Here is a 57,671-nt window from a genome sequence, read left to right as displayed (position 1 = left end):
TCATCAATATGAGGACGGTGCAGGTCAATCTCCACATCATCAGCTAATCCCGCTTTCTTTTTTAGCTCTTCGATACTGCCTACTACTTCAATATGATCCGGGTTTTTATCACTTACCCAGATTGGAATTGGTGACCCCCAGTAGCGCTGACGAGAAACAGCCCAATCCACATTATTTTCGAGCCAGGTTCCAAATCGTCCCGATCCTGTACTTGGGGGCTTCCAGTTAATCTTTTTATTAAAGCTGACCATCTTATCCTTCACATCTGTGGTTTCAATGAACCAGGATTCTACCGGATAAGACATCAATGGCGTACCTTTACGCCAGTCGTGCGGATAGTTGTGCAGATATGTTTCGTGCTTGTACATCAGGTGTTTATCCTTAATAGCACGGGCAATCTCTTTGTCAGCATCTTTAAACCACTGCCCTTCGTAATCAGGCACCTTCGCCGTGAACTTCCCGTCCCCATCAATAGGGTTGAACATCGGGATATTATTCTTCTGGCCGGTCTCATAGTCATCGGCACCAAAAGCGGGAGCGGTATGTACCACTCCGGTACCCTCGTCGGTTGTTACATAATCAGCAGACACAACCTCCCAGGCCTCTTTCCGGTCGTACTCTTCAAGAGCATAGTCAAAGACAGGATCGTAGGTCCAGCCTATCAATTCTTCTCCTTTATACTCTTCAACAATTTCGTAATCGTGATCGATGACTTCATCGATACACTCTTTAGCCATGATATAATATTCGGTGCGATCGCCCTCAGAAATCTCAATTTTGGCATAATCCAAGTCGGGATTTACTGCCAAACACATATTGGAAATAATAGTCCAGGGCGTCGTGGTCCATGCCAGGAAATAAACATCTTCTGACATCTCCACATTAAATTTCACAAAGATAGAAGGATCCTGCACTTCTTCATATCCCAAACTCACCTCGTGCGAGGAAAGAACCGTACCACTGCCCGGCGAATACCACTGAATCTTATATCCTTTATAAACAAGATCTTTTTCGTAAAGGGTCTTAAAAGCCCACCATACCGACTCGATATAATCATTATCAAAAGTGATATAGGGATCATCAAGATCTACCCAGTAAGCCATGCGGTTTGTGAGCTTGTCCCATAAATCCTTGTACTTAAGGACGCTCTCACGGCACTTTTCGTTGTATTCAGCTACGCCATACTCTTCGACCTGCTCGCGCCCTTCAAGCTCAAGTTCCTTTTCAACTTCAATCTCTACTGGCAGCCCGTGCGTATCCCAGCCGGCTTTTCGCTCAACGCGAAACCCTTTCAACGTCTTGTACCGGCAGAACATATCTTTGACGGTACGAGCCATCACATGATGAATACCCGGCTTCCCGTTGGCGGTGGGTGGGCCTTCATAGAAGGTAAAGGGTATTCCCTCTTCGCGGGTAGAAAGACTTTTCTCGAAAATATCGTTCTCCTTCCACCACTTTAGGGTTTCAACTTCGAGTTTTGAAAAATTTAATTGTTTTACTTCTTCAAACTGTTTACTCATAAAATGCCGGTATAACTGCTTCGTTGGCTTTTTGTGAAGCTACTAATATAAGATTTTTTTCAATCTTGCAGTAACTTTACATGCTTAAAATAATGTGCGCTCAATTTAAATGAGCCCCAAAGATACAAGTCTTAAGTCATCAATTCACATTCTAAGTATGAATTTTACAATGTTAGCGACCTATTAAAAGGAAAGGTACAACAAGTTGCAAATTAGAATTACCGCAAATGAATAAGTATGCATAATCGTGACAGCATCATTATTTTGTGCTGAGCTAACCCAAAACTTACTGCTTACTGTTTATTCACTATGGATTTAAACATCTCTGACCCTATTACAAAAGAAAACCACTACAAAATTTGTTTTGTTTGCTTAGGCAATATTTGTCGAAGTCCTACAGCTGAAGGCGTTTTTCAGCATTTAATCACTGAAAGAGGGCTCGGAAATTATTTTGAAGTCGACTCGGCAGGAACTTCTGCATACCATATTGGGGAGTCAGCGAACAGCAAAAGTCAGCAAACAGCCAATAAGCACGGCATCAAACTCTATTCAAAAGCGCGCCAATTCAAAACTTTCGACCTGGATTATTTTGACCTGGTGCTTGCTATGGATAACGAAAACCTGAAAAACGTTGAACATATGGCCAATGGAAACGAACACGCAACGATTGGCCGAATGCGCGATTTTGACCCTCACCCGGGAGATGGCGAAGTCCCCGACCCCTATTATGGCGGCCCCGAAGGGTTCGAGAATGTCTTCCAAATTGTGAAACGCAGCTGCGAAACACTGCTCGATAAATTAGAACAACATATCATCCAATGATTCCCGATTCTCTTTTATCTGAACTCGAAAATAAGCTCGATCAAACAATTGAATCTCAACGCCGGCTTTCCGGCGGTAGCATCAACCAGGCTGCCAAAATTACGCTTAGTAATGGCCAGCCCTGCTTCCTTAAATGGAATACTTCGGCTGATCCCAATATGTTTTCTGTTGAGGAAAAAGGACTCGAACTGTTACGCTCAGCAAATACAACGATTCATATCCCCACCGTTTACGCAACAGGAGAAACAAGTGGGAGCATTGGATATATGGTCCAGGAGTTCATTGAGGAGGGACAGGCAAAAAATGGCTCTGCTCAACACTTTGGCCAACAACTCGCAAAACTGCACAAAAAACAGCAAGAGCAGTTCGGGCTCGATCATAACAACTACATCGGGCGCCTCCCACAATCCAATAAAAAACATGATGACTGGATAACATTCTTTATTGAAGAACGGATGGACCCCCAACTTAAAATGGCAACAGATTCGGGAAAACTGGGATCAAAAACAGTCTCACAGTTCCAATCAATGTATAAACGCCTACCAACTATTTTCCCAAAAGAACCAGCCAGTCTTCTTCATGGGGACCTTTGGAGCGGTAACTTTTTTTATGATCAAGAGGGACAGACTACGATATATGACCCTGCTGTTTATTACGGACATCGAGAAATAGAACTGGCCTTTACCCAACTTTTTGGAGGGTTTTCATCTGCTTTCTATAATGCGTATAAAGAAGCCTACCCACTGCAGCCAAATTTTAATCAACGAAAAGATATTTATAATCTATACCCACTGTTAGTACATACCAACTTGTTTGGAGGAAGTTACGCGCAACAGCTCAAAAGAATTGTACAACGATTTTAATTTTTGTAGAGTTACCCAGTATATGCACTAAATAGATCAAAGAATTATGAGCTCAGAAAAACCATCTATTATTAGCTTGGTCCCCAGTTTGACTGAACTACTTATTGATTTGGGACTCCATGGCCAGCTCGTGGGACGTACCCGCTTTTGTGTACATCCCAGGGAAAAAGTGGAAAACATACCCATCGTCGGCGGTACTAAAAATCCCAGGTTGGATAAAATTCACAATATCGACCCCGATTACATCATTGCTAACAAAGAGGAAAATCGCCCGGAGGATATCAATCAACTAACAGCTGATTCTGAGGTTATTATAACAGAGATCGAAACTATCGAGGATGCTCTCATCGCTATTCATAACCTTGCACAAACTTTTAATGTATCTGAAACAGCCGAACAGCTTATTACCGATATCCAACAGCGGCTGGAGGAGCGTCCTGATGAAACCGAGCTGCGAACGGCCTATATGATTTGGAAAGATCCATGGATGTCTGTAGGCCACGACACCTACATCAACGACGTGTTGGAGCACTGGAACCTACCCAATGTTTTTAACAGTGAAAGTCGATACCCCACTTTTGAGCTTGAGTCACTCAAAAGCTATAACCCCGATCTTGTTTTACTGAGCAGTGAACCCTATCCCTTCAAAGAAAAACATATTGCAGTGGTAAAAGAAGCCTGCCCTGCTGCACGGGTACTCGTGGTAGAGGGAGAATGGTTCAGTTGGTATGGATCACACATGAAGCACGCCTTTGGACGCCTTAACAGCTGGCGCAAAACTATAGCTGATTAATATTTTTGAAAAGCTGATCGGAAATTCAATTTATTGTACTATATAGGCTACGAACTCGTTACCAAACGTATGAAAAATCTTTCATCTAACATTTATTCTTTCTTTGCCATTGCTGTAATGGCATTGCTCTTTTTTTCTACTGATTTAATGGCACAAGATCAGCAGATGGTGGAAGAGAACACCCGTATTAATGCACGGTCAGCTTATATTGATGGTCTTGCCGCATTCGAAAATGAGGATTACCAGCATGCCCTCGAGCTACTGAAATCAGCATATGTAAAACTTCCGGATCATGCCGGGGTCAACTACGCTCTTGCTGATGCTTACCTGATGGTAGACGATATCACCAATGCCGAATATTATGGAAAACAAGCTGTAAAGCTGGCACCTGGCAATCCGTGGTACCGCCTTAAACTAGCGCGGTTATATCGTGACCAAGGGAAAAATAACGCTGCTATTACTGAACTGAAGGAAGCCCTAGAGTATAATCCCAATAATGAAAATTTGCTCCATGAATTGGCCCAATCCTATGGCGATTCCAAACAGCTCAAGAAAGCAAACAAAGTATACAGCAAACTACTATTCCTTGACGGAGAGGACCTCAATGTACGATTGGAACGGCTGAGAAATTTTAATGACCTGGGTATGCAAGATTCTGCCATCACTGAACTAAAAAAAATACGTGACCTTGATCCCAATAATATTGCAACCCTGCAAGTATTGAGTAATCACTACAAAGAAATGGGGAAGTTAAAAGAAGCCAAAGAAGTGCTGAATAACGCGCTCCAGATAAATAAACGAGATACCCAAACCCTCCTTATGCTTTCCAATATCTACATAAAAAAAGCACAGTGGGACAGCCTCTCAGTTCTTTTATCCGATGTTGTTGTTGATTCTACTATTGACAAAGCCACCAAACTTAACGTTGGCAGATACCTTTATTCAAATTACAAATCTGATCCTGATAATCATAAGCTACAACAGACGACTGCAACCGTTTTAAAAAAACTAATGAAGACTGAGCCTAACTATGGTGGTGCCCAATCGTTAGCTGCTGACTTTTTTCTCCAAACAGGACAAACAGACTTAGCCCTGCAAGCATACAAAAATACCACAGACCTTACCCCAGCGAACGATACCGCATGGCAGAAACGACTTCAATTACTACTTCAACAGGGAAGAGCAAAAGAAGCCATCCTAGTTGGTGAACAAGCCACAAAAGCGGTACCTCAAGAACCCATCATCTTATATTTTCTGGGGAATGCTCATCTTTTACGCCAAAATCATCAAAAAGCGTTAGGTTACTTAAAAAAAGCAGAAAAGTTACCCGTTCGTCGCTCTCTTAAGACAAATATTTTGGGTGCTATCGCCAATGCATATGCGGCCTTAAAGCAATGGGACAATGCTTTCTCGCATTATGAACAGGCTTTGAAGATTGAACCGAACAGCCCCGGCCTGCTAAACAACTATGCCTATTACCTTTCCTTGCAAAAGAAAAACCTTCAAAAGGCCGAAAAAATGGCAAAAAAAGCCATTCAACTTGCGCCAAAAAACCCATCTTACCTTGATACTATTGGATGGGTATATTATCAAAAGGGGGAATTCCCAAAAGCAGAAAAGTATATTCGTGCTGCTCTTGAGACAGGAGAAGCCAGTGCTGAAGTTATGGAACACATGGGAGATGTGTTAAAGGAATTAGGCGATATATCAGAGGCCCGTCAATGGTGGCAAAAAGCATTAAACAAAGATTCAACACGCACTCATCTTAAAGACAAAATTCCTGAAAACGGTGAATAAACGGTTATATCTAACATTACTTTCCCTGTTCATATTGGGATTGGTTTCCTGTACTACACCCCGAAAAATAAGTAAAGAAGGGTATCAAGTGTCACAGATTAAACCATCTGTAGTTGTAAATAAAATTCCTGATTACCGCTCTACATTGCATGCTTTAACAGGGGAAGGACGTGCTATCGTCAGTGAGCCCGGCAACACTGAACGGGTTACGATTATTTTTATGAGTAATAGATCTAAAAGCTTGGTTAAAATTCGTAACGGGATCGGCATAAAAGGTGGAGAACTGCTTACCGATGGAGATACGCTGACAGTTTATAATAAGATCGATAAATATGTACGCAAAATAGCTGTCCGCAGTGGTAATCTTCAGCGGATTAACAAACTGGCTTCCTTAAATATATTACAGCTTATAAATTACCCATTCACACCTGATGAAGTATCAGATGTCTTTGAAAATGAATCTTTATATAAACTTGCTCTTTCATCCGGTACCCTAATTTATATTGATAAAAAAAGCTATAATATTCGCCAAATTGAACAACCCAATAACACTACATTGCCCTATTCCAAAATCCAGTACGATGCCTACGGAACGGTAGGACGGTTCACCCTTCCCCGAAGAATTAGTATCTTTGGCGCAGAGAAAAAATCAAAAATCGCATTACAACTTACTTCACTTGATTTAAACCCCGATTTAGGTAACTTACACATTAACTACCCAGACGACATACCTGTTTATCATCGATGATGAATACGCGCCGCTTTTACATATTAGCTATTTTCATTTTACTGCTTTGTGCCTCAACTGTTTTTGCCCAAGATTACAGGGCAATGCGCAAAAAGGTAATTGAGAAACAAGAAGAAACGCGCAATAAAATCCAGCAGCTTTCCAGGCAGATAGAAAAATATGAAGAACGGATACAGCTGGCCGATAAAAAATATGAGACCTTATATCAAAAGTATCAGGATCTTAGAAATCTTATTGCCCTTCAAGATCAAAAATTGGAAAAGCTCAGAGATGAACGAGCACAGATCAAAGAGGAACTACAAATAACCACCCGATCTCTTAAAGAGAAACAGGATAAGCTAGAAAAGCTGGTTACAGATCATAAAAAAACCTTGGATTATTTGTATAAACACGGACGAACCTCTCAGTTGGCACTTATTTTCTCCTCCTCTTCAATTAATCAAATGCTGGTTCGCTCTTATTACCTAGAACAATTTAATGACTTTAGAGAAAAGCAGGCTCACCAAATCCGAGAAGCACAAAAAGAGCTAAAGAAAACAAAAGAACAGCTTGTTGAAGCACGTCAAAAAAATGAGCGCACACTCTCCAAAATTAAACAGGAGAAAAAGAGGCTGGCCGAAAAAAGAAAACAGCAAGCTAAAAACGTAGCGCTACTTCGCGAAAACAAACAAGAGCTGAAAGAAGACCAAGAACAAACGAAAAAAAAGCTGAACAGCTTTAAAAAAGATCTCAGTAAGTATATACGAGAAGCAAAAAAGCTTCGAGAGAAACGTTTAAAAAGCCTTGAGGCTGAGCGAAAGCGTAAGCTGGCTGCAGCTAAAGAAATTGAAGATGAAACCAAACGGGCCAAAGCAGTAGCAAAGTATTCCAAACCTATAGAAAAACGAAACTTTATGAGTTCTGAAGAACTCAAAAGAGTGGAAAAACAGTTTGCCCGACAAAAAGGACAGCTACCCTGGCCGGTAGACAGTAAAACAGTAGCCGAACATTTTGGTACCCGCCGCCATCCGGTATATGGAACCAAAACCCAGAATCCCGGAATTGAAATTGTAACAGACCCTGAGGAATCGGTACGTGCTGTTCATAAGGGGTACGTTATCGCCATTCAACCCTTCCAGCTCTATGGTGATGTTGTGTTAGTAAAGCATGGTCGCTTTATTACCGCTTATGGAAATCTAAGCCAGATAAACGTTCACAAGGATCAGATTATACAAGAAGGTGATGTTATCGGACTAGCAGGTGATTCTTTTTCTTCACAAGGCGAAAGCCTCTTTTTCCTTATCCGTGAAAATAATGACTTTTTAGATCCCGAAAAGTGGCTGCGCTCCGATGCTGTATCAAGCACATATTAACTCTGGCTTTGCCTCTCAATTGTTGGTATTTTAACCTTCATATTTTCTTTAGCAAAAAACTGAGCCTCGACCACCAATTATAGACTATAATACAACCTTTCCATGATAAACTGGCAACGCACTTTCGCTTTTGTAACAGGCTCCATCGTATTTGGACTGGCTATTATCCTGCTTTCCCATAACTACATTCAATATGTAGCTGCCGAAGGCAGTACCGGCTACCTCTTTCTATTTGGCTTTGGATTGGTGTACCTAAACCTCAACTTTGGGTTTAGCCGTCGCTTTATAATGAAAGCAGTTAATATCAATTGGGTTTGTTACCTGATGGCTTTCTTTACTATTCTGCCTACGATCTTTTGGGTCTATACGAAAGACGTTGGCCTGGCCGAAACAGAACTACTCTTTGTACTTACAACAATATTTTCAGCTTTCCTGGGAGCTTTCTTTGGCATTCGTCGCGGAGTGGTCAAACGAACTAAATATGTGCAACAACTGAGAGAAGAAAAGGAAGAGTTACCTGACTCTCTTAAACGTCCACATGATGACCTGAACATCAATTAATATTCCCACATCCCCTAAAAAGCTTTTTACATAATAAAAGCTACATTTTTCTTATAGTATAAGAGCATCCTAAATAAATCTTTTTATACTATGAGAAATATTACCTCTTTTTTAGGTTTTCTAGTTCTTCTGTCTTGCTTTACCTTTTCGTCACAGGCCCAAGCTGATAGGGTTACCGGTGAACCTTTTGCCACCCGCTCTGAAGTTATTGGCCAAAATGGAATGGTAGCGACCAGCCAGCCTTTAGCGACACAAATTGGTTTAGACATACTTAAAAACGGTGGCAATGCGATTGATGCCGCCATTGCTGCTAATGCTGCCTTGGGATTAATGGAACCCACAGGTAGTGGCATTGGAGGCGATCTCTTCGCTATTGTATGGTCGGCTGAAGATCAGAAGTTGTACGGCCTCAATGCCAGTGGGCGTTCTCCAAAAGGCCTCTCTTATGAACAGTTGAAAAAGGAGATCAACGAACGCGATAGTGAAGGCATACCGGCCTATGGCGTGCTTCCTATTTCTGTACCCGGTGCTGTTGACGGCTGGTTTGAGCTTCACAACAAACTGGGCAATATGTCGATGGACAACCTTCTTGCCCCTTCCATAGAATACGCCCGCAAAGGGTTCCCTGTTAGCGAGCTAATCGCTTACTATTGGGATATCGGGGCACGCATCCACAATGACCGCCCCGGTGCATTTAAAGAGGAAATGACTATAAACGGTGAAGCTCCCGAGAAAGGAGAAATCATGAAACGTCCTGAACTTGCCGATACCTATGAATTACTTGCGGAAAAAGGGCGCGATGCTTTTTACAACGGCAAAATAGCTGAAATGGTTGATGCCTTCATGCGTGAAAACGGAGGGTATTTACGCAAGAAAGACTTTGAACAACATACCTCTACATGGGTAGATCCTGTTTCGGTTAATTATCGGGGTTATGACGTCTATGAGCTTCCCCCCAATGGACAAGGAATAGCAGCCTTGCAGATGCTACAAATACTCGAAGAGTTTAACCTCAGCGAAATGGGTTATGGTAGTGTAGAAGCGCTCCATACTATGACCGAAGCTAAAAAACTGGCTTTTGAAGATCGGGCAAAATTTTATGCCGACATGGCTTTTTCAGACGTCCCAGTTCAAAAGCTTATCTCAAAAGAGTATGCCCAAAAACGTGCAAAAAAAATTGGGAACTACGCTTCTCGCAATATAAAGCCCGGTATGTCGGGCCTGGAAGAAGGTGATACTATCTACCTGACTACCGCAGACAAAGAAGGTAATATGGTTTCCCTGATTCAAAGTAACTTCAGGGGCATGGGATCAGGAATTGTGGTGCCCGGCACAGGATTTGTATTTCAGGATCGAGGCGAACTGTTCTCTATGGATCCCGATCATGCCAACGTTTATGAAGCCGGGAAACGACCGTTCCATACCATTATACCTGCTTTTGTAATGAAAGATGGTAAACCATTCATGAGTTTTGGGGTTATGGGAGGAGCGATGCAACCACAGGGGCATACCCAAATAATTACTAACATAATCGATTTTGGAATGAACCTGCAGGAAGCCGGGGATGCTGCACGCTGGCGTCACACCGGATCTACTCAACCTACCGATGCTGCTAATGAATACTTGCAGGATACAGGTACTCTTAACTTGGAATCAGGCTACTCTTATAAAACCGCCAGAGAGCTAATGAAGCGAGGCCACGATGTTGCTTTTGATGTGGGCGGTTATGGCGGATACCAAGCCATCATGTGGGATGCCGAAGAAGGGGTCTATTATGGGGCCTCAGAATCTCGGAAAGATGGGCAAGCTTCCGGGTACTAATCTTTTCTTTTTAAATAATTGATGCCATCACAAAGAAAGTGATGGCATCAATATACCTAAGGTTTTTATCTTTTTTACAAGCTCTTAGTTAAAGAGGTAAAAATCGAAACCAATATTTGTCTGGAATGACCTAGAATCTGCTTTAAAGATACGACTACTTTCCCAATCATATCCCACTTCTGTAAATACACCAAAGCCATTACTGATTCGAACAGCCAAACCGGCACGCAATCCAAATCGTACTCTGAATCCTTTTGAAACTTTTTGGGTATTAGCTAATCGACCTACTCCCAGGTTATTTCCAAATAACGAATTTAACTGAACGTATGGCTGAAATTGGTCTGAGCGAAATGGATAGGCACGAACAACAGGTCCAAGCCCCCAACTTCCAACACCAAAGTTGGAATCATCGCCCCCGGTAAAAAAACTGGTCATCAGCTGATATCCTACGCCAAGGCGTTGCGACATCATACGCACATTCCGATATACAAATTCCAGTTCGGAAGTTCCATCAAACTGAAGAGTATCACTTTTTTTATAGGTCAAATTGCTAAGCTGGTGTAAATTTACGGTTAATCCATGAATACCCACATCAGAACGAAGCAACTTAAATTGATCTTCCTCAGAAGCGGCATTATCAGTTTGGGCAGCAACAGGATTACAAATAACAACCGACAGCAGCATAACAGATGCCACTATTCCTAAATAACTGTAAAACGAATCAAATACTTGCTTAATCATGTGCGTCAATTTGTTGGTAAATTCTATTAGAAAAGCATTTAAACGGCCTGTAAAATTGCCTAATAATTTGTACAGTTACAATAACTGACTTAAATCAATAATGTTGCCACACAAATCAGCTATATATGGGACAATATTTGAGGTCAATTCATCATAGATATTATGATATAATGAGTACGTATCAAACAAAAACAGTTCAAGTCTGGATAAGCATAACCTTATAATATAGATTTTTGGATTGGTCCAGGGATTTCTAGCTTTTATTTATATAACCTATGAATATTTTGCACACATAAATCAGCTTATGTTAAAAAAACTATTCTTCCCACTTATATTATTTCTTTACTGTTCCTTAACCTCCTATGGACAACAAAGAAACTTTTTTCCTGATCGCCTTATCATCAAGTATAAATCAGAACAGCAACTTCAAAACCTTAACACCAAGAACCGACAGAAGCCCAAAGAAGCTGTAGAAAAGGTACTCTTTAACAATGGCATGCGTACTACCAAACCTTTATTGAATAAACAGTTACGCCAAAATATTCAAAGGAAAGGCCTCTCTTCGGGTAATGAAGTATTAAGAATACAAGAAGTGTTTTTTAATAAGGCAATTTCTCCACTCTTGCTGGCACAGAAACTTAGTCAGATGCCCGGTGTAGAGTATGCTGAACCCAGATATGTTCGGAAAATGAACTATGAACCGAACGATCCAAACCTGGAAAAATTTATAGACACCCATAATTTTAAAGATGCTTGGAATCTGAGCAAGGGAACACGGGAGGTAATTATTGCCATTAATGATGGAGGGGTGGGATATACGCACCCCGAACTAGACGCAAATCTATGGGTTAACCAAGATGAAATCCCTCCTACCCTACAATCCCAGGTAGACCAAAATAATGACAACACCATTACCTCAACCGAAATCGATACCTATTTAAATCAAAATGGAGAGGATTACAATGGGGATGGAAGTATAGACTTAAAAGATGTATTTGGTGACAATTCACCTTTTATGGATAACCTCGATACTGATAACAATAGCTATACTGATGATATCTTTGGATGGGATTTTTGGGATTCAGGCACATCAGCTAATACCATTGAACAAGATAATAACCCTATCCATGATGGTACCGACCACGGCACACATGTGGCCGGGATCGCAGCAGCAGAGACCGACAATAATACTGGAGTAGCAGGTGCTGCTTTTACAGCCATTTATATGCCTGTCAAAACCGGTGGTATCCCGGATGATCCAAGCACCCCTGACACCGATGAATCGAATTCAATTGGATTTGGGTTCGAAGGAATTATTTATGCCGCAGAAAATGGAGCTGATATTATTAACTGTAGCTGGGGCGGTAGCGGGGCCTCAAAAGCTGAACAGGATATCATAAACCTAGCCACAGAGATGGGGGCACTTGTTGTGGCAGCATCCGGTAATGATGCAAGTCAAAAAATTGGCTTTCCTGCAGCTTATGACAAAGTACTTAGTGTTGGATCTGTTGAATCAAGCAACCTTGTGGCAAATTATTCTAATGTCGGCTATAAGTTGGATGTGCTGGCTACCGGAACTGATATTCTTAGCACTTCATTTAACAGCACGCTAGTTACAAAAACAGGCACCTCGATGGCTACCCCGATAGTAAGCGGACTTGCAGCACTTGCTAAAGCTATCCACCCTGGCTGGAAGGCTGAGCGTATAGGCTTGCAAATACGTTCCTCGGCAACATTTATTGATGATATAAACCCCCAAGATTACCAATATAAACTTGGGCATGGTTCAATTGATGCTTTTCACACTCTTAACACTGACTATCCCGGCATAAAAGTGATATCTCGACAATTTATGGACACCAATGGAGATAAACTCACGCTTGGAGAGAACGGTACAGTTAAGGTAAAATTGGCAAACCTCGGAAAAAGCACCACTGCTTTAAATGCAACGCTCAATGCCATTACCCAAGACGGCATTGAAATAAATAATGACACAAAACAGCTAGGCTCTATTGCAAATGGAGATACAATAAGTATCAGCTACCCCATTACGCTAAGCAATAGTTTTGATCTCAGTCAGACCCCTACTTTTAAACTAGACCTTACTGATTCAAATCAGGGGTATACTGATTTTCGAATATTGCAGTATAAAAATCTTTTATACGACATTGTGGCTGCCAACAATGTCAAAACCTCACTTGCAGGAGATGGTACCATTGGATTTACGGATCCCCTTTCAGGTTCAGGAGGTATAGGCTTCATTCCCCGGATACCCGATGGCACCGGGGGATACCTGGAAACAGATAACCTCCTTTTTGAAGGCGGGCTAATACTGGAGATGAACGGTGATATTATTGATGCGAGCCGAGCAGAAAATGGGCTTTCCAAAGATTTTATCTCTCAACAAGTATTTATACCTGAGCAAATCTTTAATGGAATAAAAGGCACTGCTCGTTTTACTACCAAGACTGATACTACAGGCAATGCAATAATTGATTTAGAAACTTATTCGTTTGATGAGCCAGCACTGAGTAATGTTGTATTTCTTAAATACACTATCCAAAATCCTTCTTCTTTTGCCCGTTTGGAAAACCTATATATAGGTCTCTTCAATGATTGGGACATCGGTGATTCCGGGAATAATAGTATTAACTATAGCAAATCAGATAGCATACTGTATCTCTCTGAGGCCTCTCCATCTTCTACGGCCCCAATTGTTGCAGTAGCTCACCTTGGTCCTATATCCAGCGTTTTAGCCATTGATAATACAATTGAAGGCAGACAAGACTCAGTCACCTTTGGACTGTATGATGGCTTTACAGATGCTGAAAAAAGTATTGCTTTAAAAGCCGGAAAAATGAGAACAGATATTGCAAACACTGATGTTTCGGCAGTTACTGCATCTGGCCCTTATACCCTGAATCCCGGTACAGAAATTACTGCAGGATTTATTTATGCTTTTGGGAATACAACCACCCTACTGAAGGATCAGATTTCAGAAGCACGCTCCCGAAATCTTTTTGAGGTATCCCCAACTGGTACGGCAGTGGCCGATAAAATACCCTCAGAGACCAAGTTATTTCAAAATTATCCCAATCCATTTCGTAAAGAAACGAATATTCACTTTAACCTGGCGACTCAATCCAAGGTTACTCTCACTGTATTCGATGTATTAGGTCGAAAAGTACGCACGCTCAAAAATACCAACATGGATGCAGGGCCTCGGTTTGTACCGTTCGAAGCAAAGAACCTAAGCAGTGGTACCTATTTTATTCAACTTAAAACGAACAATGGCACTCAATCTATACCTATTACTGTAATTAAATAACTAGGCTTTTGCGAAGTCCGATAACATAAACATTTAGAGAATTATAGCACTATAACAAAAGGATACGCATCTATAATTGCATCACCTCAAAGTACGACCAAAACTTTCAAAGTCCCCATTGTAAAACTTCGCTAGCTGGACTTATCTTTTTTGTGCGCTTTTTTATTTTGCTCTGACACCTTTAGGCGCATTTTACGGCGATCTGACGCCTGCTCATATCGCTCCTTTTCAAAATCTGTTTCCGGGATAATTTCTGGCACTTTTACCGTATTTCCGTCAGAATCTAATGCAACAAAAGTGTAAAAAGAAGTTGTACAAAGCCGACGCTCACCGTTTCGTTGATCTTCAGCCCATACTTCCATTGCTACCTCCATAGAAGTGGTAAAAGTTCGTGTAACCTCTCCCTCAATGACAACAACCTCTCCTAAATTAATCGCATTTTTAAACTCAATGCTATCTGCTGCTACAGTTACCACATTTCTATTGCAGTGCCTACGTGCTGAAATAGCTGAACAAACATCCATCCACTGCATCAGGCGCCCTCCCATTAAATTGCCAAGAGGATTCGTATCATTAGGCATCACCATTTCATTCATCCTTACCCTAGATGCAGATACGGTTTTCTGATTGCTATTTGTATCTTGTGTAAAACGTTCTTGGAAACGATCTTTCATATAGTTTAGCTTTATTAAACAGAGTACTTAGTCAATAGCTGTTAATATAACCATTTAAGCCATGGTCTACCTACCATAACTGATTGGGAGCTATAATAGTGATAAGTTAAATTATTTTTTATTATCGGCCAGTAATTATTGTTCATGCAAACGAGTCTTCGTAATATCTATTCGTTTCCCAGCTCACGCTGGGCTTTCAATGGTCACATACATACCATTGCTCGTTCATTATTGGGTGACACCAACCAACCTGCAGTTGAACGAATTGAAATCCCTACACCAGATAATGACTTCCTTGAAATTGATTGTGCAAACATCTCTAATTCTTCTGCTGTTGTAGTACTTTTCCATGGCCTAGAAGGGTCCTCACGGCGATACTACATCATAGAGCTTATGAAAGAGTTGGTTAACGAAGGATATTCGGTAGTTGCGGTTAACTTTCGAAGCTGTGGAGATAAAATGAACAACCGACCTCGCTTTTATCATTCTGGTGAAACAAAAGATTATGAAACAGTCTTCAGCTGGGTTCAAGAAACATACTCATACAATAAAATTGCAGCCGTAGGCTTCTCACTTGGTGGCAATGCATTAGTTAAATCACTAGGAGAAAAAGGACAATCACACCCCGCAGATGTATCTGTGGCTATATCAGTACCTTATGACCTACGACTAGGGTCTCTGAGACTGTCTAAAGGCTTTCATCGCGTCTATGAGTATCGCTTTCTACGTACCTTAAAAAAGAAATTAGCTCTTAAAAGATATTATTTTCCTGATATTCCTACATTTGATGGTTCTACCCTATATGAATTTGATGACCAAGTAACAGCCCCTGTGCACGGTTTCAAAAATGCCGATAATTACTATAAAATATGCTCTGCACGTCAATTTATAGATAAAATAGAAACCCCTACCTTGCTGATACATAGCAAAGAGGATCCAATTTGCCCTATTGAGGCTATGCCTGTAGACAAAATAAATGAGAATGAATTTACCGATTATATAATCACTAATAAGGGAGGACATGTAGGTTTCTGGAGCAATCCAAATGGGTGGATCAACTATGCAATAAGAAAATTTATCAGGGACAAATTAAGAAATGTTTGATTTGTTGTACATGCAATTATAAATACTATTAATTTATTTTCTTTGAGAAGAACTTAGATCTATTCACAACTAATTATTGAAATATAGGGCGAACCTATCTACGGTATTTCCAATTCAAACTGTTATCTTCTTCCTAATCTTTCTTTAACACCTTAAAATATTACTCGATGGTCATCATTGTTGGTGCAGGTCCGATCGGTTTAGCAACAGCTATAGAATTAAAACGGCTTAATATACCCGCTAAAATTATTGAAAGGGGATGTCTTGTAAACAGTATTTTTAATTATCCCAAAGATATGACCTTTTTCTCTACCTCTGAGCGTTTGGAAATAGGTGAGGTGCCGTTTATTTCTCATAATCCTAAGCCTACACGAAGAGAAGCCCTGGAATATTATCGGCGAGCAGCTGAAAGTTATAATCTTGACATCCATCTATATGAAGAAGTGCAGGATATAGAAGGATCAGACCACTCCTTTACTATTTCGACCAGTAAGGGTACTTATAAAGCCGAAAAAGTGGTTGTAGCTACCGGCTTTTACGATATCCCTAACAAGATGGGGGTTCCTGGCGAAGATCTACAGAAAGTAACCCACTATTATGACGAAGCCCATGCCTATGCCTGGCAAGATGTACTTGTTATTGGCGGGGGGAACTCTGCTGTAGATGCGGCTCTAGAGACCTACAGGTCGCATGCAAACGTAACATTATCAGTTCGCGATTCGCAAATCAAGGATTCTGTAAAATATTGGGTTAAACCAGATATCAAAAACCGAATTAAAAACAATGAAATTACAGGATATTTTAATACCGAGGTTAAAGAGATTCTTCCCCACGAAGTTATACTTGAAACCCCCAACGGTATTGAGGCTATTTCCAATGATTTTGTACTGGCTATGACAGGCTACCAACCCAATTTCAAGCTAATGAAGAAGTTCGGTATTGCCTTAACCGATGACAAAGATAAAATGCCGGTCTACGATGAAAAATCTTTAGAAACAAATAGGAAAGGGATATATGTAGCCGGAGTAGTTTGTGGAGGTATGGATACTAGTCGTCTGTTCATTGAGAACACCAGAGTTCATGCAGAGCACATTGCAAACGACATCCAAGAAAAGAAGGGGTAAAAAAAGAGAGGGTAAGCAACCTACATCACGCCGCTACGACCTCCTACCGCTGCTACCTTCCGGTCCTGACGGAGTTCAGAGGGAGCTGGCTGCGTAGGGCCTACCCTCGAGTGAAGAAGATACGATTTATATCGGATAAATGGCAAACAAAAATACGATATTATTCTATTTTGATTTCATTACATAAACGCCGTTCCAATCGGCTGGGGGTGGATTTTTCTTCATAACTTCACATCTGTCAAGGTACACCAACGAAGGATTTGTGTGGATGAATGAGTCTTTGTTCGGCTTAAATAACTCCAGCTTTTTAGACTCGTTAAACAACGCTAATGCCTTATCCCATTTTTGCTGTTTATATGCTTCAGTGGCTTGCTCAAACTTTTGCTTACAGGCAAATTGGGCATCATCCAAATGCTCACGAAGCCCCATAATTTCATACACCTCCACCGGTTCAGTTTTCCCTTTAACCACGATACGATCTAAATAACGAAATACACATCGATTGCCGTGTGCCTCGGCTTCTCGCTTGGTATTTGCTGTCACCATTGTATAAACACCAAACTGCTTTGCACTACTCTCGCAGCGTGCTGCCAGGTTCACATTATCTCCCATCATAGTATAATTGAAGCGACTTTCAGAACCCATATTACCTGTTACCATTTTACCGGTGTTTATACCAATTCTGTTACGCATGTAATGCACAATTTCTGGCCACTTTTCTCCTTCCCTACGCCATTTCTGACGCAACTCTTCAAGTCTTAGCTGCATTAACTGCGAAACCAAACAAGCTTTATATGCATGATTCTCCTGTTGAACCGGGGCGCCAAAAAAAGCAACAATGGCATCTCCGATATATTTGTCAAGCGTACCCCCGTGAGACGTTAAAATATCGGTCATTGCTGATAGATATTCGTTTATAAGCCTTACCAACGTTTTTGCCGGCAACTTTTCAGAAAAAGCTGAGAAGGATTGTATATCACTAAAAAAGGCCGTCATATAAACCTCATCCCCCCCTAACTCAGGCTCTTTATTTGACTCAACCATCTCTTCTACTACGGCAGGAGACACATAAGAGGAAAAGAGGTTGTGTATACGCCTTTTCTCTCTCTGTTCAATCACATATTCATAACTCTGGGTGGTTACATACCCAACAGTAAGCGCTACTAGCAGTGATATGGCATCCAGTATGTATCGAAACTCTAAAAACTCATAAATAGTCAATGCTATTACCAAGATAGCCAAAGTCAAATAAATCGAGAAGGCCGCTAAGCCTGAATACCTTCGACCAGCCCAAGCAACAAACACAATCAAGAAGAAAATAAGGCCCAAATTGAGCCATGGTGAAACATGGTGAATATATTTCCCCGTCAATATAGTCTGTATTGCATTGGCATGCATTTCTACCCCCGGCATAGCATCTTGTGGCGCAAAGGGTGTAGAGTGCAGGTCATTAAGTTCAGGCATTGTTGCACCTATAAGTACAATTTTATCTTTAAATGCGCCAGATTGCTTTAACCCAAAATAAGGATCCGAAAATGTATTGGTTTGGAACGAAGAATCTTCAGAGGCAAGTATTACCGTCGAATCATCAATTACATTCTCAAACGAATAACGGCTAAAAGTGCCCGGCCCTCCAAAGTAATTTATAGCCATCAGGTTACTTGAGAATTTAGGAATCTCAAATGGACCTATTTTAAATATATTTTGTGTTTCAGATACTTGCTTGGAGTCAATTTCTTTATATAGTTTCAGAACTTCTAACCCCAGCGATAAATACTTTTCTCCATTGTAAAAAGTTGAAAGTATATACTTTCGAATCGTCGCATCAAGATCATTATGTGTTCTTACAAGGCCTAATGGATTATCATTTCCCTGCCTTAACAGCTTATAAGGCCTTACAAATCGAGTGATCTGCGAACTACTTCCCTGCCCCCGCCCCTGCCCTTCACTTTGAATACTTGCCCCTAATATAACGTTCCTAGACTGTTTAACCGCCTTGGCAAAGGCCGTATCATTAGATAGGCTATAATTATCCCTTTTATCAAAAATCACGTCAAAACCAATAGCCTGAGCGCCTGCCTCATTGAGATTGTTTACCAGCTTAGCATGTAGATCTGTAGGCCATGGATATTTATAGGGAATCTCTTGGTCTGCTTGCTGGCTTATCCCCACAATAACTACTGTAGAATCTTGTATTGGGATAGGGCCACGTAACTCAAATAGTTGATCTGTAACCCCCAACTTTAGCTTCTGTACAGGAGTAGTAAACGATAAAAAGATTGTCACTACCAACGCAAATAGAACTAACGTCGGTAACACAAGGTAGGTACTCCAGCTGTTTCGATCGTTTTTCATACGCTAAAAGTTGAAAATATAACGAGCCTGTATCAAATGGTCGTTGGGAATAGCGGAAGTAAATAATACGTTACGCACGTTTGAATAACGCAGTGTTAATAAAAAAGAATGTCTGTCAGACAGATTATATCGTCCACTCGCATTAATAATATATGAATGACTTTCTGACTTTGAAGTAGATGCGTTATTGGCTCCAGGCTCATAGTAATCATTCCGAACATCTCCATCTTGCGAAACAGCAATGGGAATGCCCAAAGAAGCAGACTCGGTACGGTTTTTTGTAAAAGCCAGTGATGCATTGATATTAAGTCTATCATCCATCAAAAACATCGATCCCCCCACGCGGAAACCTAATATTTTAATATCTGTTAGTCCATTACCAGTCTTTGTACTGTTGTAGTTGAAACCAATCCTAGTCTGCAGGGCTTGTTCTTCGAATCTATTTACAACTTGCATGGACAGGCTATTGCTTTTAGCTCCGCCATATTTAAATCGCTGGTCTTTTGTATCTGTATAAGAGTAACTAAGGCTGGCACTATGTGAAATATTAAACAGCGAAAATTCCTGTGAAATTGATGAAGACAACTGGTAGGAATTTGTCAACCGTGGATTAGGAGCAATCAGGGTATCACCTTCTTGTATCTTAAAATTCTGCACTGCGGATTTCTCCATCCCATCTGGCACATAAGGATTAAATAATGCAACCTCATTGTCACGATTTCTGGCCAGAAAACCTACACGTAGTTGGGGCAACCCTTGGTCAAGAGGATACCAGCTCACATTACTTCTGTAAGTAACTGTATTTGTGGTAGCCTCCTTGTCATCAGATACATTATCATGCAATCGCTCATATCCCAGTGTTAAATAGATGCGATTTTTGAATAGTTGTACACGGTCTGTAATACTAAAGCCTGCAATATCATTACGGATCGTACTGTTTGCCAATGAACGGTAGGCCGGACCAACCCATCGATATCGTACCTTTAAGTTATTATCGAAATAATTGAAACCTGCTTGGGAGTCAAAAGCTAAAAGACTTGTAGGCAAATCAGGGGTTGCTGATACACCTGAATCATCTGCATTAAAACGAAGAGGAAGAGTATTCATGTTCTCATTGATGATTACAAGCCATGAAAGCTGCTCCAGAAAATTTTCGGTATCTTTATCTAGGGTAAAGCCCAGGTCATCTGCTCTTTCTTGTGAAAATGCACCTTCAGAAATATCCTCATTCAATAGACTAAAGGCCCCATCTGCTTCAAAACGAATACGGTCAGAATCCAAGCTTACTAACAGATCAGAAGCTGCCACAAAGTTACCTTTGGGACGAGGTACACCATTAACACTCAGTTGATCTGGATCTTGATTCAGTTCTTTTCGTTGTTGCGAATTCAAGGACTCTGCAAGACTGGGTGCACTATTCATTAGAGTATTAAAATTATCGATAACATTTATCGAATTAGTATCATCTTCTACTCTTAAGAAATTAAGCCCAAATTCAAAAGTATCACCCCGACCAATCCCCAATCGGCCTCCTGTTATATCCCGTTTAAATGTCCCTGCCCCACGATTCTTGGTATTTAGCAAGTAGGAAACTCCCACTGTATCTTGTTGCTGAATTTGGTAATCGGGCTCCAACCTTTGGAATAAATTATCAATACCACGCCGTAGTTTCCCATGTACAACTCTCAAATTCAGAAGATCATCCCAAGCATGGAATCCTACATTAATTCCCTGCATACGTTGTCCTGATATTGTTAATGCACTCAGCTGCGGATAAACATGACCTGCTTTAAAATCTAACCAGTCCCCAATATAAAGTTGGGCTCTAAATCGGTTTTGTGCCTGCAGCCGTGGATCTTCTTGAGTGGTTAACAATCCATATGCAGAATATGAAATATCCCCCTTTTGTCCCGACAAACGCACATTTCCACTAAGAGCATCGTTATTTATCCCTCCAAGCTGTTGACTGCGGCCGGCAAACTCTAACCTACCGTTTGGAACCCAGCTTTCGGCTTTACTGCCGGTACTTTCCGTAGTTGCTGAAGCAGTGGGATCCAGCACAGTAAAATTCCAGCTGGCTACTTCGTAGGTAGAATCATTTTTTAATAAATTAAATTTCACCTGATGCTTACCCGGGGCAAGATCATCCGGCGAATACGTATAAAAATACTCGCTGGCACTTGCTTGTTCTGTCACATCGCGTTTATCCAAACGAAATTGAAATGAAGAATTAGCTGTATCAATTTCAGCCGGATCATAAAATAGTGTCAGTGCGATTATAACATCATTCTGAGTTACAGTGGTACCGGGATTAGGTGATAGAATGGTATAATCCACTCCTGTTTGCGCTACGCTGCGTTCCCGTTTTGTCTTTCTTTTATCAATAACTTCAACTTGTACAGGAGAGCTCTGCAATACATTTTGAGGGTAAGTTACTTTCTCACCGCTATTTAGTTGGATCTCAAAATAATATTCAATTTCTGTAGCTTGCTTATCACTAATAGTAAGAGTAGTTGTGAAATCAGTAGAGTGTAGTGTTGCTTTTTTTTGTTTATATGAGATATCCCCGTTGTTACGATAAAATAGATATGCTTCTACAACTTTATTGGCCTTAACCCCCGGAACTGTAAATATTAAATCGTGGCTTTTGCCCCGCTCAATAAACGTTGGTTCTTGATGATGAACCTGTATTGGTGTTGTATTTGCTGCTGCTTCAGCAAACCCACAGCTAAACAGAACCCCCACAAATAGTAAACATGTAGTAATTTTTCCCATTACTGAAACCCTGTACCCCAGCAATAACTTATATTTAATTAATTGTTTTCGTTTTCAAAAACCTTAACCTTGATCACTCTTTGTTGACCATTTTCATCTACAAATCGAATTTCAATAATTTCAGGATCCAGACTTTCTTCCATCTGGTCATACTCTTTATTTCGTTCTTCAATCTCGTCTTCTGTCAAAGTGCCGGTATCAATAGTGCCATCAGAAAGAACCTGTCCATAATTTCCATCAGTAAGCTCTGCAGACTCTCCTGTTTCAGTAGCTAGTAACTCAACAATACCTTCTTCTACCCAAAAATAACTATTTGAAGTGGCACCGAAGTCTGTGCCTTTTACTGAAGCCACCGTTGTATTAGTTGCTACTTCAAAGTTATCTCTACCCTGCTTTGTAACATTAAGAAATATTTCTCCTGCCTCTAATCCAATGCGAGTACTAGTGTTCTGTTTGCCTTCCACCTTCCCTTCCACAATAAGGCGCGATTCCGGTTTCACCTTTGCCAGGCTTTTATCCATGAATTGAACCAATGCAAATCCATTTTCATTTGTCCGCAAGGTATCTCCGTCAAAAAGGGGTTTACCCCGTTTTTTAATATCCTCAAATGTTCCTGCCTTTTCTATGCCTACACTGGGCTTAAATTTTTGTACAAAAGCTAAGGGGCGATCCGGATTTTCAATTTTCGTAAGAGCTGCTACTACAGTTATCGTTCCACCAAGGAGCAACAAGAAACCTAATTTAGAAGTTATGCTATTGTAACGCCTCATAATCTATTACCTTTCAATTACTATTGAAACATCACCATTTTCAGCTTTTTGCACGAGCTCTCTTATCTTTTGGAGAGCCTGTCCGCCACGATATACCTTGCCATCAATTATGACTGATTCAAATGAGTACCCCTCGCTACTAAACTGATCGAACTGCCCTCCAAGTATTTGCTCCAACGCTCTTTGCATTCCTGGGACTCCTGATACGGTACCGCGCCTGTCACCAGCTAAAGTAAAGCTCCAAATTTCAGATTTATTCTCTTCTATACTACTACTTGTTTCCCGTAATCCTATAACTTGCCAATAATATATTTTACCAGCTTCTAAATCTTGAACACCACTATTCGGATACTGAAAAATAGATTGGTCCACTACTCTATCCAACATCTCATAACCAATAAGAGAACCACTTCCTGATACCCCCTTCCCCTGAGTTGCAGATGTACTTAATGCTCCTTCAAGAAGTGATTCCGGACTCTCGTTATTCCTTCCTTCCACAATAACAAGACGATATGAATTTCCGGTTGGTCCTTGCCATTGAAAGTTGGGATATGGATTAGATATGCGAGCATTAGAACCCAACACATCGCCCGGGCTAAGTAAATAGAAATCCTGAGCCTCTTGTACAATACTTGTGCCCATTTCAGCCATATCAGAGGCCACCTTATTCTGCAGTTCAGAACCTTGGTAAATATTAATTTGGATCTGATAACGATCTGCAGGTAAAGTGGTAGAAGCTCCTAAACTATTAATGAAATTTTGCCCTTGTGATGTTAAGCCTCCATCAAAGGCAATAGCCTCTTCTACTCCAGGCAGTCCATCACCTATATTATTATTGGTGGCAAACACCTGCTGCCCCGGACTTAAACTAAATGGTTGGCCTCGAACCTGCGTAACCTCTGCTATTGGCCCTACCTTATCTGAACTGATTAAGATTTCAAAGTATAAGTTGTTAGCATAATCAAAATTATTCTCATTTATTAAAAACATTTTAAAAAGAGTAGGACCTTTCCCATCATTGGCTACCAGAGACTCTATATTGATAGTTTTTGAATTTGCCAATGTCTCATTGACTTCAACTCGCATAGATAAATCAGCTTGAGCATTAACTGAATATGCCGATAGCACACAAAAAAGGAATGCAATGCCAAGTATGACAAAATCCTGTAATCTTTTCGCTTGAGCTTCCATACCCTAAATCAATTTGTAATAAATGAGAATTAAAACCAGTATGCTCCCCAGCTGATATACATCAAAAATCATACTTCATGAATATAACTATAATACTAAAAGTATAGCCCATATGGCAAAAAAAAAGCCCTAATCACTAATCTAGCGTACGGGATGGGGTATCCTTGATCCTTCACGAGGACGACATACTATAGGATCAACTACTTATAAAATATCCAATAAACAACTTTCCCATTTGGTTATAGCTTTTTTCTTCCCCTCAGCGTAATCATTCTTACCATAAAGGGATGATAATACATTATGACCTTCCGTGTAATTAAATAGCTTCAACAACACTTTTTCATCAACACCCAACCTCGCCATATAAACACTAACTGTTTGTCTTAAATGTCGAACTTTGAAATCTTCGACCGTTGTTGTTTTACGAATCCTTTGTGCAGCATTCTTTGTAGTTGTTAGTGGAGCATTTTTTTTGCGTGTAGAAGCAAATATATACGTACTGTTTCCACTGTACGGCTTTAAACTCTGTATAATTTGCTGAGTAATATTTCCAAGCGGCACCTCATGTGGCTCTCCAGTCCTCGATATTTCTCCAGGAATTACCCACATATTATTCTGAATATCTTGCCAGCGCATCTGTATGGTCTCATTTTTCTGCTGTCCCTGCACTAATAAGACTTTTAACAACTCTCCCATAGGCTGTTTCTGTTTGCCAAAACTTTTCCATAGCTCCCTGATTTCGAGCTCGTTATAGTGCCGATTAGGCCTCTTATGAACGACATCGTAGGTCTTAGTGGCATTTACCGGGTTATAAAAAATAACCTCCTCATCAATGCCAAAAGAAAAAATGCTACTTAACACAGCCCGCATCCTGTTAGCCATTGTTAAGGAACCTTCTCTATTTGCTTTGTGATCAAGCAATTTGTCGATTTGCTCCTTAGTCATATTCCGAACATTGAACTTTGCGAACACAGGCATCAGTTCGCGATTGATAATCCTTTTATACTCTCGACTGGTACTATTACTTAAAGTCGGTAAATGATTTTGTATAAATTGTTCCGCTATCTCTTCGAAATCAGGCACATCCTGAGACATTTCCTGTTCTGCATCTAATTCTGTGACCTTATGCCTATTTACTTGATGCCTCGCCTCAGCTAATGTACAGGCGGGATATTTCCCTATTGTATGTCGCTGGTGCTTTTCCCCATCAAAAGAACGATAACTAAATGACTTGGTCCCGGATTTAGAAAGGCGAAGAATTAATCCCTTTACCAAGGTATCATAAAACTCTACCTGCTCGCTGGGCGACTCCAAATCATTTATAAACTCTTCGGTTAGTTTTCTTTTAGGCATAACTTATATTACATAAATATTGGGTAAAGGCATACCTTTACAATATAAAAAATATTGGATTAAATTCCATTTACAAGGTTTTATGGTGTATTATTACGCCATAAAAAGATCTAAACCTGATTATTTTTTATCAGTAGGTTATAAAAAGCATAACCTATATACTTCTATAAGCACAAGGGAGCCAACACCTTATGCAACGGCAGGGAAAAACAGATATATTTCCTTTTATCTATCCTATAGTTTTGAGGGATTTATTAGTTACTATCACCCATATGGACCAATTTTTTTAGCTATTCAGTAGTATAACTCAATTCGATTATGCCATACAAGACTCAAAAGCGATAATATACTACAATAACCTACATAATTAAAATCAGTGGGTTACCATTTCCCATTTATATATTTTGGTATTATGAGGTCCAAGATAACAAATATTGGTTTCCTATAGAGTAAGAATGAAAAGATACAAGGCAAACAATAACGCCCATCTTATGAGTATAAAAATCATCATATTAGCGTGCCTAAGAAAAAAGAAATGCCGGCCACCCATATCCATTACTTCCATTTCATCCCAATAAAGCTGGAACAATTCCTTTAATAATGAATTAGATACTATTGAAAGAGGGGAAAAGTAAGTGGAGCTACGGGGACTTGAACCCCGGACCTCTTGCATGCCATGCAAGCGCTCTAGCCAACTGAGCTATAGCCCCATTAACGAATGGCAATTATAAGGATTATTTTACTCAATTCACATTTTTTGATCTATCTACTTTCTTTTTGTTTTTAATAGTAAATGATAACATATTATTGGTAATTATTTTATGGAACAGTTTTAGATTATAAAGTAAACTTCTATTTTTCATCAGCTTAAAAATTAACTTTAAAACTTACACAGCAACACGATGATAAACTCAAAATTGATTCTACTTGTCTCTTCCGTGTTTCTTGGGATGACCTTGCTTACAGCTTGTTCCGGTTCCGAAGAACTCCGGGAACCATCGGAAAGAACTCTTGAATACTTACAATCTCTTGACAAAGAAACCCTCCAAACGCTTGACACAGACAGCGACGGTCTTAATGACTGGGCAGAAATGAATGAATACGACACTAATCCCCTTGAAGCCGACAGCGATGGTGACGGATTGGGCGATGGTGAAGAAATCAATGAATACGATACTGACCCTAATGCTGCTGACAGCGATGGAGATGGACTCAGTGATGGTGAAGAAGTTAACTCCCATAACACTGATCCCAATAACTCTGACAGTGATGATGATGGACTAAGTGACGGTGAAGAAGTAAATGAGTACCGTACTGATCCTAATGCTGCTGATTCTGATGGTGATGGCATCAATGACTATGATGAAATCAACGAACACAACAGCGACCCCAACAACAGCGACTCTGATGGAGATGGGTTCACAGACTCACAAGAACTCGAGATGGGCACTAACCTAAATGACGGCTCTGATCCCGCATATCTCGAAGAAGGATCCCTCGAAACCGTAAACTTTGATTTTGACAAGTCTAATATCGACGAAGAAGCTGCTAGAATCCTAAATGAAAACATTAAGAAATTGATGGATTCTAAGAAGTTTCGTGTCCGTATTGATGCTTACACCGACCATGTTGGTGGAGATCAGTACAACTTACGTCTTAGCAAGCGTCGTGCCGAAGCAGTTACGCAATTCTACATTGAGAACGGTCTTGCTGAAAACCGTATTGAATCTCGTGGATTAGGTAAAGCACCACAACCTTGCATGGATATGACCGATGAAATTGGTTGCCGCAAGAATCGTCGTGCAGAATCTCATCCATTAAATCCTTATCAGTATACTCCTAATAACTAATAAGGATCTGTTAGAAGAATAGATGAATAGAAAAAGGCGATCTCGAAATGAGATCGCCTTTTTTTTATTAGGCCTACCTAATACTTTAATTACTCGCTTCCATTCCAAATAGCTAATATAGCCTTTACCTTCTCAGGTTTCCCTATTCCCCTGCTCGTAACAAGCAGATAACAGTAGATAAGCGTATTTTTAATCGACACTAAATACTAAAGAGTACTTAGTTCCCTCTCCCTCATTGGTCTCAACAGTAAGATCTGCTTTTAACTGCTTTGCAAACTTCTTAATAAGACTTATCCCCAAAGAATTCTTTTTGATTTCATTGAGTTCATCAGGTAACCCAACACCGTTATCACGAATCACAAAGTTAACTTTCCCATCTTTTATTACGCTCTCTAACCAAATACAACCCTTGTCTTTTCCATCAAAAGCATGTTTATAGGCATTAATCAAAGTTTCGTTAATAAAAAGACCTAACGGAATAGAATAAGCCATGTCTAAATTTGTATCTTCAATATCCGTCTTTAACTCTACATTAGTAGCACCACCTCCAAAAGATTGATGCGTAAGCTTACCTACCCGTTCTACATATGATTTCATGCTTATATTAGACAGTGATTCATTTTCATACAAAACTTCATGAGCCATTGCCATGGATTTTATCCGAGACCGTACAGTCCTAAAATTAGCTAGCGTAGCTTGGTCTCCTGATTTAATTTGCTGTAACTCTAACAGGGCACTTACTAGTGCCATATTATTTTTAACACGATGATGGATTTCACGTAATAAAAGCTCCTTCTCTTCCAGTGAGACTTTTAGCTTCTCCTGGCTTTCGTTTAATTCCTCTGTCCTTACTTTAACTTCTCTGGTCAGCCGTCTGTTCCAACCGCTTATTAACTTAAAAGCCCCATAACCGGTTAGCACAATAATACCTATAGAGATCCAAGATATAATTTCAAAAGACTCCAATGCATTTACAACATCAATAACTGTTGCTGACTTTTGACTTTCCATCACCTCTTGAACCCGCATCTCTCCTAGAAATTTACCCGAAAAAATAAAAAGTGAGAGTGCTCCTGTTATAGAAGCAACAGCACCAATGATCCACTTCAAAGACACACCTTGATCTTCAGTAAACTCAAACCACTTTCTTTTTAACCGCTCTACAGCAGGTGTTCCTATCCATAAAAGTGGTCCAATAATCAACAAAGCCTGCAAGAAGGATCCGCTCCACCAGCCTTTCCAAATTACAAGCGTATCAAAAGCAGAAAGACGGTGAGAAAAACTCCATATAAATGCACCTAGGGAGCTTCCTATGGAGCCAATGAATGAGATAGAGATAAAAAACACCATACTTTTGAACGATCTCAGATCATGGGATATTCCAAAAGCACGGTAAGCTGTAGCACATATTGCTAAACCAAATACAAATGCGATTCCAAAAATTAGAGCCCAACCCCAAGCCATGCCCGAGTAAAAAGCAATAATAAATGAACAAAGAAAAATTGGAATAAAGCCCCATTCAAATCCAAACCAGAAAAAAAGAAGCATTCCCAGTATTAAGGCTGGGTTGAAAAGAAAAAACTGCACGATTTTATTTCTACTCCCTTCAAGCAACAACCATTCCTCTGGCAACAGAAAAACTGTAGCAGCAAGAGTAGCAATTACAGCTAAAATCCAACCACTTAAGATTCCCCATAAGCGTCCATCAGACAAAGAGTAATTAGATAAAAGTAGTTCAAATGTAACCGGTTGCCAATAATATCCCCTTTGTGCTTCTTGATCACTCATATATTTATTTCTACCTACCTAAAATTCTGATAACAGCCAACTCTATTACTAAAGGTATTGAACTCTCAATATATTAAAAAAAATTAATATTGCTATAGCTTCATATCTCAGAACACACTCAGAAACGATTCCTTCTTTATTTCTTCTAATAACAACCAAAAATACTTACAGTTTCATATTTGCATGTAACCTTAAATACAAATAATAGTACTACACCTCTTATATATCCATAAATAAAAAACAGATTCCAGTGGAAGCGAAACAGTTCTTATTACTTTTTCTATTATTACCAATAAGTGTCACAATAAAAGCACAACATACTATTTCGGGAACCGTAAGTGATGCAAAAACCGGTGAAACCCTACCTTCCACTAATATTCTTATTGAGGGCACTTATAAAGGTACTATCACCAATACTGATGGTAATTACTCATTATCAATTCCGGACTCGTTACTTCCCGCAACAGTTATTGTACGTTATCTCGGATATCAATCAGTTCGAAGAAAAATCACTAGCCAATCGAAAAAACAGCAAGACTTCACGCTAAAACCCGCCATAACGAATATGCAAGAGATCGTTGTAACTGATGAAGATCCCGGCATTCGAATTATGCGAGAGGTGATAAAACGTAAGAAACAGTGGCGCAGAAAACTTAATACCTATGAAGCAGACGCTTACACACGACAAAAAATATCTAACGACACAAGCATAGTATCCATCACCGAATCTGTTTCTGAAGTTTTCTGGGATAAAGAACAGGGGCATCGCGAAGTACTAAAGTCAAAAAGGCAAACGGCCAACATTGAAGCAGCTGATAATTTTGCCGGGGTTAGCTATCTGCCCAATTTTTACGACGATAACATTAAAATTTCAGGATTTAAACTCGTCGGTGTTACCCATCCGGATGCACTCAACTATTACAATTTTGAGCTTATTGACCAAACCTCTTTGGATAACCAAACAGTTTTTGAAATCAAGGTAACTCCCAAACGAAAACTACAACCTCTTTTTAAAGGTATGGTTTATGTCATTGATAAAGAATATGCCTTAGCTGAAGTAGATCTTACTCCCAATGATGTTGTAAGCTTTCCCTTCCCGGTAAAATCATTCAACCTCGCCTATGAACAACAGTTTAACAATTTTGGTAAAGATTTCTGGCTTCCGGTAGATGTACGTATTGGAGGAAAAATTAAAATATCAATGGTAGGTCTGGACTTTCCATTAATTCAATTTAACCAACTATCGCGTATTACAAACTATAAAGTAAATACCAGCCTACCTGATTCACTTTATAAAAAAGAGGATCTATTTAGTGTTGACAGCACTACCGTATCTTCCGACTCTCTCATCTACAAACAAGTTGATACAGTTCCATTATCTGCGGAGGAAGAAGAAGCCTATGTTACCGTTGACAGTACTGCTACCCTGGAAGAGGCTTTTAAACCGACTGGTTTTCTAGCACAGTTTATGGAAGAGGATGAGAACTCAAATACAGGTCCCTTTTCTTTTTTAGGTGAAGTGCCTGGTAATATTTCACCAGATGCTCGATATAACCGTGTGGATGAACTCTTTGCCGGCTTAAAATACAATATTAAGTTAACAGATAGGCTACGGTTAGATGCTAAGGGGGGATACAGTACAGGTTACAAAAAATGGAGCTACGGGGGAGGTCTTAACTTAAATTGGCTTCAAAAAGAAAAAGTATCCGCTTTTGTTGGTGCACACTATAATGCAGAAACCACCCCCCGTAACAAATCCCGGATTTACAGTCCTTTTTATTCTAGTATTCCAAACCTTATGGGCTACAAAGGCTATTTTGACTATTTCCGATCTGAAGGATTTAGAATATTTTCTTCTCTCAAGCTACCAAAAGATAACCTTTCGATTACTGCGGGCTTTAATAGTAAAAAACATCATTCACTAATTACTACTACTGCCTATGATATAACCGGACGTTCAGATAACTATCGTGCTAATCCACCTATCAACGAGGGCAGAATACAAAGCATTGATATCACAGCAGGATATAATCTGGATAACGCGTATAACTTTGGAACAACCGCACAAAATTTTATCCTTTTTCAAATTGAGCACGCATCGGATAGTTTTGGCAGCGACTTTAACTTTAGTCGGTACAATACGCAAATGGGTTGGTCGTTTCCCACATTTTACCAACGCAGGTTTATGCCTAACACCTTGGATATCAACATCCAAGCCGGTACTTACAGCGGAAATCTTCCTACACAAAAACTGGGTGCTATTGATGTCGCATTATCTAATACCAGCCCATTTGGAGTAATGCGTGCCAGCCGTGGGCGCCCATTTGAGGGGAAACAATATTTGGCATTAAATATCGAACATAACTTTCGTACTATTCCATTTGAAGCACTGGGACTGCGTCCACTAGTAGAACGTAATATAGGACTGATTGCTTTTGGGGGAGTCGCTCGCACCTGGCCTGAATGGAACAGTCTCAAATCTCCCTTAGCAGGGTTTCAACCACAGGGAACAGAAGGCACCTATTGGGAAGCCGGTGCATCTATTAACGGGCTATTTGGTGTATTTCGTGTTGACTTTGCTGCACGACTTGACGAACCGGCCTTTTTAGTAAACATTGGTGTGGCGCGCATATTTTAAAATGCAGCAAATTTTATAGAATAATGGCTCTAAGTTTTTGATATTTTTTCATATACTTAGACTCATTTTAAATAAGTATCCAACAGATTCGAAAAAAATGAATACCAATACTTCAGGCGTCTATAAAATCACCACTGTATTAGGTCTTTTCCTGTGCACCCTACTATTAGTTTACTGTTCTTCTCCCAACAAAGAGAATGCTGCCCCTCAAAAACAGGGCATTGAAAAAGCAAAAAAAGACACTCCCGAATTGGCAGATGCGATGGGACAGCTACAGCTTTATACGCATAAATATGCCCTGGCTGTAGATGCCAAAAATCATGAATTAGCTACTTTTTATTTTCATGAAGTTCGGGCAGCCGCTGATGGTATTACAAAAAACATACCGGGATATGAAGGATATGATATTTCACGATTTATGAAGCTTTTCCTAGAGCCTACCATAGAACCAGTAGAAACCGCTCTTGCAAATAAAAAATGGGATGAAGTGAGAGCAAAAACGATTGAGATGGTTAACTCATGTAATTCTTGCCACAATGCTACGAGTCATGGCTTTGTACGAATTACTCCGGGTTTTGATAACAATCCATATAGCCAAGACTTTTCAGTTCCTGAATAGAAACATTCCATACTGAAATTTTGTACAAAGGCTCGATACATATGCTATCGGGCCTCTATTTTTTAAGATATTCTCTTCCTTTTGCAAAGATTCCTATGCTAACAGCAAAAAGTGCCGATCCCAGGATCGACCAAATAATTGGAAACATCTCTCCATTAATTTCTACCGGTATTATGTAGGTCAATCCCATCTTGGCAGCAAGCCACTTGCCGATTAATGCCCCAATAAAACCAACTACCGTTGAAATGAGACATCCGCCTAAAGAATAACCTGCAATACTTTGCCCAATAGCGCCACAAATAGCAGCAATAATAAGTAGTAATATAAAATCCATGCCCCTTAGGTTTAATTTTCACCTTCCAGAATCACAGCAGACTCAAGCGGCTTTACTACAACAGCATCACCGGGTTCAAAAAGCACTCGATTATCGGTGTGGACCAAATACTTTTTACCTTTGAGCAAAACATGATAGGTAATATCGTGACCTTTAAAATCTCTTCCTATTACCGTACCTATATTTTCAGGCTTTTGATCTGTCGCTTCTTCCAACGTTAAATGCTCAGGGCGAATAGAACAGAGTACCCGCCCACAGGCATCACAGTCTAAATGCATGGGTCCCAGTGTGGTAGCAACTTCTTGGCTTCCATTTGCTTCAGCATGGAAAAGATTAGTTCGTCCTAAAAACTGTGCAACAAACTTTGTTTTAGGATTATAATAAACCTCTTCGGGGGTCCCAATTTGTTCAATCTTCCCGTCATTCATAACAGCAATCCTATCAGCAAATGAGAGTGCTTCTTCCTGATCATGGGTGACTAGCAAGGCACTCATGCCAGCTTTTTTAAGAATACTACGAACTTCTTTACGCATAGAATCACGTAACATAGCATCAAGGTTTGAAAATGGCTCATCCAATAGAACCAATTTGGGCTTAGGCGCAATAGCACGCGCCAATGCTACTCGTTGTTGCTGTCCTCCAGAAAGCTCACTGGGATTACGATCTTTATAGTCACCCATTCCGGTTCTACAAAGCACCTCTTCGGCATATACCTCGCGCTTATGCTTTGGTATATCTGTTAAGCCAAAAGCAACATTATCTATTACCGATAAATGTGGAAACAGGGCATAATCTTGAAAAACAAATCCAATACCTCTGTCTTGGGGAGCTATATGTTGTTTGGGAGATTCCAACAAATGACCATCAACCTTTACCACCCCTTCATCAGCCCGCTCAAAACCAGCAATTAAACGCAAACATGTTGTTTTACCGCACCCACTGGGACCTAAAAGGGCAAATATCTCATCCTCTTTCACTTCAAAGTCAAGAGAATCTACCACGGGCCCACTTTCACCAAAGGCCTTACTTAAATTTTCTACTGTTAATAAATCTTTCATCATGTTTTTAACTCTTTCGAGAATAACAACCCTACAAAGAGGGATGAAAATAATAAAATTGTTAGTGCAAAGGGAGCTGCCTCTGCAAACATAGCCTCCCCTGTATACGACCATACGTTAAGGGCAAGTGTATCAAACCCTATTGGAGATAAAAGAAACGTTATCGACAACTCTTTCATTGCAGATAAGAAAACCAAAGCTGCGGATGCAATAATTCCACCGCGTAATAGTGGTAAAGTAACCTTAAAAAATGACTTAACCGAAGAGTATCCCAGCGATTGTGCTGCTTCTTCATATTGCGGAGGTGCTTGGTATAAAGCACTACGTACCGGCCCAATTGCCTCGGCCAAAAAGTGCAAGGAATAGGCAAAAACAAGTAAAAATAACGATTGATATAAAACTGTAGATACCTGAAGTGAAAAGAACACAAAAGCCAAAGCAAACGCTAGAGGTGGTGTAGCATATCCTAAGTATGCAACTCGCTCTATAGGATTACTTAATTTTGTTTTGTATCGCACCCCAATATAAGCTAAAGGCAGGGCCATTAACGTTGTTAAAACAGCTGCCGGTGCAGAAGCTTTTACTGAATTTAAGAATGCATGGTACAGGTCACTTGCTACTGAGGTAAAAGCAGACTGGGTTAACCAATGCATAATAGAGGATACCGGTAGAAATACAGATATCACAAATAGTACAACAACAAAAATATAAGCGGGGTATTTCCAGGGGCCTAACCTTAAATAGGTTTTTGTTTTGGCCGCCCCCCTTCCCAAACGATAATATATCGCTTTCTTAAGTAGTTTATATTCCAAAACCAACGCTGCCGTAGTCAACCCTAACAACATCAGTGCCAGCCATGCTGCATATATGCGATCAAAAGCTGCAATGTATTGCAAGTACAAAGCATAACTAAATGTCTCAAAACGCATCAGTGAAACAGTACCAAAATCTCCGATAACATGTAAACTAATAAGCAATGCCCCAGCTAAGAAAGCGGGTTTAAGTTGTGGTAAAATAATTTTGATAAAGGTAGATTTCGCATCGTGCCCCAACGATCGAGATACTTCCTCGATCGACTGATCGAGACCAAGCAGAGCAGTACGCAAATTCAAATACAGGTACGGGAAGGTACAAAGCGTCAATACTACCAATGATCCCGCAAACCCACTAATTCGAGGAAAGTTCCAGCCAACCCAAGCGTTAACACTACCATTAAACCCTCCCAGCCCCAAAACAGCATATGCCATAACATAACCGGGAATAGCCAGAGGTAGAACTCCCAATAACGTAATTAACCTTCGAGCTTTTACTTTGCATCGTACTGAAAGGTATGCAAGCGGTAGAGCGATCATCGCATCCAGTACTAATACCCCTACTGTCAATAATAAAGTATTCCCGAGCAGACGTAGATTCCGCATCCGGAATACCACATTATTTAACATCTCGGGTGAAGCCCCAAATGCACGAATCAATAAGTATACCAGTGGTAATAGTACGCCTATTGCAATGAGTACTGCAAATAGCAGTAAATACCAAGGAGGAGATTTTTTATGTAGTTTTGTGCCTATGATATTGTGTTCTGATGCTCTGAGAAGAGAGAAATTTAGATCAAATCTAAATAGAAAAGAGGTCGATAGCAACTCCGTCAATAAGAATTTACACCCTATTCTTCCCCTTAATTTATCGATATAATTCTAAAGATAGTTTTTTGGTTTATAAACTTTTGCACCGTAACTTTTTTTAGTAAAATAAGCGTGGGCACGAAAAATTCTTATTCATTAAATCACTTACTCATGAAACGAATAGTAATTTTCTTGGTAACCTCCTCCATAGCTATCGGTTTACTTAATGCATGTGGACCTAGCGAAGAAGAAAAACAACGTCGTGAACAAGCTCGTCAAGATTCACTTGAACAAGTTAGACAACAACGACTGGCTGAACAGCGACAAGATAGTATTGAACAAGCACGTCAAGACAGTATAGCAGCTGCAAAAAAAAGAGAGCGCGAACGTAATCGTATTGAATTTGACAGCGAAGGTGCTTTTTCAGTTCAGGTTGAGGCGTGGAGATCAAAAGACAAGGCACAATCACAAATCCAAAAATGGAAAGACCGAGGCTATGAAAATGCCTATGTCGTGAAATATGGTAAAGAAGAAACCGGAAACATTTGGTTTAGAGTTCGACTGGGACATCTGGCTACAAAAGAGATGGCTCAAAAACTACAGGATAAACTTCAGCGAAATCATAGTGAACAGTCTTGGATTTCAATGACCCAAGACCAATCTGATACCGAGGAATAACAACTCGTTATATTTTTATTTGTAAGCACCAGAGATCTATTCTCTTGGTGCTTTTTTTATATTAACTGCTCATAACCATATAGCTACATGGATGGTCAGATATCAGAAATTCCAGACACCCTATCTAAGCTTGATGGCTTTTTAAAAAATCACGAGTCGGCTTATGATTTAAAACCAGGGACAGAGGCACAAATCATTTGGGCAAATCCTTCCAAAGTTCAACAAACCGAATATGCCATTGTATACCTACATGGCTTTCGAGCTTCACATCCGGAAGGAGATCCAGTTCACAAAGCAATAGCCCAAAAAACAGGCTGTAACTTGTATTTAAGCAGGTTGGCCGAACACGGAATAAAAAGCGAGCATCCTCTTATCAATCTTACTGAAGAATCACTACTACAATCAGCGAAATTTTCCTTTGAAATTGGTAAGCGTATCGGGAAAAAAATTATCCTCATGGGAACCTCTACCGGGGGAAGCCTGGCCCTTTACTTGGCCTCACAAGAGATGCTCAAAAAACGTATTTCTTCTCTCATTTTATATTCTCCTTTAATTCAATTCTTTGGAATTAAACAACAGTTGTTAACCAATACTTCAGTACGAAAATTTCTTGCCCTGATACCCGGGAAAAAACATTTAATAACTAACTCGAACTCAACCTATGCCGAAGATCGAATCTGGAATAAAAAATATGCGTTAGGGGGTGCTTTAAGTCTTGGAGCCTTTGTACAACACAATATGCAAAAAAAGCTATTTAAAAGGATAGATCACCCTGTTTTTGTTGGCTATTATTTTAAAAATAAGAACGAACAGGATACTGTGGTTTCTGTTAAAGCCATTAAAAAAATGATCAAACACCTTGATTCTCGCACAGAATTGACCCGCACAGTTAACTTCCCAGATGCTAAAAGCCACGTAATTTGCAGCTCATTACTATCGAAATCAGTTGGAGATGTTATCGATGACACTTATCAATTTCTCAAAGACGTTGGGACTCATAGGCCTACAGAAACAAACTAACTCCCTCTAAGTTTAATGTTAAAACAAACAACATTTAACAGAAACATTTGTATTAAAACTGTTAATTAGTGTATATTTAAGTGCGCTCAAGTAGCGTCTCTCTTGATGAATAGTCAGGGCCTCACAACTGATACTTGTGAGGCCTTATTTTTTTTGAATCCTTTCTATTTTTTTTTCGTACTCCTATTTCTGCAACACGCATTTGCATGAGCATTACCCAAGCTTTGTATATGGAATAACAGATAAATTTCGAGACCAGCTGTTTTTTGCGTACCATGTTTAGAAATTTTTTTATGTTTACAGGTTCGTTCCATCAAGGAATAGTTTTCTAATATCAAATCCGCAGAAATGAAAAATTTTAAGATTAACCACAGAGAAGTTCGCGATTACGACGTACTCGAACTTAGTGGCGAGCTGGATGCTCATACAGCTTCACAACTTGAAAACTCGCTTAAAAAGCTGATTGATAATAAAAAGCATCACATCATCGTAAATTGCGAAGATTTAGATTATATAGCCAGTGCAGGCCTTGGAGTATTTATGGCTTATATAGAGGACGTCCGTAGTCTAGGGGGAGATATCAAACTCACAAACATGAACCCCAAAGTTTATAATGTATTTGACCTACTCGGCTTTCCCACTCTCTACGATATTTTAGAATCAGAAGCAGATGCCATTGGTAAGTTCGAAAACAACGAACAGAAATAGGAAGTACTTTGTCAAAATCATCTACATATAGTATTACTGTAAAAGCATCGACCGAGCATTTGTCCGAGGTACGCGCCTTTGTTGCTGAGCATGCCTCGGAATTTGGTTTTGCTCCTCAAGATGTTGATGATATACGTCTAGCTGTTGATGAAGCTTATACCAATATTATTAAACATGCCTATAAAAATGATCAGGAAAAATCTGTAGATATAGAGCTTGGATACAATAGTCAAAAATTTTGGGTTTCACTTCTGGATACCGGAGATGCCTTTGATCCCAGTGCTTACTCAAAGCCGGATGTTCGGCAAAAAATTAAGGAAAAGAAGCGCGGTGGAGTAGGCGTTTATCTTATTAGAAAACTGATGGATGATGTTGAATATGAGACTAAGGGATCGGTAAATGAAATTCGGATGACCAAAAAAAGGTAACTGTTTTGAGTAGCTCTTCTTTTCAAAATGATGATCGCCAATCGCGATTTGAAATAAAAACCCTGCTTGAGACCTCACGCATGCTTATAGAGTCTCAGGACATGGATTTTGTCCTTAATAATCTGTTGCTGATTACGATGGGAAAATTGATGGTAAGCAAGGGAATGATCCTTATCTATCAGCCAGCCACCAATAACTACAAAGTTTCCAAATCTAAAGGCAAAGGATGCCCCAAAGAAGGTAAGACGCTCTCATTCGACTGGGACCATAATATTAAAGAGCAGTCTGTTATTCGTTGCGGGGTAAGCGATTTTGAAATGCCGGAAATAATCGAAGGTGATAAACATTGCACCCTTTTTAACCTACAGACCAGTAATAATCATATTGGGTTTCTTTGTCTGGGCTCTAAAGGAAACAAAAAAGAACTGAGTGAGCACGAAATTGAGTTTATTGAGAGCTTATCCATTATTTCATCGGTGGCTATTGCAAACTCGCGCATGTTTACAGAACTACGTCGCATAAATCGTATGCTTGACCGCAAGGTATATGAGCTAAATACCCTGTTCGATCTCAGCAAGGATTTTAACATCATGGTGGACCGGGATGAGATCGTCCGGATTTTTAAATTTGCGATGCTGGGTCAGATGTTAATTCGAAAATTTTTCTTCGTTCTTGAAAATGAAAGCGAACGGAAAATGGTAGCCAGAAGTGGCATCGAAGGAGAATTATCAGCAAAAGAAATTGACAAACTTTTTGCCTTAGAAGATGATTTAGTTGAGGTTGACCAAAAGTTGGCACAAAGAATTCCCTTTTTAAAAACCAATGAAATTAAGGCAGTTATTGGCCTTCAGTTTCAAAGCGAACAGATCGCCCTTGTAGGGGTAGGGGCACGTGCCAATGAAGAAGAATACTCCAGCTCTGACTATAATTTTTTACGCTCTTTAGGAAACCTGGCCGTACTTTCCATCCAAAAAACCTTCTTGCTTGAAGAACGGATAGAAAAAGAACGGATTGAAGAAGAACTCAACATTGCGAAAAGTATTCAACAGGGCCTGCTACCAGACCCTATTCCAAACACTGATAAGCTTGATATCGCGGCGAAAAACATTTCTTCATATCAAGTTGGAGGAGATTATTTTGACATCCTGAAAGTACCCTCTGATGAACTTCTGTTTGCTATTGGAGACGTCACAGGAAAGGGAATTCCTGCAGCATTATTGATGGCAAACTTACAGGCCATGTTGCATGTTCTGCTTCCGATCGATATCTCTCTTAGCAAAGCCTCAGCTCAGATTAATGATATTATTCACCAAAATACACCCAGTAATAAATTTATCACTTTCTTTTGGGGCATCTTCAACCCTGACAGCCTAATGTTTCGCTTTGTTAATGCTGGTCATAACCCTCCAGTATGGCTCAAAAAAGGAAAGCAGAAACCGGAAGAGCTGCAAGAAGGAGGCCTAATATTGGGAGCAATGCCTACCATGACTCCCTATGAAGAACAAACAATTCAACTATCACAAGACGATATTCTTGTTTTTTATACCGATGGCGTAACGGAAGCAATGAATGAAGATGAAACAGAAGAGTTTGGCGAACAGCGGTTACTCAATTGTATTAAAGAAAACCGATCAAAGTCTGCAACTGATATTCAAAAAAGTATTATTGAAAAAGTACAAGCCTTCTCGCATGATGTTCAATATGACGATATTACCCTGATCATACTGAAAGTTAATTAAAGATCCCTAATACCCCGGGCCCTCTATTATTTTCTTCCTCATTACTCAGGGTCAAAATAGTCTGATATATGTTATATCGATTCTTAATCTCTTCTACATAGCGAACTGTTTCAATACCCCGGCAAAAGCCATACCGGGCATCTTTATAATACTTACGTTGCATCAGTTTTAGCAAAGCATCAGACACATTTTTCCACTCATTCGGATCTTTATTTTGATCAATAGCTAATCGTCGGGCATCTGCCACATGTCCCTGCCCTGCATTATATGCTGCAAGGGCAAACGACCATTTGTCTGTACTGTCCATATAGGAATAGTGATTTAAATGCTCATTTATAATGCGCACCCCTTCTCGCAAGTTTATCTCTTCGTCGTAGAGTAATTCTTCTGAGGGGGTCTGTGAGTAGCGTGGCAATACCTGCATTAACCCAACAGCACCGGCCCAACTTTTTGCATTGGGATTAAACTTCGTTTCTTGCGCTATAATAGAAGCTACCAATAACCAATCAACACCGGCCGAATCTGCAACATTTTTAATAAGGTCATCATAAGGGGAAATTACCCCCCCACCCAACATACTGGACTCCGGATTATAGTAATCGGCAATTTGTGGCCCCTCTTTGAAGTAACGCTTCCGCAAGATATTTAAAAAGGTAGAACGTTTAGGCGACTCATTGGGTCCACCAAAACGAAAGTGATCATATAAAAACCTATTGAGTTCTGTTTTAAGACTCGGTGCATTTTCCCGAATAGCCCAAGCGATTGTATCATTTTTTGCCATAACAGGTCCTTGTTGAATGCCCTGCATATATTTATTAGATGCCTGAAATATATTATCATCAGCTACAGTAGCCAGATATTTTCCATTAGAAATTTCATACAATAATGATTCGGTATCTTTTTTATTCGATACCACGTTAATGGATAGATCCAGGCCCTTTGATTTAAGTTCTTGTAATCGATAATAGTATGAACTGTTACGGCGAACAGTAATAGGAATTCCCTGCTCAACAACCTCCTCAACCGAGCTGGGTGGTTCACCTACTTTATCAGAAAATACCAATAACTGATTCACTAAATTATAGGGCCGTGTAAAGTCTACATACTTTTTTCTTTCTGGGGTTCGTGTATAGTTAGCTGCAATAATATCCCCCTTCCCGCTGTTTAAAAGGTCATAGGGATTTTCATCCGGTCCTATAACAACCACTTCTAAGGCAAGATCATGCTGATCGGCAAATTTATCAACAAGCTCATATTCAAATCCCCATTCAAGCCCTTGGTGCAAAAAATAGGTATTGGAACTGTACCGGGTAATCATGCGCAACACACCATTCTCTTTGATCTGTCCATAGTCACGCTTTATGGGCTCTACTACACTTACATTGAGCCCTTGTTGGTCTGTATCGTCACCTAAAGGAACGTCCTCAGAAAAAGAACAACTACTGAGAAGAAGACTTACCGCAAGTGTTCCGGCCAAGTATAGTCTTGATGGAACATTTATAAGTTTTCGCATAGTGCACAGTTTGGTTATCGATCGATGAACCTACATGCAAAAAAGAAATTACCAAGTACATTACTATTTCAGCCCCAAGATACCCAAAAAATCACTGGAAATCGTCTAATTGTATTTTTTTTAATATTTAGACACTTATTTATTTCTGTGATATATAACATTTACCTGAATGAAGTCGTTTATTTCAACAATAAAGAAATACGAGCTTTAAAACTTTGCATCTGCTTCTAGTCATTAAAAAAATGTAAATATTAGCTCAGAAGCCTTTATCCTACTTATTTTTTTGAGGAGTAAGATTGAAATGAATACTTTTTGCCTTACGTTTTAGGGGTCTAATTACAAAAGATTTAGTTTTCGCCAGCATGTATACCCGTTTGCTATTTATTTTTATAAGCTGCCTTTTTGTGACTAACATTGGCACACTTTCCGCACAGTCAGCAATTATTAAAGGCCAAATAACCAATCCGGAGTCTGATGAAGCAATCCGACAAGTGAATATATATCTAAGCAAATATCAGGGTTCATATAAAACAGGTGCTGCTACCGACAAGAACGGCTTTTACCAATTTAATCAATTATCGGCAGGAAGGTATCAATTAACGTTTACTGCAATTGGGTTTAAAAAAGAAACACGCGAAGTTACTGTAGAGGCCAATGAGACAATAGTAGTAAATATCGACCTACCACCTGCCCGATATAAACTTAACGAAATTGTAGTTAGCAATACCAATAAGGATCTCCCAGATCCTGCCACTGTTCAACGAATAGATGCCGATGAGATCGAAAAAGTTGACCTCGGGAATATTGCTGATGTCGCTCGTATGCTTCCGGCGGCTCATGTAGCTACCAATTCCAGGGGACAAACCATACTTTATCTTAGAAATTCTGCCGACCGTCAAACAGCCCAGTTTTTTAACGGGGCCCTTATTAATGTTCCTTGGGATAATCGTGTTGATATATCTTTTCTGCCTTCCTCTATGCTGGGAGGTGTCACTGTTTCTAAAGGAGTACCCTCGGTAACCTATGGCACTAATACCATTGGAGGAGCAGTAAACTTTCGTGCACAATCATTAGTAAACCGAGGAAACCTTACCAAGTTATCTCTAACTGGCTCCTTACCAGGATTAGGCGGCGCTTCAGCACTCCACACCGGACGAAAAAAGAACTTTTCATACACTGCAGAGGTAGGATATACCAACCAATACGACTATACATTGCCTGATGGAGCAACCGTACCATTTAGCCAGCCTTCAGATAACAGACGAGTGAATACCGACAGTCGCAATGTGAATATATTTTTTGAAGCGACAAAGCAGTATAACGATGGAGCTCGTTTAAGTGCTTCAATCTTTCATGTTGATGCAGCAAAAGGAGTTGCACCGGAAAGCAATCTCAATCCTTCCCAAACCAGTGTTCGCTACTGGCGTTATCCTACTATTCGTCAATCTATGGCTATTATCAGTGGGTTATTCCCCTTTGATTCTAATACTCATCTGCGAGGTTCCATATGGCTTAACCGATATGAACAGGATATTCACCAATTCAAAAGCGTTAACTATGACGCTTTGGATCAAACCCAAGATGATCTTGATATCACGGGAGGTATACGTCTAATCCTTGAACAAGAATTAGGAGAAGGCAATCTGGACATAGCATTGAATATGTTAACTACCCAACACAATCAAACTATTGTGCCCTATACAAACGGTAATACCCTAAGGGACTCCAGTGATACGTATGGACAATATATTTACAGTCTGGGTGCTGAATACTCTTTCCCCCTTGCTGAGGATTTAACCGGGATGGTTGGAATAAGCTATGAGGGCAGCGCAATTACAAATACCGGTCCCTGGGAAAGCGAGGGGTATCAACACTATTTAAATTCTTCGCTCAGCATAGCAGGGGGATTAAGTTACAATATTTCTGAACAATTAAGATTGCGCACTTCTTTTGGTCGCAAACCTCGCTTCCCTACCATGCGAGAACTTTATGGTGGGGCATTAGGCAAATTTGTTCCAAATCCTGACCTTAAACCCGTTACCGCATACCTTGGAGAGCTTGGTGCTGAATGGCGAACTACTACTTTTAGTGGATCCCTAACAGGATTTATAAGCCGTACCTATGATGCCATTGATAAAAAAACATTTCAACAGGGTCCTAATGCAGGCAAAGAGCAGCGTATTAACCTGGATGGTAGCAGGGTATGGGGGATAGAATCAAGAATTGCTGCTACGCCTGTAAGTGATTTATCTATCGATGGTAGCATAACCTATATGAATAAACGCGGCTTTTTACTGGGAGAACCTCGCAAACTTGATGAGAAACCGACATGGATAGGAAAACTGGGTATTACCTATAGCCTAACTGACCGTATTACCATTCTCTCTCAAACAGAATACACCGGTGGTATTTATACACGCACCGAGCGTAATACCTTTGTAGAGCTACCAGAAGCACTAATTTTTGATGGACGAATATCATACAATCTTTTCTCAGATGATAGTTCTCTAGAAGGAAGTGAACTTTTCTTTCGTGTAAATAACATCACTAATGATCTGCGTGTACTTCAACTAGGACTGCCCGGTCCCGGCCGAAAATTGTTGGCAGGAGCAAAAATTCAGTTTTAACTGCCAGTAGTTTTTTTTGAACTTGCTCTCCGCCAGGTAAGTCCCACCCCTACCAAAATGATACACATTGCAACAATCGAAGTTATCGGTGGCATTTCGGCAAAAAAGATAAAAGCTAACACCGACGCTAATAATGGTTCTGCTAAAATTAATGTAGACAATAATGTAGGAGACACATATTTAACGGCATAATTCATCGAGCCGTGTCCTAATATCTGGGGGCCAAAGGCCAGCCCCGCCCCCGCCCAAATACCGACTGTTGATATATTTGTTAAGTCTTTTCCCACCACTATAGCAATCAATATACAGGTAGCAGCCGCATAAAAATAAACCGGAAATACATAGTCAACCCACTCACGCTTTTGGCGAATCTTTTGACCAATTAATAGATAAAAAACAAAGATAATTGCAGCTGACAACGCCAAGAAATTACCAAACAGCGGATCTGCAAAAGACTGTTCAATTTGGCTGTCAGAAATCCCCAGTAACAGCGACCCCCCAAATGCCATGACTACCCCAATCCAAGTTGCTTTTGCAAAGCCACGTTTATACCACAGACGCTCTACCAGAATCATAATGATGGGATGCACCGTTACCAGTACTGAAGCCGAGGCTACCGAAGTATAGTAGAGTGAAGAAATCCAACAAATAAAATGCAATCCGAGGCACATACCGGAAAGTGCAATCCAAAGACGTTCTTTGCCCTTTCCTTTTCGTTTTTCATTATTGCGATGCCATAACCAAAATGGTAATAACATCAATGCTGCAAAAACAGTTCTATAGACCACTAATACTAGTGGAGAAGTATTGGGAGCCAAACGGACAAGAATAGGGGCAAAACCAAAGGCGGTAAGCCCTGCCGCCAGAGCCGCCAAAACCTGAACCTTCGGATAGTCAGCTGACATAAAGAATATTTTGTAAGAAGATCAGTATTATCGGATACGATCCATTGATTTTACCAGCTCAATATCATCTTTAATTTTCTTACGTGCATAAAGCTGGGAAACTAATGCCAATACAACTAGCCCCAGCCCAATAGTCTCATCCCATAGATAAGTTCCAAAACCTCCGAGAGAAATGTAGATCCCTATGGCAAAACCAATAGCACCAACTTGTGGTATTAAAAGACGACTAACCCAACGGAGCTGATTTTCTCGGTTTTTATAAAGGAAGATGGTTGCCAATGAACCCAGTGCGGCAATTGTCACAATGATGGCGAAACCGATACCAATCCATGCTCTGGGGTCTTCCATTGCATGATGATAAATTGCATTAAAAAAGATGCCGCCATTTAAAATAAAAGCTACAAATAAGAATATAGTTTGTAATCGTTGAATCACGGGTTCTCTAACAAATTTGGGATTGCTTATTTATTTGACTGCAAAGATACAATTTTTTGAACAGTTGGTCATCCTAAAAACAATGGATGCTTTGTGCAGTCTCAAGTACAAAATTATAGAGCATAAAATAACAAAGTCCGCCAAAAAGACGGACCCTGTTAGTTGTAGCGCACGAAGATTCAGATATTCTAACTTAGGACTCCAAAGCCTCTTCTATCTTCTTTTCATCCGGAGATCCATTTACCTCCGGTGACTTGAAGATGATACCCGGATTTTGCTCGCCAAAGAAAAAGACATTTACATTACGTCTTCCTTTTTCAACCAAATAGTACATAACCGGCACCAAGATAAGCGTGAGGAATGTGGCAAATATTAATCCATTGATAACGGCAATTGCCATAGGCGCCCACCATGCAGCTTGCTCACCACCCCAATACAGATACTCACCGATATTAGTAAAAAACTCCATCGGAGCACCTACCAAGGTTATGAAATCGAGATTAAAGCCGATTGCCAGTGGTATTAATCCCAAGGTTGTGGTTAATGCAGTAAGAATTACCGGACGAAAACGGACCTTCCCCGCCTTCACCAACGCTTCAAAAAGCGGCATCTTGTCTCGCACTCGCAATATATCGATATAATCGATCAGTACGATCGCATTATTAACAACAACACCGGCCAGGGAAATTACCCCAATTCCCGTCATAACAACGACAAACGGCATTCTAAAAATCACCAACCCAAGTACAACTCCGGCCGTAGACATTACAACCGAAAACATTACAATGAGCGGTTTGCTTACAGAATTAAATTGTGAAATCAGGATGAATGCGATTAAAAATAGAGCTATCAGAAAGGCTGTAAACAAGAAATCTATTGACTCTTGCTGATCTTCCTGTTCGCCCGTCCACTCTGCAGTGTAACCTGACGGCATCTCATTTTGTATATAATCACCCAGTATCTGCTGGACCTCCTGGAGAATAGCATTCGGATTATAGCCGGATCGCACATCAGACATTACCGTGATCACACGTTCCTGATCGATATGCTTGATACCTCCCAGTCCTTCACTCATCTCCCATGATGCAACACTTGACAGAGGTATCTGGCGCCCCTCATCAACAACTGTCAGGTCTTCGAGTGTACTCATATCGTCACGAAACTGTTCATCCAGCCGAACAGTTATATCGTACTCATCCTTTCCATCGCGAAATTGCGAGGCTTCTACTCCATTAATGGCCTGCCGTACGGTGTTACCAATTTGTGTTGTTGATAAACCGTAAACAGCTGCTTTTTCGCGATCCACATTAACCCTAATCTCGGGTGTCGGTTCTGGCAGATCGCTTTCCAGGCCAGACAATTTGCTATAGACAGAATCGTTTTCAAGAATCGTAATTACATCTTCGGAAAGCCGCTTTAGCACATCCATATCTTTACCTGAAATTTCCAGGTTGATAGGCTTGCCCGAAGGCGGACCTTGTTGCTCTTCCTCAACCGTAATATCAGCCCCTGCCAAGCCGGTACCAAAGTTCGACCTTGCATACTCCATTGCATCAAAAGTAGTACCTTTTCGCTCTTGAAAATCAACGAAGTTAAGTACTACGGTTCCCAGGTGTGAAGAATTACCTTGATTTCCTCCCGGACCTGAGGTAATAGCAGAACCAGAAGTACTAAGCACCGATTCCACATCTTCACTATTAGGAATAGTCGGCACCTTATTTTCCAGTGAATCTACTATCGACTTGGTAAATTCCACGTTGGTCCCAACCGGAGCTTCAACCTGTACATAGGCACGGGCCGGCGGAATACCTTCGGGGAAGAATTCCGTTCCGGCATTAAAGGCAAAAAATATTAAGAAACTGGAAAACAGAACCGCTATTGAGATCCCCAGCATAGACCAACCGTGATTGAGAGACCAGCGAAGCGTAGACTCATATTTGTCCAGCACCTTATCCAATCCTTTTTCCTGCCACCAATCGCCCAGTGGGCTCATGATATATCGATTAGACGCCCACATTAACACTCCTGCCAATATCAGCATCGACCACGTTAATACGTTAAATGCGAGAGCCACTGTCAAAAAGAGCCCGGCTATTATACTCATTGCCCACTTGCCACGCCTTGTCATTTTGGGCTTATCAGAATAGTCATCAACATGATCGAGATCCATAAACAGAGCACATAACACAGGGTTAATAACCAATGCCACAAACAATGAACTACTGAGTGTAATGATCAGTGTTTTAGGCAAAAAACTCATAAACTCACCTGTAATACCTGGCCAGAATAACAATGGGAAAAATGCTGCCAGTGTGGTCATGGTTCCGGAAATAATAGGTATAGCAACCTCACCAGTACCTTTTTTGGCGGCAGTAAAGTTGTCATACCCTTCTTCAAGGTATCGGTATATGTTTTCCACTACCACAATGGCATTATCAACAAGCATACCCAGTGCCAGTATTAGTGAGAATAGAACAACCATATTCATCGTTATCCCCACGGCTGCTAGTATAATAAAGGAGATAAACATCGACATAGGAATAGCAATACCCACAAAAGAAGCATTTCGCACTCCAAGGAAGAAGAGTAAAATTCCCACAACCAATATCAGTCCGGAAATAATATTATTTTCCAGGCTGCTAACCATCGATCTTATATCTTTACTCTGATCCGAAGTAATTTCATAGTTTGTAGTAGGAGGCAACATCGGCAGTTGTTCTTCCATAATACCTTTAACCGCAGAGGAAGTCTCTAGTATATTTTCTCCACTCCGCTTTACAATGGAAAGAGAAATTACCGAACTGTTGTTAAGTTCTGCATACGTTTCACGCTCTTTAAATCCGAACTCAACGTCGGCAACATCCCGAATATAGATAGGTTTATCATTAGGTGCTTTAATAACGATATCTTCGATTGGATCCACCGATTCATACTCCCCGGGCACACGCAATAGAAATTTCTTTATCCCCACATCGATATTACCACCGGGTACTGTAACATTCTCTTCTTGAACTGCCGCAATAATATCGGTAAAGGTGATGCCATAATACTTCAGTTTGGGTAGATTCACATCCACCTTAACCTCACGCTCAAGCCCGCCCGCGAGATTTACTTCCAGCACCGAAGGTACCGACTCAATACGATCCTGTAGATCTTCAGCGATTTTCTTGAGCTGCACCAAACCGTAATCTCCCGAAACATTCACCTGCATAATCGGGAATTCAGAAAAATTAATTTCTTGAATGATAGGATCTTCTGCCTCAGAGGGTAATTCCGGCTTAGCTAGGTCTACCTTTTCACGAACCTTTTGGAGGGCATCATCAATATTAATATCTGAATCAAACTCCATATTAATATTTGAATATCCCTCAGCAGAGGTAGAATTCATCTCTTTTATATCGGAAATACCACTCAGTTCTTCCTCAATTTTACGCGTAACTAAGCTCTCCATATCTTCAGGTGATACCCCCGGATAGGTAGTAATCACCATAATATTTGGTATCGTAATATCCGGCGAAGACTCTTTAGGTATAGTCAGGTATGACTGAACACCCATAATTGCTGCCAGCACAACAAGTACTAGCACACTTATACGATTATCAATAGAAAAAGAGGACAGCCCAAACTCCTTTTGATCTTGAGGACCGCCTTTCCCGTTTTCTCCTGAACTGCTGTTCGTTATTTCTGAATTATTCATTATAAACTAATACTACGCGTTAGGAATTTTTTTGAGCGATCTGTTCTTCTCTATTCTCTACAATATTAATTCTCATCTGGTCCTGTAGAAAAGACGCGCCCACTGTAATTAATTGATCTTCGGCTTTGAGTCCTTCATCTACAACTACATTATTTTTATAAGAAGCACCCAGTTTGACCTTCTGCATTCGAGCTACTTTGTTGCCTTTCTCATTTTCGGATACGGTATAAACCACATTTTGACCTTTATGCTGAAAAACCAGTTCAGCAGGAATAACAATGACGTTCTGCTGTTCAAGCGTTCTTATCTTAACATTCGCAATCATATCTACCTTATAGCTGTTCGACTCTGAGGGCAGTGGTATTTCAACTTCAAATGTTCTTGCACCGGGATCTATACTTTTTCCTACAAACTTAATTGGAAGCCGCATAGTATCGGCCCGTTGAAAATCGAACCATATATCAGCACGATCTCCCTTTTGCACAACATCCGAATAAGTAGAAGGCACACCGGCAGAAACTTGTAAACGATTAGTACCGATAAGACGTACCAGCACAGCACCGGGACTTGCCATTTCTCCTTCTTCTAGAACAATATTTTCCACCGTTGCATCAAAAGGAGCAGTAACAGAACTCTTTTCAATATTTACTTTAACAGCCTCTAACGATGCTTTATTCTGCTGATAATCGTACTTGGCATTGAGATAATCAATTTCTGAGCCAACGCTATCCTGTTTAAACAAACGTTCAAGGCGTTCATAATTCTCTTTTGCTTGCGCTGTAATTGCCTCTAAACGTTCTCTTTCACGTATAAGCTGCGAATCATCAATTTTAAGGATCGGCTCACCCCTTTTGACCTCATCCCCCTGGTCTACAAAATACTTCTGAATGCGCCCTGAGACTTCTGCTGAAATCCGCACGTCATTGCGTGCTTCAACAGTACCAACGAGCTTCAAGTAACGCTCAAAAGATTGCGGATTAACCTGTTGTGTTTCAACATTAACTGTTTTTACCAGCTCCTTTTCTGATACCTGCTTTTGTTCCTCAGAGCAAGAAGAGAGTAATACAACTGATAAAATTCCTATGAGTATAAATTGCTTATTCATTGTATTAAGAGTAATAATTGTATTTATTCGTTAATTTCCTGTTCGTCAGCATCCACAAATGGCACCATCCCAATAGCCTGATCGTACTGTGCTTTTGCCGACAAGTAGTCATAAACCATCTGGGCATAGTTAGCCTCTGCCTGCCTGAGCTGTAGCTCGGCATTCGTCACATCCAGCTGCGAACCCATTCCATTTTCAAGGCGTGCTTGTGCTCTCTGATATCCATCTTGCGCTAATTCCAGTGCTTGTGCACGAGCCGGAGCTGTTTCCAACGCTTGGTTAAGCGATTCCCGTGCCGACTGTATTTCATTCTTTGCTGATCGTATGGTCGCACGTTTTTGTTCTTTAATATCTTTCCGTTCTATCTGGGCGATATCCAAATTCGAAGATCGTTCAAAACCCTGAAAAATGGGAAGACTTAAAGTAAAGCCGAGCGTTTGTGAACGAGCACGAGTTTCATCAGTTCCGAAGAACACGGGGCTACCAGGCTGCGAAGCAGTCCAATTAAGGTTATAGCTTGCTGCTAAAGTTGGCAAAAACCTACTCTTAATTGCCATAATCTCTCGTCCCTTTAGCTCTTCTTGTTGTTCCAGCACACGAACATCCCCTCGCAAGTCAGTAGCTAAATCAATTACATTAGCTTTCTTCTGAAACTGATAGGGGGTCATATTATCAACTCGCTTCAAATTCTGATTGACCTTCTTCATGGCTTGTTGCGAGGTTACATCAAAAGCATTCAGATCTCCACTTACCGAAAATTGCACATTCAGGGGAATCCCCAATATAACTTTCAGTTCACGGTAAGCTTTTTTAACCGCATATCGCGCTTTTGTTAACTGCGGTTGCTGGTTTCGTAACTGTACTTCAACCTGTAATACCGCATATTCATCAACAAGTCCTGCTTTGTTACGTGCCTTATTTTCTTCTAAATTTTTGTTCAATCTCTCTACGGTGGCCTCTTGTAATCGTAACTGCTCTTCTGCAACCAACACACGATAATAAGCTAATCTTGTTTGCGTAACGACCTGCTGAGTCGTTGCCCGCAGGTTTTCAGCTTGTGCTGCCTTAAATATCTTTGAACTGCTTATTCCAACAAAGGCCTCTCCCCTAAAAAGGGTTTGCTGTACAGAAAAACCTCCCTGCCAATTGTTATCAGTCCCAAATTGAAGCGGAGTCAACTTCCCCGGTGGCGCTTGGGGATCAAAAAATTTGGCCGGCACAAAATTCACAGGAATCTCTAAATTACGCGTATATGAAGCGGACCCAGAAACTTCTGGCATCACTGAACTCCATGCCTTCGTAACCTCTTCATCGGCAATCTTAAGGCTAAATACAGATCGTTTTATCTGTGAATTATTAGCTAACGCTACTTCAATAGCTTCGGTAAGCTGGAGCTTATTATTTTTAGTCAAGACCTCTGAAACTGAAGTATTGTTATCCACTTGTGCTGATAACGGAACAACGGCAAATACAGTACTAATGATTAATAGTATCACTGCCCTATAAGTATGTCTCAAGACAGGTTGAAAATAATTTAACATATCACGGTATGATATTTATAAAATTAAGAGTTGATAAATATTTTTGGAATTATGAGAGCAACAATACGCACTCAATCCTCTAATGTTTCAATTTTATGACTATCAGTCAGTCCTTTTTTTCGTGCCTCTTCTGTGGCAATACCAGTACCTACAAGATCAAGGAAGTTTTCAAACAACGAATCGATTGATATCTCCATCTCATCTATCATTTCAAGATGGTGTCCAATGGAGCGCATATGAGTAACTGTTGTTATTCCCCGAGTACTAGCCCAAATGACCAGGGCTAATTCTTTGGGATCATATTTGTCATCAATAGTACCATCTTGCATTCCGATCTGTAAAGCACGAATCATATAATTCAATGCTTCTTCGCGATGCTCCTCACAAGTCTGCGCAAACTCACTTTCTTCCAGCTCCTCTACGTTGCTAAGCGACTCATAATAGATAAAAGCCTTAAAATAGTTGGAATGCTCACGTACAAAATCCAAGTACAACTGGCCAATCATACGAATCAGTTCAATGCCGGAATGTTTATGGGAAGTGGCAAATATTTTGGAAAACTGATTATTTAAAATAGTTGAACCCCGCTTTGTAATGGCCAGGTACAACTCGGTTTTATTTTTAAAATAAAGATATAATGTACCCTTGCTGAGTTCAGCCTCTTCAGCAATCTCATCCATCGTGGCCTGCTCAAGACCTTTTGAAAAAATAATTGTTTCCGCGGCATCTATGATCTGATTCCGACGCTGCTCTTTTTCTCGCTTCTTTCGATCTTCGGTTCCCATATAAAAAATTTACCTTTAAATGACTGTCAGTCAGAAAGTGACCAAAGTTAATAACACTGATCTATTTATACAACTTTATCCCATTAAAAGTTTCTCTGTTGATATTAAATTTTCTTAAAACAAGAGACTTCAAGAATAAAATGGTACCTTTAGCAGCTATAATTAATCAGAAAGGATTGGTGATCTTGAATATTTCTAAAGAAACAATTGTTGAAAGCTCTCTCTTCTTAGTAGCTGTAATCTGGGCACTAAACTTTTCTATTGTTAAAAGTGCATTATCGGAGATCGACCCCCTTAGCTTTAATGGATTACGCTTTATATTTGCTGCCGCTATTATTTGGATCGTCTTAATTTATAGAGGAGAAACTTTTTCGGTTCCCAAAAAAGATTGGCTACCTCTGATAGGTATGGGACTATTAGGAAACTTGATTTACCAAGGACTTTTTATCATTGGTATTGACTATACCTATGCTGCTAATGCAGCGGTTATGCTAGGTACTATCCCGGTATGGGTTGCCCTGTTTAGCCACTTCTTTAAACTAGAAAGCATGAATACCTTAAAGGCTTTAGGCGTTATTTCTGCATTTGGAGGTATTATTTTTATTGTATCCGGCGGTGCAGATCCGTTTTCCTTAGGTTCAGATACCTTTATCGGGGATGTCACAATTATCGGTGCTGCAGTTGTTTGGGGTGGCTATACAATTTTATCAAAATCTTTCTTAGATCGTTATACCCCCATCCAATTCTCAGCTATTATGGCGACTATAGGGGCTGTGGTTCTATTTTTAATTGGCCTGCCAAATATCCTTCAATTAAAATGGCACACCATTTCGGCTTCTGCATACGGCGGAGTATTATATAGTGGAATACTTTCTATTGGTGTTGCCTACCTGATCTGGAACTATGGGTTACAAACGGTAGGAGCTGTTCATACCTCAACCTACCAAAACCTTGTACCAGTGATGGGCCTTATTTTCGGGATTGTACTTTTAAACGAACAACTAACAGTGCTTCAATATATTGGATCCGCCCTAGTGATTACCGGCATCATATTGGCGCGATGGAAATGGCCGGCTAAGAAAAATACTTCTGCTAAAGTAAGCCCATCAGCGAAATAGTAAAACAGGAACCCTCTCCTTCTTCAGAGGAAACAGAAATTTTACCACCTAATTCCTCTATCATAGTACGTACATGTTGTAGCCCTACCCCAAAACTTGCTTCTCCTTCAGTACCTTCCGACTGTTTTACGAGGTCTCCGCTGTTAAATGCTTTTATCTGTTTGACATTCATTCCAATACCATCATCAGTAACCGTAATCTCCAGGCAAGCCTCAGGGCTTTTCTGGAAACATACTGTAACTGTACCTCCACCATTACTAAATTTTATTGCGTTCGCTACCAAGTTCCCCACTATTTGGATAAGTTTTGTAAATGTTTGGTGCCCAATCTCGGCCTCTTCACCTACTTCATAATTAAACTGGAGCGATATATTCTTCTTTTTGGCTTGCGGCTTATACAAACGCTCAATTTTATCTGCCAACTTCTTCAACTGGATCTCTCGCCGCCTTTTTGGATTCTGCTCTCTGTTATCAACGATAGAAAGCATACTATCAATTTCTTCAATCACACTCTCTGCACATTCCTTAATCATTGATAGGTCTTCCTTGGTAGGAGTTTCATCCTCCTGCTTAAGCGTTTCAGCAATCCCCACAATCCCGTTTATTGGGCTCCTCAAATCATGACTAAGTTTATGGAAACTGTCTTTCAATTCGTAGTATCCGCTGGCTGCCTGTTCAAACTTTCTAGTAATCTCCAATTGCTTAACAATTATATCTGCAAGATGCTGCAACTGCTCTTTTTGTGTATCACTCAAGCTTTTCTCTTTTGTATCGAGCACACAAATAGAACCGATATCTACATCTCTACTGGTAGTAATCGGTACTCCACAGTAGTATCGTAACGCCGGTGCTTTCTTCACATAAAAACGGTCCTTAAAACGATCATCTCGTGACAGATTAGCAATTTCAAACACATTAGATTGCTGGATAGTATATTGGCACAAACTTTTCTCTTTAGCCATAACATTATCCCCTAACTCCCCTGCCACAGTCCACTGGTTATAGGCATCCAATATATTAATCAGACATATGGGAGAATCAGTAATATATTTCCCCAACTCTACAAAAGGTTCCAAATTTTGCTCAGAATCTTCAAGATCAATATTAAGAGAGGCTAATTCTTCAATCCTCTGCTGCGTTTCCTCTATATGTTCATTTACTTTTCCTTTAAATACAGGCAAGGGGTTAATCTCGTCAATTCTATTCATTTGCTATATTTTATATAAATGGGAGAGTCTGTTAATAGAGACACCAACTACTACATATTTTGCAAAAGAAATGTTCCCTAAATAAAATCCTAATCCCTGTAACTAAATTCGCGTCCCACCACTCAACAAGTAAAGAATAGCCATGCGTACAGCAACCCCATTTGTAACCTGGCTTAGAATAATTGACCGATCGCTATCGGCCACCTCGCTTTCCATTTCAACGCCACGATTAACCGGCCCGGGGTGCATAACTGTAAAGTCCGGATACTGCTCAAGATGATCCATAGTGATACCAAACAGCTGATGATACTCCCTGATTGTTGGAAACAACTCCGTTCCATCTTCTTGTCGTTCAAGCTGAATGCGAAGCGCCATTGCAATATCACACCAATTCAAGGTTTCATCAATATTATGTGAAACCTCTGCTCCCAACTCATCTACATAAGCAGGCATCATAGTTTTAGGCCCGCAAACCGTTACATTCGCTCCCAGTTTCAACAAACCTATAATATTTGATCGAACAACACGGCTATGCGTGATATCACCGATAATAGCAATATTCTTTTCACTAAGATCCGGATATACCTGCTGCATAGTAAACATATCCAGTAATGCTTGGGTTGGATGTTCGCGCGCTCCATCTCCTGCATTAATAATAGCTGCGTCCACGCATCGCGTTAAGAAATGGGGCACCCCCGGACTTTCATGGCGAGCTACCACCATATCAATTTTCATCGAACTGATATTCTGGATTGTGTCTTTAAGTGATTCCCCCTTTTTAACACTTGAAGACCCTTTGGAAAAATTTACCACATCAGCCCCCATACGCTTTTGTGCTAACTCAAATGAGAGCCGCGTACGTGTACTATCCTCATAAAATAAGTTTACAATGGTCTTATCACGAAGAGTTGGAACTTTAGGAACAGGACGATCCAATATTTCTCTAAAATACTGGGCTTGGTCTAATACATATTGGATATCATCTTTTGAGTAACCTGCTAAACCCAGCAAGTGCTTATGAGGAAAATCGTAATCGCCTTGTTCCAAATTAATATCTTCAGCCATTATTGATCCTCCCCATCCGGATTTTGAACCACATAAACTGCATCTTCACCATCCAATTCATTAACCTTAACACGAACTTCCTCTTGTACATGGGTTGGTAACTTGGTACCAACGTAATCTGCAGCAATGGGCAGCTCCCTATGCCCTCTGTCTACCATACAACAAAATTTAATTGTAGCAGGACGCCCATAATCCATAAGTGCATCCATTGCAGAGCGAACCGTTCGGCCAGTATATAATACATCATCCATCAATACCACATCACGTTCGTACAGATCGAAAGGGATTTCTGTTACCTTAACCTGGGGCATTTTAAGACGTGTTCGAAAATCATCACGATAAAACGTAACATCCAGCATTCCGAAATCGGGCTTAAAACCAAACTCTTTTTCTATGAGCTGCATAATACGCTTTCCCATATAAACCCCACGAGTTTGCATACCAATAAGAGCTAATTTCTGGGGATCGTCATGCGGTTCCAAAAACTGGTGGGCAAATCGCCGGTAGGTGCGATTTAAATCTTCGGCCGACATTATCTTCACTTTATCCAAACGAAAGTCCTCGGTCTTTGTTTTTGCTACATGAATTTATGGAATGGCGTAAAGTAACTCAATTTAAAGTTTATATAAATCTAAAAATCTCTTTTTATGATATTGTATTCAAATTCAAAAACAAAGAGATCTACTTTAATATAATAATAAAAAACCCCATTGCTGCCGAAGCAACAACAGGGTCTGTCTTTAACTATACGGGGTAACCCGTCAGGGATTATCCAAGGAATCCGAGTACAGATTGCGGACCGTTGTTGGCCTGCGCAAGAGACGAAGTCGCCGTCTGCTGCAGGATACTCAATCGGACCTTCTCACTCTGCGCTTTGGCAAAGTCCGTATCCATAATACGGGATTTCGCCGATTCATTTGCACTGATCGACTGCGAGAGAGTCTCCTCACGGACCGACAGTGACGACTGCGTAATTCCAATATCGTTTACGTTTTCCGACATCGTCGTAATTGCATCATCGATGTGGTTGATGAACGAACGGAAGTCAGAGGAGTTGGCGGCCGTTCCGGCTGCGGTCTCAAAAGAAAGCGCTCCACCTGGGTTTGTGGCACCGGCTGTTCCGGCAGCCGTAGCTTCAATAGCCGATCCGTCAGCTACCGCACCGTCGCCGCTGGCGTTACCCAACTGGGCGGTGTTGGTACCGTCGGCAAACAGCTCACCTACGTTTACCGCATCCAGATCCGCGGTAATGGTATCCGATTCCCGTTCACCGACCTGGAAGGTCAGCTCTAAGGCACCGGACTTGGTGGCCGTGGTATCGTCTCCACTCAGCAGGTCATACCCCTGAAAGACCGTCTGATCAGAGATATCGTTGATGTCGGCGCCGAGCTCTTTAATCTGCTCACCAATAAACCCACGCTCATCTTCGCCGAGGGTATCGTTGGCTGCCTGCGTGGCCAGCCCTTTCATCTCCACGAGGTTATCCATGATTGTACCGA

44 protein-coding genes, 1 tRNA gene and 1 other RNA gene (1 of these 46 running past the window's edge) are annotated in these 57,671 nt (G+C 40.4%); 21 read left to right on the top strand and 25 right to left on the bottom strand.

The annotated features are described in order from the left end of the window. Positions 1–1,520, bottom strand: partial view of an isoleucine--tRNA ligase gene (gene ileS / locus FCN14_RS10930; RefSeq protein ID WP_138431323.1) — the 5' portion only. It extends 1,651 nt beyond the left edge of the window; 1,520 of the gene's 3,171 nt are visible here — the first part of the coding sequence; it begins with the start codon at positions 1,518–1,520; its stop codon lies beyond the left edge, outside the window. Between the two features lie 309 nt (positions 1,521–1,829). On the opposite strand from ileS, the gene FCN14_RS10925 reads away from it, so the two are divergent. The 8 genes from FCN14_RS10925 (at position 1,830) to ggt (ending at position 10,277) form a co-directional block, all read left to right on the top strand. After that, positions 1,830–2,342 carry a low molecular weight protein-tyrosine-phosphatase gene (locus FCN14_RS10925; RefSeq protein ID WP_171032896.1) on the top strand — a complete coding sequence of 171 codons (513 nt, stop codon included), beginning with the start codon at positions 1,830–1,832 and terminating at the stop codon, positions 2,340–2,342. Further along, the gene (locus FCN14_RS10920) at positions 2,339–3,205 is read left to right on the top strand and encodes a fructosamine kinase family protein (protein WP_138431322.1); all 867 of its coding nucleotides are present in this window, start codon (positions 2,339–2,341) and stop codon (positions 3,203–3,205) included. Before FCN14_RS10925 ends, FCN14_RS10920 begins: the two co-directional genes overlap by 4 nt. A 46-nt stretch (positions 3,206–3,251) precedes the next feature. Then, positions 3,252–3,998 (top strand): helical backbone metal receptor, encoded by a 747-nt coding sequence (locus FCN14_RS10915; RefSeq protein WP_138431321.1) that lies wholly within the window; start codon positions 3,252–3,254, stop codon positions 3,996–3,998. Positions 3,999–4,067: 69 nt separating this feature from the next. Further along, a complete protein-coding gene (locus FCN14_RS10910; protein ID WP_138431320.1) occupies positions 4,068–5,795 on the top strand; it encodes a tetratricopeptide repeat protein in 1,728 nt (575 codons plus the stop codon). An 88-nt stretch (positions 5,796–5,883) separates the two neighbouring features. Then, positions 5,884–6,543 (top strand): DUF4292 domain-containing protein, encoded by a 660-nt coding sequence (locus tag FCN14_RS10905; protein WP_171032895.1) that lies wholly within the window; start codon positions 5,884–5,886, stop codon positions 6,541–6,543. Further along, complete coding sequence (locus FCN14_RS10900; RefSeq protein ID WP_138431318.1) at positions 6,540–7,895, top strand: murein hydrolase activator EnvC family protein; 1,356 nt, start codon at positions 6,540–6,542, stop codon at positions 7,893–7,895. Before FCN14_RS10905 ends, FCN14_RS10900 begins: the two co-directional genes overlap by 4 nt. Before the next feature lie 102 nt (positions 7,896–7,997). Continuing rightward, positions 7,998–8,456 carry a hypothetical protein gene (locus FCN14_RS10895; protein WP_138431317.1) on the top strand — a complete coding sequence of 153 codons (459 nt, stop codon included), beginning with the start codon at positions 7,998–8,000 and terminating at the stop codon, positions 8,454–8,456. 90 nt (positions 8,457–8,546) lie between these two features. Further along, the gene (ggt, locus tag FCN14_RS10890; protein WP_138431316.1) at positions 8,547–10,277 is read left to right on the top strand and encodes a gamma-glutamyltransferase; all 1,731 of its coding nucleotides are present in this window, start codon (positions 8,547–8,549) and stop codon (positions 10,275–10,277) included. 84 nt (positions 10,278–10,361) lie between these two features. On the opposite strand, the gene FCN14_RS10885 is transcribed toward ggt, so the two are convergent. Next, positions 10,362–11,018, bottom strand: coding sequence for a hypothetical protein (locus FCN14_RS10885; protein WP_138431315.1), 657 nt, complete (start codon positions 11,016–11,018; stop codon positions 10,362–10,364). Between the two features lie 304 nt (positions 11,019–11,322). On the opposite strand from FCN14_RS10885, the gene FCN14_RS10880 reads away from it, so the two are divergent. Continuing rightward, entirely contained in the window at positions 11,323–14,346 is a 3,024-nt protein-coding gene (locus FCN14_RS10880; protein WP_138431314.1) for a S8 family serine peptidase, read from the top strand. A 131-nt stretch (positions 14,347–14,477) separates the two neighbouring features. Here FCN14_RS10880 and FCN14_RS10875 read toward each other — a convergent pair whose 3' ends face one another. Continuing rightward, the gene (locus FCN14_RS10875; protein WP_212747626.1) at positions 14,478–15,020 is read right to left on the bottom strand and encodes an acyl-CoA thioesterase; all 543 of its coding nucleotides are present in this window, start codon (positions 15,018–15,020) and stop codon (positions 14,478–14,480) included. 144 nt (positions 15,021–15,164) lie between these two features. Between FCN14_RS10875 and FCN14_RS10870 the strand changes: the two genes are divergently transcribed. Together FCN14_RS10870 and FCN14_RS10865 are read left to right on the top strand one after the other, a co-directional pair. After that, entirely contained in the window at positions 15,165–16,124 is a 960-nt protein-coding gene (locus FCN14_RS10870) for a YheT family hydrolase (RefSeq protein WP_138431313.1), read from the top strand. Positions 16,125–16,291: 167 nt separating this feature from the next. Beyond that, positions 16,292–17,248 (top strand): YpdA family putative bacillithiol disulfide reductase, encoded by a 957-nt coding sequence (locus FCN14_RS10865; protein WP_138431312.1) that lies wholly within the window; start codon positions 16,292–16,294, stop codon positions 17,246–17,248. Positions 17,249–17,254: 6 nt separating this feature from the next. Here the strand turns inward: FCN14_RS10865 and ffs are convergent. The 7 genes from ffs to FCN14_RS10830 all read right to left on the bottom strand — a co-directional run bounded on the left by ffs (position 17,255) and on the right by FCN14_RS10830 (position 26,402). After that, positions 17,255–17,354, bottom strand: an RNA gene (gene ffs / locus FCN14_RS10860) — signal recognition particle sRNA small type. Positions 17,355–17,413: 59 nt separating this feature from the next. Further along, a complete protein-coding gene (locus FCN14_RS10855) occupies positions 17,414–19,603 on the bottom strand; it encodes a CHASE2 domain-containing protein (RefSeq protein ID WP_138431311.1) in 2,190 nt (729 codons plus the stop codon). A 3-nt stretch (positions 19,604–19,606) separates the two neighbouring features. Further along, positions 19,607–22,378: a hypothetical protein gene (locus FCN14_RS10850; protein WP_138431310.1), complete on the bottom strand. Its 2,772-nt coding sequence runs from the start codon at positions 22,376–22,378 to the stop codon at positions 19,607–19,609. A gap of 38 nt (positions 22,379–22,416) precedes the next feature. Further along, positions 22,417–23,148 carry a FecR domain-containing protein gene (locus FCN14_RS10845; RefSeq protein WP_138431309.1) on the bottom strand — a complete coding sequence of 244 codons (732 nt, stop codon included), beginning with the start codon at positions 23,146–23,148 and terminating at the stop codon, positions 22,417–22,419. A 6-nt stretch (positions 23,149–23,154) separates the two neighbouring features. After that, positions 23,155–24,339 (bottom strand): hypothetical protein, encoded by a 1,185-nt coding sequence (locus FCN14_RS10840; RefSeq protein WP_138431308.1) that lies wholly within the window; start codon positions 24,337–24,339, stop codon positions 23,155–23,157. Between the two features lie 204 nt (positions 24,340–24,543). Beyond that, positions 24,544–25,692: a tyrosine-type recombinase/integrase gene (locus FCN14_RS10835; protein ID WP_138431307.1), complete on the bottom strand. Its 1,149-nt coding sequence runs from the start codon at positions 25,690–25,692 to the stop codon at positions 24,544–24,546. Positions 25,693–26,328: 636 nt separating this feature from the next. Beyond that, a tRNA-Ala gene (locus tag FCN14_RS10830) sits at positions 26,329–26,402 on the bottom strand. 192 nt (positions 26,403–26,594) lie between these two features. Between FCN14_RS10830 and FCN14_RS10825 the strand changes: the two genes are divergently transcribed. Beyond that, positions 26,595–27,542 carry an OmpA family protein gene (locus tag FCN14_RS10825; protein ID WP_246043152.1) on the top strand — a complete coding sequence of 316 codons (948 nt, stop codon included), beginning with the start codon at positions 26,595–26,597 and terminating at the stop codon, positions 27,540–27,542. A 189-nt stretch (positions 27,543–27,731) separates the two neighbouring features. On the opposite strand, the gene FCN14_RS10820 is transcribed toward FCN14_RS10825, so the two are convergent. Continuing rightward, positions 27,732–29,330, bottom strand: a complete 1,599-nt coding sequence (locus FCN14_RS10820) for a histidine kinase dimerization/phosphoacceptor domain -containing protein (protein WP_138431306.1) — start codon at positions 29,328–29,330, stop codon at positions 27,732–27,734. A gap of 250 nt (positions 29,331–29,580) precedes the next feature. Between FCN14_RS10820 and FCN14_RS10815 the strand changes: the two genes are divergently transcribed. After that, a complete protein-coding gene (locus FCN14_RS10815) occupies positions 29,581–31,968 on the top strand; it encodes a DUF5686 and carboxypeptidase-like regulatory domain-containing protein (RefSeq protein ID WP_171032894.1) in 2,388 nt (795 codons plus the stop codon). 97 nt (positions 31,969–32,065) lie between these two features. Further along, positions 32,066–32,587: a hypothetical protein gene (locus FCN14_RS10810; protein WP_138431304.1), complete on the top strand. Its 522-nt coding sequence runs from the start codon at positions 32,066–32,068 to the stop codon at positions 32,585–32,587. Between the two features lie 55 nt (positions 32,588–32,642). Here the strand turns inward: FCN14_RS10810 and FCN14_RS10805 are convergent, their stop codons facing one another. From FCN14_RS10805 to FCN14_RS10795, 3 genes are read right to left on the bottom strand one after another with little or no spacing between them, the layout of a single operon-like run. Continuing rightward, positions 32,643–32,921 carry a GlsB/YeaQ/YmgE family stress response membrane protein gene (locus FCN14_RS10805; RefSeq protein WP_138431303.1) on the bottom strand — a complete coding sequence of 93 codons (279 nt, stop codon included), beginning with the start codon at positions 32,919–32,921 and terminating at the stop codon, positions 32,643–32,645. Between the two features lie 11 nt (positions 32,922–32,932). Then, positions 32,933–33,982, bottom strand: coding sequence for an ABC transporter ATP-binding protein (locus FCN14_RS10800; protein WP_138431302.1), 1,050 nt, complete (start codon positions 33,980–33,982; stop codon positions 32,933–32,935). After that, the gene (locus tag FCN14_RS10795; protein WP_212747625.1) at positions 33,979–35,628 is read right to left on the bottom strand and encodes an ABC transporter permease; all 1,650 of its coding nucleotides are present in this window, start codon (positions 35,626–35,628) and stop codon (positions 33,979–33,981) included. Before FCN14_RS10795 ends, FCN14_RS10800 begins: the two co-directional genes overlap by 4 nt. 144 nt (positions 35,629–35,772) lie before the next feature. On the opposite strand from FCN14_RS10795, the gene FCN14_RS10790 reads away from it, so the two are divergent. The 5 genes from FCN14_RS10790 (at position 35,773) to FCN14_RS10770 (ending at position 40,174) form a co-directional block, all read left to right on the top strand. Then, on the top strand, positions 35,773–36,279 hold the full coding sequence (locus tag FCN14_RS10790; protein ID WP_138431301.1) for an SPOR domain-containing protein: 507 nt from the start codon (positions 35,773–35,775) through the stop codon (positions 36,277–36,279). Between the two features lie 87 nt (positions 36,280–36,366). After that, positions 36,367–37,299 (top strand): alpha/beta hydrolase, encoded by a 933-nt coding sequence (locus FCN14_RS10785; protein ID WP_138431300.1) that lies wholly within the window; start codon positions 36,367–36,369, stop codon positions 37,297–37,299. A gap of 348 nt (positions 37,300–37,647) precedes the next feature. After that, on the top strand, positions 37,648–38,007 hold the full coding sequence (locus FCN14_RS10780) for an STAS domain-containing protein (protein ID WP_138431299.1): 360 nt from the start codon (positions 37,648–37,650) through the stop codon (positions 38,005–38,007). Positions 38,008–38,015: 8 nt separating this feature from the next. After that, positions 38,016–38,435 (top strand): ATP-binding protein, encoded by a 420-nt coding sequence (locus FCN14_RS10775; RefSeq protein WP_138431298.1) that lies wholly within the window; start codon positions 38,016–38,018, stop codon positions 38,433–38,435. A gap of 5 nt (positions 38,436–38,440) precedes the next feature. Then, positions 38,441–40,174 (top strand): SpoIIE family protein phosphatase, encoded by a 1,734-nt coding sequence (locus tag FCN14_RS10770; RefSeq protein ID WP_246043151.1) that lies wholly within the window; start codon positions 38,441–38,443, stop codon positions 40,172–40,174. Here the strand turns inward: FCN14_RS10770 and FCN14_RS10765 are convergent. Beyond that, positions 40,167–41,687 carry an MltF family protein gene (locus tag FCN14_RS10765; protein WP_138431297.1) on the bottom strand — a complete coding sequence of 507 codons (1,521 nt, stop codon included), beginning with the start codon at positions 41,685–41,687 and terminating at the stop codon, positions 40,167–40,169. The genes FCN14_RS10770 and FCN14_RS10765 overlap by 8 nt on opposite strands. A 404-nt stretch (positions 41,688–42,091) precedes the next feature. On the opposite strand from FCN14_RS10765, the gene FCN14_RS10760 reads away from it, so the two are divergent. Next, a complete protein-coding gene (locus tag FCN14_RS10760) occupies positions 42,092–44,314 on the top strand; it encodes a TonB-dependent receptor (RefSeq protein WP_171032893.1) in 2,223 nt (740 codons plus the stop codon). Here FCN14_RS10760 and FCN14_RS10755 read toward each other — a convergent pair. The 6 genes from FCN14_RS10755 to FCN14_RS10730 all read right to left on the bottom strand — a co-directional run bounded on the left by FCN14_RS10755 (position 44,311) and on the right by FCN14_RS10730 (position 52,782). Next, on the bottom strand, positions 44,311–45,219 hold the full coding sequence (locus tag FCN14_RS10755; RefSeq protein WP_246043150.1) for a DMT family transporter: 909 nt from the start codon (positions 45,217–45,219) through the stop codon (positions 44,311–44,313). The two genes, FCN14_RS10760 and FCN14_RS10755, sit on opposite strands and share 4 nt — an antisense overlap. Positions 45,220–45,246: 27 nt before the next feature. Continuing rightward, positions 45,247–45,654: a DUF4293 family protein gene (locus FCN14_RS10750; RefSeq protein ID WP_138431295.1), complete on the bottom strand. Its 408-nt coding sequence runs from the start codon at positions 45,652–45,654 to the stop codon at positions 45,247–45,249. A gap of 193 nt (positions 45,655–45,847) precedes the next feature. Continuing rightward, positions 45,848–49,351, bottom strand: a complete 3,504-nt coding sequence (locus FCN14_RS10745) for an efflux RND transporter permease subunit (RefSeq protein ID WP_138431294.1) — start codon at positions 49,349–49,351, stop codon at positions 45,848–45,850. A gap of 19 nt (positions 49,352–49,370) precedes the next feature. Beyond that, positions 49,371–50,456, bottom strand: a complete 1,086-nt coding sequence (locus tag FCN14_RS10740; protein ID WP_138431293.1) for an efflux RND transporter periplasmic adaptor subunit — start codon at positions 50,454–50,456, stop codon at positions 49,371–49,373. Between the two features lie 23 nt (positions 50,457–50,479). Continuing rightward, positions 50,480–51,952 carry a TolC family protein gene (locus FCN14_RS10735; protein ID WP_171032892.1) on the bottom strand — a complete coding sequence of 491 codons (1,473 nt, stop codon included), beginning with the start codon at positions 51,950–51,952 and terminating at the stop codon, positions 50,480–50,482. Between the two features lie 116 nt (positions 51,953–52,068). Beyond that, positions 52,069–52,782 carry a TetR/AcrR family transcriptional regulator gene (locus tag FCN14_RS10730; RefSeq protein ID WP_138431291.1) on the bottom strand — a complete coding sequence of 238 codons (714 nt, stop codon included), beginning with the start codon at positions 52,780–52,782 and terminating at the stop codon, positions 52,069–52,071. Between the two features lie 140 nt (positions 52,783–52,922). Between FCN14_RS10730 and FCN14_RS10725 the strand changes: the two genes are divergently transcribed. Continuing rightward, positions 52,923–53,900: a DMT family transporter gene (locus FCN14_RS10725; protein ID WP_138431290.1), complete on the top strand. Its 978-nt coding sequence runs from the start codon at positions 52,923–52,925 to the stop codon at positions 53,898–53,900. Here FCN14_RS10725 and FCN14_RS10720 read toward each other — a convergent pair. The 4 genes from FCN14_RS10720 to FCN14_RS10705 form a co-directional block, all read right to left on the bottom strand. Continuing rightward, positions 53,875–55,107 (bottom strand): GAF domain-containing sensor histidine kinase, encoded by a 1,233-nt coding sequence (locus FCN14_RS10720; protein ID WP_138431289.1) that lies wholly within the window; start codon positions 55,105–55,107, stop codon positions 53,875–53,877. The two genes, FCN14_RS10725 and FCN14_RS10720, sit on opposite strands and share 26 nt — an antisense overlap. Positions 55,108–55,209: 102 nt before the next feature. After that, positions 55,210–56,172: an aspartate carbamoyltransferase catalytic subunit gene (locus FCN14_RS10715; RefSeq protein WP_138431288.1), complete on the bottom strand. Its 963-nt coding sequence runs from the start codon at positions 56,170–56,172 to the stop codon at positions 55,210–55,212. Beyond that, complete coding sequence (gene pyrR / locus FCN14_RS10710) at positions 56,172–56,714, bottom strand: bifunctional pyr operon transcriptional regulator/uracil phosphoribosyltransferase PyrR (protein WP_281280660.1); 543 nt, start codon at positions 56,712–56,714, stop codon at positions 56,172–56,174. The genes FCN14_RS10715 and pyrR overlap by 1 nt, the downstream gene beginning before the upstream one ends. 226 nt (positions 56,715–56,940) lie before the next feature. Continuing rightward, positions 56,941–57,671, bottom strand: a 731-nt coding sequence (locus FCN14_RS10705; RefSeq protein WP_138431287.1) for a flagellin, incomplete at its 5' end; no start/stop codon positions are given.

The sequence above is a fragment of the Fodinibius saliphilus genome (assembly GCF_005869845.1).
GTDB lineage: Bacteria > Bacteroidota > Rhodothermia > Balneolales > Balneolaceae > Fodinibius > Fodinibius saliphilus.
The sequence above is the reverse complement of the archived record's forward strand: the minus strand, read 5'-3'. Positions and strand labels throughout refer to the sequence as shown.

Coding starts and splice junctions, on each gene's coding strand:
- FCN14_RS10925 (WP_171032896.1), top strand. CDS start 1,830: ATGGATTTAAACATCTCTGACCCTATTACAAAAGAAAACCACTACAAA.
- FCN14_RS10920 (WP_138431322.1), top strand. CDS start 2,339: ATGATTCCCGATTCTCTTTTATCTGAACTCGAAAATAAGCTCGATCAA.
- FCN14_RS10915 (WP_138431321.1), top strand. CDS start 3,252: ATGAGCTCAGAAAAACCATCTATTATTAGCTTGGTCCCCAGTTTGACT.
- FCN14_RS10910 (WP_138431320.1), top strand. CDS start 4,068: ATGAAAAATCTTTCATCTAACATTTATTCTTTCTTTGCCATTGCTGTA.
- FCN14_RS10900 (WP_138431318.1), top strand. CDS start 6,540: ATGATGAATACGCGCCGCTTTTACATATTAGCTATTTTCATTTTACTG.
- FCN14_RS10895 (WP_138431317.1), top strand. CDS start 7,998: ATGATAAACTGGCAACGCACTTTCGCTTTTGTAACAGGCTCCATCGTA.
- ggt (WP_138431316.1), top strand. CDS start 8,547: ATGAGAAATATTACCTCTTTTTTAGGTTTTCTAGTTCTTCTGTCTTGC.
- FCN14_RS10885 (WP_138431315.1), bottom strand. CDS start 11,018: ATGATTAAGCAAGTATTTGATTCGTTTTACAGTTATTTAGGAATAGTG.
- FCN14_RS10880 (WP_138431314.1), top strand. CDS start 11,323: ATGTTAAAAAAACTATTCTTCCCACTTATATTATTTCTTTACTGTTCC.
- FCN14_RS10875 (WP_212747626.1), bottom strand. CDS start 15,020: ATGAAAGATCGTTTCCAAGAACGTTTTACACAAGATACAAATAGCAAT.
- FCN14_RS10870 (WP_138431313.1), top strand. CDS start 15,165: ATGCAAACGAGTCTTCGTAATATCTATTCGTTTCCCAGCTCACGCTGG.
- FCN14_RS10865 (WP_138431312.1), top strand. CDS start 16,292: ATGGTCATCATTGTTGGTGCAGGTCCGATCGGTTTAGCAACAGCTATA.
- FCN14_RS10855 (WP_138431311.1), bottom strand. CDS start 19,603: ATGAAAAACGATCGAAACAGCTGGAGTACCTACCTTGTGTTACCGACG.
- FCN14_RS10850 (WP_138431310.1), bottom strand. CDS start 22,378: ATGGGAAAAATTACTACATGTTTACTATTTGTGGGGGTTCTGTTTAGC.
- FCN14_RS10845 (WP_138431309.1), bottom strand. CDS start 23,148: ATGAGGCGTTACAATAGCATAACTTCTAAATTAGGTTTCTTGTTGCTC.
- FCN14_RS10840 (WP_138431308.1), bottom strand. CDS start 24,339: ATGGAAGCTCAAGCGAAAAGATTACAGGATTTTGTCATACTTGGCATT.
- FCN14_RS10835 (WP_138431307.1), bottom strand. CDS start 25,692: ATGCCTAAAAGAAAACTAACCGAAGAGTTTATAAATGATTTGGAGTCG.
- FCN14_RS10825 (WP_246043152.1), top strand. CDS start 26,595: ATGATAAACTCAAAATTGATTCTACTTGTCTCTTCCGTGTTTCTTGGG.
- FCN14_RS10820 (WP_138431306.1), bottom strand. CDS start 29,330: ATGAGTGATCAAGAAGCACAAAGGGGATATTATTGGCAACCGGTTACA.
- FCN14_RS10810 (WP_138431304.1), top strand. CDS start 32,066: ATGAATACCAATACTTCAGGCGTCTATAAAATCACCACTGTATTAGGT.
- FCN14_RS10805 (WP_138431303.1), bottom strand. CDS start 32,921: ATGGATTTTATATTACTACTTATTATTGCTGCTATTTGTGGCGCTATT.
- FCN14_RS10800 (WP_138431302.1), bottom strand. CDS start 33,982: ATGATGAAAGATTTATTAACAGTAGAAAATTTAAGTAAGGCCTTTGGT.
- FCN14_RS10790 (WP_138431301.1), top strand. CDS start 35,773: ATGAAACGAATAGTAATTTTCTTGGTAACCTCCTCCATAGCTATCGGT.
- FCN14_RS10785 (WP_138431300.1), top strand. CDS start 36,367: ATGGATGGTCAGATATCAGAAATTCCAGACACCCTATCTAAGCTTGAT.
- FCN14_RS10780 (WP_138431299.1), top strand. CDS start 37,648: ATGAAAAATTTTAAGATTAACCACAGAGAAGTTCGCGATTACGACGTA.
- FCN14_RS10765 (WP_138431297.1), bottom strand. CDS start 41,687: ATGCGAAAACTTATAAATGTTCCATCAAGACTATACTTGGCCGGAACA.
- FCN14_RS10755 (WP_246043150.1), bottom strand. CDS start 45,219: ATGTCAGCTGACTATCCGAAGGTTCAGGTTTTGGCGGCTCTGGCGGCA.
- FCN14_RS10745 (WP_138431294.1), bottom strand. CDS start 49,351: ATGAATAATTCAGAAATAACGAACAGCAGTTCAGGAGAAAACGGGAAA.
- FCN14_RS10740 (WP_138431293.1), bottom strand. CDS start 50,456: ATGAATAAGCAATTTATACTCATAGGAATTTTATCAGTTGTATTACTC.
- FCN14_RS10730 (WP_138431291.1), bottom strand. CDS start 52,782: ATGGGAACCGAAGATCGAAAGAAGCGAGAAAAAGAGCAGCGTCGGAAT.
- FCN14_RS10725 (WP_138431290.1), top strand. CDS start 52,923: ATGGTACCTTTAGCAGCTATAATTAATCAGAAAGGATTGGTGATCTTG.
- FCN14_RS10720 (WP_138431289.1), bottom strand. CDS start 55,107: ATGAATAGAATTGACGAGATTAACCCCTTGCCTGTATTTAAAGGAAAA.
- FCN14_RS10715 (WP_138431288.1), bottom strand. CDS start 56,172: ATGGCTGAAGATATTAATTTGGAACAAGGCGATTACGATTTTCCTCAT.